At 66.6% G+C, this 57,671-nt stretch carries 50 protein-coding genes, 1 tRNA gene and 1 pseudogene (2 of these 52 cut by a window edge); 16 read left to right on the forward strand and 36 right to left on the reverse strand.

The features are described from left to right. Positions 1-782 carry the 5' portion of an MFS transporter gene (locus QFZ36_RS05860; protein ID WP_306634664.1) on the reverse strand. Its footprint begins 511 nt before the window's first position, so 782 of the gene's 1,293 nt are visible here — the first part of the coding sequence; it begins with the start codon at positions 780-782; its stop codon lies off the left edge, out of view. Between the two features lie 168 nt (positions 783-950). Between QFZ36_RS05860 and QFZ36_RS05865 the strand changes: the two genes are divergently transcribed. Both QFZ36_RS05865 and corA read left to right on the forward strand, forming a co-directional pair. Continuing rightward, the gene (locus QFZ36_RS05865; RefSeq protein ID WP_306634666.1) at positions 951-1,484 is read left to right on the forward strand and encodes an Lrp/AsnC family transcriptional regulator; all 534 of its coding nucleotides are present in this window, start codon (positions 951-953) and stop codon (positions 1,482-1,484) included. 10 nt (positions 1,485-1,494) lie between these two features. Further along, the gene (gene corA / locus QFZ36_RS05870) at positions 1,495-2,490 is read left to right on the forward strand and encodes a magnesium/cobalt transporter CorA (RefSeq protein ID WP_306634668.1); all 996 of its coding nucleotides are present in this window, start codon (positions 1,495-1,497) and stop codon (positions 2,488-2,490) included. Positions 2,491-2,515: 25 nt separating this feature from the next. Here corA and QFZ36_RS05875 read toward each other — a convergent pair. From QFZ36_RS05875 to galU, 4 genes are all read right to left on the reverse strand, one after another. Further along, a tRNA-Ala gene (locus QFZ36_RS05875) sits at positions 2,516-2,588 on the reverse strand. Between the two features lie 120 nt (positions 2,589-2,708). Next, the gene (locus QFZ36_RS05880; protein WP_306634670.1) at positions 2,709-3,626 is read right to left on the reverse strand and encodes a hypothetical protein; all 918 of its coding nucleotides are present in this window, start codon (positions 3,624-3,626) and stop codon (positions 2,709-2,711) included. A gap of 81 nt (positions 3,627-3,707) precedes the next feature. Beyond that, positions 3,708-4,328, reverse strand: coding sequence for a GNAT family N-acetyltransferase (locus QFZ36_RS05885; RefSeq protein WP_306634672.1), 621 nt, complete (start codon positions 4,326-4,328; stop codon positions 3,708-3,710). Between the two features lie 4 nt (positions 4,329-4,332). Then, on the reverse strand, positions 4,333-5,238 hold the full coding sequence (gene galU, locus QFZ36_RS05890; RefSeq protein WP_306634674.1) for a UTP--glucose-1-phosphate uridylyltransferase GalU: 906 nt from the start codon (positions 5,236-5,238) through the stop codon (positions 4,333-4,335). Between the two features lie 104 nt (positions 5,239-5,342). Here galU and QFZ36_RS05895 point away from each other — a divergent pair, with 104 nt between their 5' ends. The 3 genes from QFZ36_RS05895 (at position 5,343) to QFZ36_RS05905 (ending at position 7,186) form a co-directional block, all read left to right on the forward strand. After that, a complete protein-coding gene (locus QFZ36_RS05895; RefSeq protein WP_306634676.1) occupies positions 5,343-5,960 on the forward strand; it encodes a 5-formyltetrahydrofolate cyclo-ligase in 618 nt (205 codons plus the stop codon). Positions 5,961-6,084: 124 nt separating this feature from the next. After that, positions 6,085-6,360 carry an FmdB family zinc ribbon protein gene (locus QFZ36_RS05900; protein WP_306634678.1) on the forward strand — a complete coding sequence of 92 codons (276 nt, stop codon included), beginning with the start codon at positions 6,085-6,087 and terminating at the stop codon, positions 6,358-6,360. Positions 6,361-6,460: 100 nt separating this feature from the next. Next, a complete protein-coding gene (locus QFZ36_RS05905; RefSeq protein WP_306634681.1) occupies positions 6,461-7,186 on the forward strand; it encodes an RcpC/CpaB family pilus assembly protein in 726 nt (241 codons plus the stop codon). A 46-nt stretch (positions 7,187-7,232) separates the two neighbouring features. On the opposite strand, the gene QFZ36_RS05910 is transcribed toward QFZ36_RS05905, so the two are convergent. The 7 genes from QFZ36_RS05910 to QFZ36_RS05940 form a co-directional block, all read right to left on the reverse strand. Continuing rightward, the gene (locus tag QFZ36_RS05910; protein ID WP_306634685.1) at positions 7,233-11,453 is read right to left on the reverse strand and encodes a DUF4011 domain-containing protein; all 4,221 of its coding nucleotides are present in this window, start codon (positions 11,451-11,453) and stop codon (positions 7,233-7,235) included. 129 nt (positions 11,454-11,582) lie between these two features. Further along, positions 11,583-13,172, reverse strand: a complete 1,590-nt coding sequence (gene guaA / locus QFZ36_RS05915; RefSeq protein ID WP_306634691.1) for a glutamine-hydrolyzing GMP synthase — start codon at positions 13,170-13,172, stop codon at positions 11,583-11,585. Positions 13,173-13,296: 124 nt separating this feature from the next. Then, positions 13,297-13,818, reverse strand: coding sequence for a DUF3817 domain-containing protein (locus QFZ36_RS05920; protein ID WP_306634693.1), 522 nt, complete (start codon positions 13,816-13,818; stop codon positions 13,297-13,299). Then, entirely contained in the window at positions 13,815-14,675 is an 861-nt protein-coding gene (locus QFZ36_RS05925; protein ID WP_306634694.1) for an SURF1 family protein, read from the reverse strand. The genes QFZ36_RS05920 and QFZ36_RS05925 overlap by 4 nt, the downstream gene beginning before the upstream one ends. A 61-nt stretch (positions 14,676-14,736) precedes the next feature. After that, complete coding sequence (locus QFZ36_RS05930; protein WP_306634695.1) at positions 14,737-15,225, reverse strand: PTS sugar transporter subunit IIA; 489 nt, start codon at positions 15,223-15,225, stop codon at positions 14,737-14,739. Positions 15,226-15,264: 39 nt separating this feature from the next. Next, positions 15,265-17,004, reverse strand: a complete 1,740-nt coding sequence (locus QFZ36_RS05935; protein ID WP_306634696.1) for a glycerol-3-phosphate dehydrogenase/oxidase — start codon at positions 17,002-17,004, stop codon at positions 15,265-15,267. Positions 17,005-17,104: 100 nt separating this feature from the next. Then, positions 17,105-18,241 carry a GuaB3 family IMP dehydrogenase-related protein gene (locus tag QFZ36_RS05940; protein ID WP_306634697.1) on the reverse strand — a complete coding sequence of 379 codons (1,137 nt, stop codon included), beginning with the start codon at positions 18,239-18,241 and terminating at the stop codon, positions 17,105-17,107. Positions 18,242-18,290: 49 nt separating this feature from the next. Between QFZ36_RS05940 and QFZ36_RS05945 the strand changes: the two genes are divergently transcribed. Both QFZ36_RS05945 and QFZ36_RS05950 read left to right on the forward strand, forming a co-directional pair. Beyond that, on the forward strand, positions 18,291-18,938 hold the full coding sequence (locus QFZ36_RS05945) for a hypothetical protein (protein WP_306634698.1): 648 nt from the start codon (positions 18,291-18,293) through the stop codon (positions 18,936-18,938). Positions 18,939-18,992: 54 nt separating this feature from the next. Continuing rightward, the gene (locus tag QFZ36_RS05950; protein WP_306634700.1) at positions 18,993-19,529 is read left to right on the forward strand and encodes a hypothetical protein; all 537 of its coding nucleotides are present in this window, start codon (positions 18,993-18,995) and stop codon (positions 19,527-19,529) included. A gap of 15 nt (positions 19,530-19,544) precedes the next feature. Here the strand turns inward: QFZ36_RS05950 and QFZ36_RS05955 are convergent, their stop codons facing one another. The 8 genes from QFZ36_RS05955 to QFZ36_RS05990 form a co-directional block, all read right to left on the reverse strand. Next, positions 19,545-21,404, reverse strand: coding sequence for an ABC transporter ATP-binding protein (locus QFZ36_RS05955; RefSeq protein ID WP_306634701.1), 1,860 nt, complete (start codon positions 21,402-21,404; stop codon positions 19,545-19,547). 38 nt (positions 21,405-21,442) lie between these two features. Further along, entirely contained in the window at positions 21,443-21,955 is a 513-nt protein-coding gene (locus QFZ36_RS05960) for a hypothetical protein (protein ID WP_306634702.1), read from the reverse strand. Positions 21,956-22,182: 227 nt separating this feature from the next. Continuing rightward, entirely contained in the window at positions 22,183-23,694 is a 1,512-nt protein-coding gene (guaB, locus tag QFZ36_RS05965; RefSeq protein WP_050054391.1) for an IMP dehydrogenase, read from the reverse strand. Between the two features lie 233 nt (positions 23,695-23,927). Further along, positions 23,928-26,006 carry an acyltransferase family protein gene (locus QFZ36_RS05970; RefSeq protein WP_373427024.1) on the reverse strand — a complete coding sequence of 693 codons (2,079 nt, stop codon included), beginning with the start codon at positions 26,004-26,006 and terminating at the stop codon, positions 23,928-23,930. A 9-nt stretch (positions 26,007-26,015) separates the two neighbouring features. Then, on the reverse strand, positions 26,016-27,125 hold the full coding sequence (locus tag QFZ36_RS05975) for a flavin-containing monooxygenase (RefSeq protein WP_306634703.1): 1,110 nt from the start codon (positions 27,123-27,125) through the stop codon (positions 26,016-26,018). Continuing rightward, positions 27,122-27,469: a hypothetical protein gene (locus tag QFZ36_RS05980; protein WP_306634705.1), complete on the reverse strand. Its 348-nt coding sequence runs from the start codon at positions 27,467-27,469 to the stop codon at positions 27,122-27,124. Before QFZ36_RS05980 ends, QFZ36_RS05975 begins: the two co-directional genes overlap by 4 nt. Before the next feature lie 95 nt (positions 27,470-27,564). Continuing rightward, positions 27,565-29,199, reverse strand: coding sequence for a helix-turn-helix transcriptional regulator (locus QFZ36_RS05985; protein ID WP_306634708.1), 1,635 nt, complete (start codon positions 29,197-29,199; stop codon positions 27,565-27,567). A 112-nt stretch (positions 29,200-29,311) separates the two neighbouring features. Next, entirely contained in the window at positions 29,312-30,835 is a 1,524-nt protein-coding gene (locus QFZ36_RS05990; protein WP_306634709.1) for an ATP-dependent DNA ligase, read from the reverse strand. Positions 30,836-30,894: 59 nt separating this feature from the next. Here QFZ36_RS05990 and QFZ36_RS05995 point away from each other — a divergent pair, with 59 nt between their 5' ends. Next, positions 30,895-31,491 (forward strand): dihydrofolate reductase family protein, encoded by a 597-nt coding sequence (locus QFZ36_RS05995; protein ID WP_306634710.1) that lies wholly within the window; start codon positions 30,895-30,897, stop codon positions 31,489-31,491. 5 nt (positions 31,492-31,496) lie between these two features. Beyond that, entirely contained in the window at positions 31,497-32,096 is a 600-nt protein-coding gene (locus QFZ36_RS06000) for a dihydrofolate reductase family protein (RefSeq protein ID WP_306634711.1), read from the forward strand. A gap of 115 nt (positions 32,097-32,211) precedes the next feature. Here QFZ36_RS06000 and groL read toward each other — a convergent pair whose 3' ends face one another. Continuing rightward, on the reverse strand, positions 32,212-33,822 hold the full coding sequence (groL, locus tag QFZ36_RS06005) for a chaperonin GroEL (protein WP_306634713.1): 1,611 nt from the start codon (positions 33,820-33,822) through the stop codon (positions 32,212-32,214). Positions 33,823-33,899: 77 nt separating this feature from the next. Continuing rightward, complete coding sequence (groES, locus tag QFZ36_RS06010; RefSeq protein WP_050054380.1) at positions 33,900-34,196, reverse strand: co-chaperone GroES; 297 nt, start codon at positions 34,194-34,196, stop codon at positions 33,900-33,902. Positions 34,197-34,420: 224 nt separating this feature from the next. Here groES and QFZ36_RS06015 point away from each other — a divergent pair, with 224 nt between their 5' ends. After that, the gene (locus tag QFZ36_RS06015; RefSeq protein WP_306634714.1) at positions 34,421-35,350 is read left to right on the forward strand and encodes a DMT family transporter; all 930 of its coding nucleotides are present in this window, start codon (positions 34,421-34,423) and stop codon (positions 35,348-35,350) included. On the opposite strand, the gene QFZ36_RS06020 is transcribed toward QFZ36_RS06015, so the two are convergent. Then, positions 35,275-35,652 (reverse strand): hypothetical protein, encoded by a 378-nt coding sequence (locus tag QFZ36_RS06020; RefSeq protein ID WP_306634716.1) that lies wholly within the window; start codon positions 35,650-35,652, stop codon positions 35,275-35,277. The two genes, QFZ36_RS06015 and QFZ36_RS06020, sit on opposite strands and share 76 nt — an antisense overlap. Positions 35,653-35,705: 53 nt before the next feature. On the opposite strand from QFZ36_RS06020, the pseudogene QFZ36_RS06025 reads away from it, so the two are divergent. Further along, positions 35,706-36,936 (forward strand): annotated as a pseudogene (locus tag QFZ36_RS06025) (THUMP-like domain-containing protein). A gap of 24 nt (positions 36,937-36,960) precedes the next feature. Here QFZ36_RS06025 and QFZ36_RS06030 read toward each other — a convergent pair. Then, a complete protein-coding gene (locus QFZ36_RS06030) occupies positions 36,961-37,779 on the reverse strand; it encodes a shikimate 5-dehydrogenase (RefSeq protein ID WP_306634718.1) in 819 nt (272 codons plus the stop codon). A gap of 88 nt (positions 37,780-37,867) precedes the next feature. Continuing rightward, positions 37,868-39,313 (reverse strand): glycoside hydrolase family 3 N-terminal domain-containing protein, encoded by a 1,446-nt coding sequence (locus tag QFZ36_RS06035; RefSeq protein ID WP_306639123.1) that lies wholly within the window; start codon positions 39,311-39,313, stop codon positions 37,868-37,870. Positions 39,314-39,716: 403 nt separating this feature from the next. On the opposite strand from QFZ36_RS06035, the gene QFZ36_RS06040 reads away from it, so the two are divergent. Continuing rightward, complete coding sequence (locus QFZ36_RS06040; RefSeq protein WP_306634720.1) at positions 39,717-40,868, forward strand: glutamate--cysteine ligase; 1,152 nt, start codon at positions 39,717-39,719, stop codon at positions 40,866-40,868. Positions 40,869-40,927: 59 nt separating this feature from the next. Here the strand turns inward: QFZ36_RS06040 and QFZ36_RS06045 are convergent, their stop codons facing one another. The 8 genes from QFZ36_RS06045 to QFZ36_RS06080 all read right to left on the reverse strand — a co-directional run bounded on the left by QFZ36_RS06045 (position 40,928) and on the right by QFZ36_RS06080 (position 48,046). After that, entirely contained in the window at positions 40,928-41,326 is a 399-nt protein-coding gene (locus QFZ36_RS06045; RefSeq protein ID WP_306634722.1) for an antibiotic biosynthesis monooxygenase family protein, read from the reverse strand. Between the two features lie 224 nt (positions 41,327-41,550). Further along, positions 41,551-42,639: a tRNA (adenosine(37)-N6)-threonylcarbamoyltransferase complex transferase subunit TsaD gene (tsaD, locus tag QFZ36_RS06050; RefSeq protein WP_306634724.1), complete on the reverse strand. Its 1,089-nt coding sequence runs from the start codon at positions 42,637-42,639 to the stop codon at positions 41,551-41,553. Beyond that, on the reverse strand, positions 42,636-43,127 hold the full coding sequence (gene rimI / locus QFZ36_RS06055) for a ribosomal protein S18-alanine N-acetyltransferase (RefSeq protein ID WP_306639124.1): 492 nt from the start codon (positions 43,125-43,127) through the stop codon (positions 42,636-42,638). Before rimI ends, tsaD begins: the two co-directional genes overlap by 4 nt. A gap of 44 nt (positions 43,128-43,171) precedes the next feature. Beyond that, positions 43,172-43,843 (reverse strand): tRNA (adenosine(37)-N6)-threonylcarbamoyltransferase complex dimerization subunit type 1 TsaB, encoded by a 672-nt coding sequence (gene tsaB / locus QFZ36_RS06060; RefSeq protein WP_306634725.1) that lies wholly within the window; start codon positions 43,841-43,843, stop codon positions 43,172-43,174. Further along, complete coding sequence (gene tsaE, locus QFZ36_RS06065) at positions 43,843-44,499, reverse strand: tRNA (adenosine(37)-N6)-threonylcarbamoyltransferase complex ATPase subunit type 1 TsaE (RefSeq protein WP_306634727.1); 657 nt, start codon at positions 44,497-44,499, stop codon at positions 43,843-43,845. Before tsaE ends, tsaB begins: the two co-directional genes overlap by 1 nt. Next, positions 44,496-45,713: an alanine racemase gene (gene alr, locus QFZ36_RS06070; RefSeq protein ID WP_306634729.1), complete on the reverse strand. Its 1,218-nt coding sequence runs from the start codon at positions 45,711-45,713 to the stop codon at positions 44,496-44,498. Before alr ends, tsaE begins: the two co-directional genes overlap by 4 nt. An 80-nt stretch (positions 45,714-45,793) precedes the next feature. Further along, on the reverse strand, positions 45,794-46,867 hold the full coding sequence (locus QFZ36_RS06075; RefSeq protein WP_306634731.1) for a hypothetical protein: 1,074 nt from the start codon (positions 46,865-46,867) through the stop codon (positions 45,794-45,796). An 87-nt stretch (positions 46,868-46,954) separates the two neighbouring features. Next, positions 46,955-48,046: a carbohydrate kinase family protein gene (locus QFZ36_RS06080; RefSeq protein ID WP_306634733.1), complete on the reverse strand. Its 1,092-nt coding sequence runs from the start codon at positions 48,044-48,046 to the stop codon at positions 46,955-46,957. 81 nt (positions 48,047-48,127) lie between these two features. Here QFZ36_RS06080 and QFZ36_RS06085 point away from each other — a divergent pair, with 81 nt between their 5' ends. The 4 genes from QFZ36_RS06085 (at position 48,128) to QFZ36_RS06100 (ending at position 53,822) form a co-directional block, all read left to right on the forward strand. Next, positions 48,128-49,567: a family 4 glycosyl hydrolase gene (locus QFZ36_RS06085; protein ID WP_306634735.1), complete on the forward strand. Its 1,440-nt coding sequence runs from the start codon at positions 48,128-48,130 to the stop codon at positions 49,565-49,567. 77 nt (positions 49,568-49,644) lie between these two features. Continuing rightward, the gene (gene mshA, locus QFZ36_RS06090; RefSeq protein WP_306634736.1) at positions 49,645-50,910 is read left to right on the forward strand and encodes a D-inositol-3-phosphate glycosyltransferase; all 1,266 of its coding nucleotides are present in this window, start codon (positions 49,645-49,647) and stop codon (positions 50,908-50,910) included. Positions 50,911-51,006: 96 nt separating this feature from the next. After that, complete coding sequence (locus QFZ36_RS06095) at positions 51,007-52,683, forward strand: formate--tetrahydrofolate ligase (protein ID WP_306634738.1); 1,677 nt, start codon at positions 51,007-51,009, stop codon at positions 52,681-52,683. A 188-nt stretch (positions 52,684-52,871) separates the two neighbouring features. After that, the gene (locus tag QFZ36_RS06100; protein WP_306634739.1) at positions 52,872-53,822 is read left to right on the forward strand and encodes a hypothetical protein; all 951 of its coding nucleotides are present in this window, start codon (positions 52,872-52,874) and stop codon (positions 53,820-53,822) included. Between the two features lie 221 nt (positions 53,823-54,043). Here the strand turns inward: QFZ36_RS06100 and QFZ36_RS06105 are convergent, their stop codons facing one another. The 3 genes from QFZ36_RS06105 to treZ form a co-directional block, all read right to left on the reverse strand. Next, positions 54,044-55,129 carry an inositol-3-phosphate synthase gene (locus tag QFZ36_RS06105; protein WP_306634741.1) on the reverse strand — a complete coding sequence of 362 codons (1,086 nt, stop codon included), beginning with the start codon at positions 55,127-55,129 and terminating at the stop codon, positions 54,044-54,046. Between the two features lie 162 nt (positions 55,130-55,291). Then, positions 55,292-56,332 (reverse strand): L-glyceraldehyde 3-phosphate reductase, encoded by a 1,041-nt coding sequence (mgrA, locus tag QFZ36_RS06110; RefSeq protein ID WP_306634742.1) that lies wholly within the window; start codon positions 56,330-56,332, stop codon positions 55,292-55,294. A gap of 113 nt (positions 56,333-56,445) precedes the next feature. Continuing rightward, a protein-coding gene (gene treZ, locus QFZ36_RS06115) for a malto-oligosyltrehalose trehalohydrolase (RefSeq protein ID WP_306634743.1) crosses the window boundary here: on the reverse strand, positions 56,446-57,671 show its 3' portion. It continues 553 nt past the right edge of the window; 1,226 of the gene's 1,779 nt are visible here — the last part of the coding sequence; the start codon falls outside the window, past its right edge — the gene reads right to left on this strand; the stop codon is at positions 56,446-56,448.

Below are 57,671 nucleotides of genomic sequence, written 5' to 3' on the forward strand. Positions count from 1 at the left end.
AGGATCCGGGCAAAGTAGCCGGGAGCCAGTGAGAGGCAGAAACCGAAGACCGCAAAGCTGAGGAAGCCGACGCCGGACGCGAGCCAGAAGGCGCCCCGCGCCTCCCGCGTGACGGAGGGACGGCGCGGTGCGAGCAGTTGCAGCGGCCTTGGTCCTGCGGGCGGCTGGATGGCGGGGCGGGCCCGCAGCAGGTACAGCGGGACCAGGAGTGCTGCGAGGACTGCCGAATGGACGTTGTAGGGCGCAGAGGTGGCCCCGGGCAGAAGTGACAGCAACCCGCCGACGACGGGGCCCGCGGCCACTCCTCCCGCTGAGGCCAGCAGGGTGAAGCGGGAGGCCCATTCCGGGCGCGCGGGAAGCAACTCGCGCAGGGCCGCGGCGCTGGCGCCGGTGGCGAGGGCAACCGCAGCTCCCTGTAGCGCACGTGCTGCGCACAGCGCGGCCAGCGTGTGTGCTCCGGCGAACAGCCAGCCGCCGGAAAGGCCTGCGACAACAGCCAGGATAAGGGCGGCCCTGCGTCCTATATGGTCCGACCAGTGACCGGCCAGCATCAGCACGGCCACCAGAGCCAGGACGTAGGTGGTGAAGGCGGCCGTCACATCAAGCGGGGACAGCCCCAGCTGCTCCTGCAGCAGGGGATACAGGGGCGTGGCGAGGTTGGCGCCCACCAGGAGCGTGAAAATGACGGCGCCGGCCAACACCAGGCGCGCCGTGGTGGACGCGTCCCACCCTGCGGTGGTGGCTGGCGCCGGACGCATACGGAGCTCGCTGAAGACCGTCATGGTGCCGCCTTTGCTGGTGCCGCGGCAGGTGGTCCTTCTGGGAGCCTGGCGCGGATGGATAGTGGATAGCTCTAGGGTGGAGCAAGATTGCCCTATTGGACGGCGATGGCTGCCAGTATTGAGCAGGATCATCAAAATAGAGCTGCGTGAGTGATGGAGAGTGATCATTTGAACAACCTGGACGCCACGGACCTGAAAATCCTCCTGGAACTGATCCGCGACCCGAGAATCCAGATCGGGGAGCTCAGTGATTCCCTCGGCGTTGCCCGCAACACTGCCCAGTCGCGCGTCCGGCGCCTGCTCCGGACGGGGGTGCTGCGGTCCGGCGGCCGTGAGGTGGACCTGGAGGCTGTGGGATACGACGTGGTGGCCTTTGTGACCATCGAGGTGTCCCACCGTGAGCTGGACGGGGTGGTGGGCGCACTGCGGCTGATTCCGCAGGTCCTGGAAGTGCACGAGATTTCGGGGCGGGGCGATGTCTGGTGCCGGGTGGTGGCAACCGATACCCACAACCTTCAGGCTGCCCTGCGCCAGGTGCTCAGGATTAAAGGCGTCATCAGGACGGAAACCGTCCTGGCGCTGCATACGCATATCCCTTACCGGACAGAGCCGTTGATCAGCGGCCTCACCAAGGCGTCCGCGGCGGGCCAACACGTTCCCGCCAAGTCCTCACGCGCCGGCGGAGAAGGCGCGGACGGCTAGGATTTCGGGAATGACGATCATCGACAACGCCGTTTATGTCAACGGCGTCCGGCATGCCGAGCCTGACAGCCTGGAACAGACCTTCGAGACGCTGGCGCAGCACGGTGGCATGGCATGGATCGGCCTCTACCGGCCCACCGCCGAGGAGATGGCGGCGGTGGCCACGGAGTTCGGGCTGCACTCCCTGGCCGTGGAGGACGCCATCTCGGCGCACCAGCGACCCAAGCTCGAGCGGTACGAGGACGCCCTGTTTACGGTACTTCGGCCCGCGCGGTACCTGGACGCGACGGAGACGGTGGAGTTCGGTGAGCTGCATATTTTCACGGGCAAGAACTTCGTGGTCACTGTCCGGCATGCGGAGACGGCGGGGGTGGCACGGGTACGGCAGCGGCTGGAAAGCAGGCCGGATCTGCTGCGGCACGGACCCGAGGCTGTGTTGTATGCCTTGCTGGACCGCGTGGTGGATGACTACGGGCCTGTGGTGGCGGGGCTTGAGAACGACATCGACGAGATTGAAGACCAGCTGTTCAGCGGAGACAGCGCCGTGTCGCGGCGTATCTACGAACTTGCGCGGGAAGTGATCCAGTTCCAGCGTGCCATCCACCCGCTGCCGGACATGATGCACCAGCTCAAGCGCGGGTTCGAAAAATACGATGTGGAAACCGACCTCCGGCACAGCCTGCGCGATGTGGAGGACCATGTGGAGCGGGTCATCTCCCGGGCCGACTCCTTCCGGGACCTGCTCCAGAACGCCCTCACACTGGACGGCACCCTCACCGCCAACCGGCAGAACGAGGCCAGCGCCAAACAGAACGAACAGGTGAAGAAGATTTCCTCCTGGGCTGCCATCTTCTTCGCGCCATCCTTCGTGGCCGGTGTCTACGGGATGAACTTTGACCACATGCCCGAACTCCACTGGGACCTGGGCTACCCGCTGGCGATCGTTTTGATGGCGGCCACGGCCGCGGCCATGTATGCAGTCTTCAAGAAGAAGGGCTGGCTGTAGAGGCGCTGGCTGGGAAGAAATTTTGTGGAGCTAAGGGGATTCGAACCCCTGACCTCTTCGATGCGAACGAAGCGCTCTACCAACTGAGCTATAACCCCGGAACGAGCCGCCCTGCAGCTGCTGTGCGGCACCGGTGACCCTAGGCTACAAATTTTCCGCGCCCAATGCCAACTGGCATGCAAAAGGCGGCCGGAATACCCGGCCGCCTCAGCAAAGGGTCACGCGCGGCGGCGCTGCAGGACGTCGTCGAGATTGCTGAGCGCGCTCTGCGCCTTGGTGAGCTGCTGGGCTTCGGCGGCCGGTACGGCGGGGACGACGGCGGCGCCCTGCTTCAGGGACGGCTTGCCTGTGGCCTTGGGCGCCTCGGGCAGCTCAAGGGGCTCCGGTGCCGGACGTTCAGCCTTTGCCGCCGCGACGTAAACCGGCTTGGGCACCTCCACGGGCTCCCAGGTGGTGCCCGGCGCGGCCTGGACAGCACTGGTGTCACCGGCTGCCACCGCGACGGCCAGTGCTGCCTCACGGAGTTCCGTTGCCGTCAGCGGCTTGATCTTCGGCCGGTCAGCTTCGGCATCAAAAAGGGGGCTTTCGGCACGCGCAGGCACAGCCTCAGGCTTCGGCGGCACCTGGGCCGTTGCGGGCCTCGCGGCCGGCGCCGCCATCGCGGAACGGAATGCAGCGTTTACCTTGGCCTTGCGGTCACGGATGGCGAGCCTGCGGAGCAGGACCACGGACGCCACGGCCAGGGCGGCGCAGGCCAATGGAAGCACGGGGCTTCCCAGCCCGAAAGCCAGCAGCACGGCAGAGACAAACGCGGTCAGCAGGGAAAGCAGTCCCGCCAGGGCAATCGCCGTGCGGCCGTAGCGGATTTTGAAATGGCCAGCGGTGGCGGTGCTGCCTGTTGCCGTAGCGGATCCGGTGCTCTTCCTGGTGTCCATGGCTTTCTCCTGCTGGGCGGCGAGCTTCAAGACCAGCCCCGCTCGCGGGTCTGGCACATCCTCGGCAGGTGTGTCTGCCAGGAAATCGCCGACGGCCTGGAACTGGTGCCGGCGGTTCCGGAGGACGTAGGGGGCAACCCACACAATCCAGAGCACAACGGCAACCACAAGGATCACGGAGCTGCTAAGGGGGAAGTCCACACTCAAAACCGTATGAGCAACACGACGGCTGCAGCCGCATTCGCCACGGTGTGTCGTGGCGCGGCTGGCAAATGATTGGATTTATGACGCGCGGGTAGCGAGCCACCGGTTCAGCAGCCCCTCCGGAACCTCCTCCGAGGTCAGTGCAAACGAGCGGTGGTCAGCCCACTCGCCGTTAATGTGCAGATAGCGCGGCCGGTATCCCTCATCCCGGAAGCCCAGCTTTTCCACCACCCGCAGGCTGGGCCCGTTTTCGGGCCGGATGTTGATTTCCATCCGGTGCAGTCCTAAGGTGCGGAAACAATGATCGGTCACCAGCGCCACGGCGGTGGGCGCTATCCCCTGCCCGGCCCGGGCCCGGTCAACCCAGTAGCCCAGCGTGGCCATCATGGCCGAGCCCCAGACGATCGACGAAACGGTCAGCTGGCCGACAATCACCGGATTCCGGGCTGCCGGGACACGTTCGGTAATCACAAAGGGAAGCGCGGTGGCCTGGGCGGCCTGGGCGTTGAGGGAACGGACCATTTGGCGGTAGTCGGGCAGCCCACCGGCCGGATCCGGGTTCGAGGCCTCCCACGGCGCCAGCCATTCGCCGTTGCGGGCCCGTACTTCCGTCCATTCTTTTTTGTCCCGGTACCGGATGGGCCTAAGGACCAGGTCGCCGCACTCCAGGGTGACGGGCCAGATAGGGCCGGGGCGCACGGGACTACTTGGACAGGCCGGCGGTGAAGCCCGGCAGCCATTCGCGAAGGCCGGGACCAAGATCGTCGCTGTCAATGGCGAGCTGGACGCAGGCCTTCAGGTAGCTCAGTTTGTCCCCGGTGTCGTAGCGGCGTCCCCGAAAGACCACCCCGTAAACGCCCTGCCCCTCGCCCTCTCCGGACGCGAGTTCCTGCAGGGCATCGGTGAGCTGGATTTCGCCGCCGCGGCCCGGACCAGTACGTTCCAGGACATCGAAAACTGCGGGGTGGAGAACGTACCGGCCAATAATCGCCAGGTTGGACGGAGCTTCCCCGGCGGCCGGCTTTTCGACCAGCCTGTTAATGCGGACGTAGCCCTCGCCGTCGATCTCCTCGATGTCGGCGCAGCCATAGGCGCTGATCTGGGACGGCTCCACCTCAATCAGGGCGACGACGGAGCCGCCCGTTTTGGCGTGCACATCAATCATGGTGCTGAGCAGTTCGTCGCGGGCGTCAATCAGGTCGTCCCCCAAAAGGACCGCGAAGGCTTCGTTGCCGACGTGCTGCCTGGCCCGGAGGACCGCGTGGCCCAGGCCGTTCGGGTCACCCTGGCGGACGTAGTGGATGTCGCCGAGGTTGCTGGCGGCCTGGACGGATGCCAGCTTTTCCGCGTCCCCTTTGCCTTCGAGGGTGGACTCCAGCGACGGAACGCGGTCAAAGTGGTCTTCCAGGGCCCGCTTGTTCCGCCCGGTGATCATCAGGACGTCGTTGAGGCCCACATGCACGGCTTCCTCAACCACGTACTGGATGGCAGGCTTGTCCACGACCGGAAGCATTTCCTTGGGCATGGCCTTGGTGGCAGGCAGGAACCTGGTGCCGAGTCCGGCTGCGGGTATAACTGCTTTGCGAACTCTGGGGTTACTGGTAGTCACCCGACTAATCTAACGTCAGCGTCAAGCAATCAGTAATTATTGAAGGGCTGCCGGACCCCCGGCAGCAGCGAAGCCGCCGCATGGGCGAGTGATGGAGGAAAGACGTGCTGGAGGATGCCAAGGCTGTCAAGAACAGGATCCGCACGGCACACCGCCAACGGCGGGCAACGATGACTCCCCGGCAGCTTGAGGCGGCAGGCGCTGCCCTTGCGCGCCACGGCTCAGCCTGGGCCGGCTCCCTGACCGGCGGAGCACCGGCCACGGTCTGCGTCTATTTCGGCGTAGGAGTGGAACCTCCGACGCTTCCGCTGATCAGCACGCTCCATCACAACGGCCACAGGGTCCTGCTTCCTGTCTGCGAGCCGGGGCGGGAACTGGCCTGGGTCTTCTGGGACCCTGACGCGGGCTTGGAGCAGAGCCGGTTCGCTCCCATCCTCGAGCCCAGGGGTGAGCGGCACGGGCCGGACGTGGCAGCCACGGCTGCCGCCCTGTTTATCCCCGCGACAGCAGTTGACGTGACAGGCAACAGGATCGGGCAAGGCGGGGGTTATTACGACAAGTTCCTGGGCCATCTGGCCACAGCCGGGAAGAATATCCCGCTGGCTGCCGTTATCTACGACGAGGAGTTGCTCCCCGCGGGGCAGATTCCCGAGGAGGAATTCGACCGTCCCGTTCCGGCCATCCTGGCACCGTCAGGATTCCGGTCCTTGGCCGGCGGCTAAGTCCAACTCCACTGGTCCTGCGGGGGATGATAGAATTAGCACTCAGGCCCTGCGACTGCTAACGGACGGACCCTCCGGCCGGGCAGCACGGGACCTCTCGTTTTGCCCAAGAGGAGGAGCACAAGTGCCAACGTATGCGTACGCCTGCAAAGATTGCGGCCATGCCTTCGACATCGTCCAGTCGTTTTCGGACAGCTCTTTGACCTCGTGCCCCGAGTGCCAGGGGACACTGCGCAAGAAATTCAACAGCGTGGGCGTTGTCTTCAAGGGATCCGGCTTCTACCGCACCGATTCCCGGGACGCCAAGGGAAGCACCGTCTCGGCCGCCCCGGCCGCATCCTCAACGCCGGCTCCGGCTGCGGCACCCGCCGCTTCCGCGCCTGCTGCGGCTGCCAGCTAAGGGCCTCCCAGCAGCACCGTACGACGCCGGCCGGCCCGTTTGTCCACATAGGGCGCCTTACGCCTGGTACCGGCATTGCGGCCGGCCTTAGCGTTGGCGCATGCCTGCAAACCTCCCCAGCTCCGGCAGTGGTGCTTCCCGCTACCCGCGCGGCCCCCGCAGTCCCCGCGGCTCCCGCCGCCGGCCCGGAACTGCCCGTGTTGCCAGATGGCTGGGCCGGAACCGCCGGCTGGCCGCGGCCCTGCTGCTGTGCCTGGCGGCCGCGATCAGCGTCCACCAGCTCACCCCTGCACCCGTTGAGACCGTAACCGCAGTTGCTGCCGCCAGGGACCTCCCGGCCGGCGCGGCGCTGGCGCCGTCTGACCTTGCCAGTGTGCAGGTCCCGCCGGGCATGATGGCTGCGGGTTTCCTGGACCAGGCAGCTCACGTGGCCGGCAAGCAGCTGGCGGCTCCGCTGCGCAAGGGCCAGCTTCTCACGGACGCCCAGCTGCTCGGTCCGGGACTGCTGGCAGGCACACCTCCGGGTTCAGCCGCAGTGCCTCTTCGAATGGCGGACCCGTCATCCATCCAGCTAGTCTCGCCCGGGCAGCTTGTCAATGTGGTGCTTACAGACGCCAACGGCTTCGACCAGCAGTCGCCATCAGAAGTCCTGGCAACAGCTGTACCGGTACTTTGGACCTCCGGCAAGGGCGGCTCGAGCGGGCAGTGGCTCGCAACCGCCGAAACGGATGGACTCATCGTGGTAGCGGCAAGCGCCGGGCAGGCGGCACGACTGGCCGGCGCCTCAACTCAGGGGAAGCTCTTCTTTGTCCTGGTCGGACCCTAGGGGGTACGTGCGGCCATTGCGAGCGGACGCCGGGGTGCGCGTGCTCTCAGCCCCAGTGCGGCGGCTTCTGTTCCTTCAACCAGGCATCGTGGTCCTCATCCGTATCGCCCCAGCGCCGAGGGTCATCTTCGGCAGCCTTGGTGGGCAGAATGCCGGCGGCGCCGGTCTGGCCCTGGTCCTTGACCAGGCTCCGTCCCGGGTCATCGCCCTGGTCCTGGCCTTGGTCACCGCCCTGATCCTGGCCTTGGTCCTGGCCCTCCTCCGGTGCAGGCCCGGCCGGGACGGGCGGTTCCTGCCCGGAGTCGTTGTTCTTGTCTTCGGTGGCCACGCGGACCGCCTCCTTGCTGTCCTGATGCTTTACCTGCAGATGGCCCCGGTCCCCGCCGGCCACGTACTGGTCCGGGCTGTTACTGCGCCGGGACCTCTGCTCTCCGGCATCAATGCCGTTGAGCGCCTGGTCAACGTCGTCGTCCAGGAACCCGGCGGACGTGTCCGCCCGGCCCGGAAGAACAACGCGCTCAAGGCCCAGGTATCCGGCAATGCGGTCGGCGCAGGCCGACGGATCAGTGAACACTTCAATGGTCCACAGCGGCATGTACCGCCAGCCCAGCCGCTCCAGCAGCTGCGGGCGAAGCCGGCTCCGTTCACGCACGCTCGTGGTCCGGTACTGTTCGGTGCCGTCGGACTCGATGGCCACCGGCCACGGCAGGTCTGCGTCCTCCTGGCCAATGGTGCCGAGCGGATCGGCAGCGGCCACCACGTCGATGGCACCGTCGTACTGGTGCCATACCCGCGCGCCGCGTGCCCGCAGCCTGTCCCCGAGGTCAGCCACCAAAGGATCGGCGCCCAGGGCCTGCTCGCTGGCGGCAGCGCGTGACGCGGGAGTTCCGAGGTCCGTGTTGCCCGAGATCTCGCGGTCCAGCAGCGAGTACAGGTCCACGGCGCCGTGCGCCAGCCGGGTGTGGTCCAGGTCCTCGGGCCGGAAGCAGGTGAGCACGTGCATGGACCGCCGTGCCCGGGTCATGGCCAGGGCAAACTTCTCCCTGCCCCCTTCTGCGGAGAGCGGACCGAAGTTGTGGAGCGCACGGCCGTGGGGTGTGCGGCCGAAGCCCGGAGAGAAGATGACGTGGTCGCGCACCAGTCCCTGGGCGCGTTCCAGGTCGACCACGCGGAAGGACTCCGGACCGGCGCCGAAGAATCCTGCCAGGCCCGGATGGTTGGGCAGCTGCAGCCGGATGGATTCACCGATCCTTGCGGCATGGCGGAGGCTGGCGGTCACCACGGCCAGGGACGTGCGGGGACGGGTCCGGGCGTGTTCGAAGACCAGTTGCACCACGCGGTTAACCTCGGCCACCACCGACTCCACGCCTTCGTGGTCGGCACTGGGAAGGCCGGTGCCGTCCGGCAGGTACTCCACCAGGAGTGCCCGGTCCAGGCCCGTGGCGGACTGGCCCTCGGGCAGCCGCCGCAGGCCGCCGTCGTAAAAGTTCTTGCTGAGCTGCAGGACCAGGTCCTCGTCCACCGCGCGGTAGACGAAGTTGAGGCGCCACACTGGAAGCACCGCGGACAGCGCCTTGAAAGCACTTTCCACCCGCTGGTGGGCCGTCTCCCCTGCCGCCAGCCGCTCCACGCCCACGGTGAAGGTCCGCGGGCTGGCGATCATGGCGTCACCAAAAGCGATCACCTGACGGGCGCGCGCGATGGACGGAAGCACGGCCTGGAGCGAGGTTGCCTCGGAATCCAGGATCACCACAGCGTCGAAGTGCTGTTCGGCGGGCAGGAGGCCGGTCATCAGGTAGGGGCTGACGGACCAGACGGGCACCAGGGTGCCGATCAGGTCGGGCGCCTGCGCAGTCAGTGCAGGGAGTGACACCCGGCCGTCCTTGAGCAGGCTCCGCAGCAGGTCGGCCTGGCGGGGGTGGGCGGCGATGGCGGCACGCCACCGTTCGGCCAGGTCCCAGCGAAGCCGTGCCGCGCCGCTGGCGATATGGGCGTTGTCCGCCAGCCGGTATTCGGCCTCGAGCTGCCGCAGGGCATCACCGTCGGACATGGCCAGGTAGTCGTCGCCGCTGATCATGGCCTCGAGCGCCGACTGCCACCATGCCAGTTCAAGTTCTGCCGCCACCGAATGCGCCGGCACCTCGCGCTCGGCCAGGTCGGCCAGGAGCTCGCCCAGCCCGTGCTCGCGCATATTCTCGATCAGGAGGGTGCGCTCAGGCAGGGTTTTGAGGGTATCGGTGTCCGCCACGAGCCGCTCGAGCCGCTCCATGAGCTCCTCGTACCGGACACCGGACAGTTCGCCGCCGGCCCCGGTGTGCCGGAGCGCTTCACCGAGCTGGGCCAGCTCACCGTCCAGGGCACGGTACATGGCGCTGATTTCGGCGAGCCCGGACGGAACCGCAGGGTGGCGCTGGGTGGTGGCATAGCCGGCCCACAACGCACGCTGTTCCTGCACCAGGACCAGGGAACTGTGGAGATCGGCAATATGGACGCCCGGCCGGACGTATTCCTTGGCCACCCTGCGCAGCCGCGACCGCTGCATGGCGGTCAATTCGATGCCGCGCTCCCGGCGCCAGGCTGACGGCGCGGTGGCTGAAATGAGGTCGGTGACAGGCCTGTCGAAGATATCCGGGGTGAACTTGTCCAGGCTTCCCCGCACAGCCATCAGGAGCTCAAGCTGTTCGCCCCATTCGGCGAAGGAGGCGCCCAGCCGGATCTCGGCATGCTCCGCCACGGCGTTCATGCGTTCACGCAGGGCCGGCAGGCTCTTTTCGACGGACCGGACCAGGTCCTGGGCCTCCTCTGTTTCCTTGCGGGTGAGGAGCCGTGCACCGTGCCAGGGGCTGGTGGTTGACGCCTTGCTGAAGCTGCCCAGCTCCGCGGCCCGGCGGAGCCGCTCAGCCAGCTCGTCGCGGTCCCGGATGCTGTCCAGGACACTCCGCTTCAGCCGGACAGTGGTGGCGGGCGCCGGATGGATCGACGTGAGCTCAGCCAGTGACTGCATGGCCTGGTAGGGCGAGCAGCCCCAGCGCTGGCGGACGTTGTGCAGCGACGCCACGTGGTCCATCAGGGCGTGCCGGTGCTCCGTCAGCGTGTTGTACAGGTTCCCCAGCTGGGGTTCCAGGGATTTTTCGTTCCGGACAATCGCGCGGACCAGCTGCCCTTTCAACTGTTGGGGAGTAACGTTCCCGGATAACTGGAACAGGATGGACTCAAGGCCCAAAGTTTCCAGCTGGCTGGACACCTCGTTGAGGCTGGCGCGGCGGTCGCCCACCACCAGGACGGTCTTTCCGGCGTCCACCAGGGCGCCGATGGTGTTGAGGGCGGTTTGGGTCTGGCCGGTCCCGGGAGGGCTGCTGACCACCAGGGAATCGCCGGCGCGGGCGGCGTCGATAACGTACTGCTGGTCGACGTCGGCGTCCAGCAGGAGCATCTCGTCGCTGGGGTGCCTGCTGTCCAGCGGGGGGAACCGTGCGGGATCCGGTTCCTCTACGTCCACCACTTCGCCGCCTGCCGCAGTGGCAAGGGCGGACACGATGGGGTTGGAGTCGTTGATCCACGGATCGTCCAGGTTTCCGGAGAGGTCCGCAAACGTGGACACCAGCAGGTTGTGCTGGGCCTCGGCCCCGTGGATGGGCCTGATCAGCGTCGCCAGCCGGTCCAGGACGGGCTGCGGATCAAACCGGGCGGTGCTGTAGGCGAGCCGGGTGACGGCGTTGACATCGAAGACGATGCCGTGAACGTTCTTCAGGTGCCGTACCAGCGCGGGGTTGATATGGGCCTGTTCGGTCAGCTGCAGTTCGTAGTCGTCCTCGCCGGGACGGACGGTGAGGGAAATCGCCGTGAGCATCACCGGCGCGGAGATGCGCTGGGGCTTGCCGCCGACGGCGGACGTCCATACCACCGTGCCTGCCGAAAGGTATCCGGCGTCGATGCCGCGATCGTTGGCAAGCTCGAAGATCTTGGACCGGATGTTCCGGGAGGCGCGGGCCGCCACCACGTACTGCTGGCGGTCCCGGATGAGCGTGGAGAGCCTGGTACGGCGCCCCGCCATCAGCTGGGCCAGGCCGGACGGGTGGGCGTGGGTCAGGTCAATGGAGCCTTCGGGCGTCTTGGTGAAGCGCAGCATTGTGTCCGCCCCGGTGACGGGTTTGAGCCCGGACAGCCATTTACGGAGCTCCTCCGAGCCTTCCGGGTGGCCTTGACCAACTGACACTACTGCCTTCTTTTCTGCGCTTGCGCGTGACGCCCTGGACCATACCGGCATAGATTCGAGAGTAGCCGCTTCGGCGCCGGACTGAGAGACCGCAACACTGGGGCGAGCTAAATTGCCGAGGATTTCGGGGAAGAAACAGCGATGGCCGGCCTCTTGAACTGAGGCCGGCCACTCATGCTGCTATTCCCATTCGATGGTTCCCGGCGGCTTGCTGGTGACATCGAGCACCACGCGGTTGACGCCTTCCACCTCGTTGGTGATGCGGTTGGAGATCCTGGCAAGGAGTTCGTACGGCAGCCGTGACCAGTCCGCCGTCATGGCGTCCTCGGAGGAGACCGGACGGAGCACGATGGGGTGGCCGTAGGTGCGGCCGTCCCCCATGACACCGACGCTGCGGACATCGGCCAGGAGGACCACCGGCATCTGCCATACGTCGTTGTCCAGTCCGGCTGCGGTGAGCTCGGCACGGGCAATCGCGTCGGCCTTGCGCAGCAGGTCCAGCCGCTCCTTGGTGACTTCACCGACGATGCGGATACCAAGTCCGGGACCCGGGAAGGGCTGGCGGCCAACGATCTCCTGCGGCAGGCCCAGCTGGGCGCCGACGGCACGGACCTCATCTTTGAAGAGGGCGCGCAGCGGCTCCACGAGCTCGAACTGCAGGTCCTCCGGGAGCCCGCCCACGTTGTGATGGCTCTTGATGTTCGCGGCACCTTCGCCGCCGCCGGATTCGACGACGTCCGGGTACAGCGTGCCCTGGACCAGGAACTTGATCTTTTCGCCGTGCGCAGCCGCCTCGGCAATGATGGCCAGTTCAGCTTCTTCAAACGCACGGATGAACTCGCGGCCGATGATCTTGCGCTTCGTTTCCGGATCGCTGACGCCGGCCAGGGCAGCCTGGAACCGCTCCTGCTCATTGGCGACGTAGAGCTTGACGCCGGTGGCGGCGACGAAGTCGCGTTCCACCTGCTCGGCTTCGCCTTCGCGCAGCAGGCCGTGGTCCACGAACACACAGGTCAGCTGGTCGCCGACGGCGCGCTGGACGAGGGCTGCGGCAACTGCGGAGTCCACGCCGCCGGAAAGGCCACAGATGACCCGGGCATCGCCGATCTGCTTGCGGATGCGCTCCACCTGCTCCTCGAGGATGTTGCCGGTGGTCCAGTTGGGTTCCAGCCGGGCGCCCTTGAAGAGGAAGTTTTCCAGGACCTGCTGGCCGTAGGCGGAGTGCTTGACCTCGGGGTGCCACTGCACGCCGAAGAGGCCCTTCTCCTCGTTGGCGAAAGCAGCAACTTCAGCACCCGCCGTCGTCGCCAGCACTTCAAAGCCGTCCGGTGCCTCATGGACGGAATCGCCGTGGCTCATCCAGGTCTTCTGGTGCTGCGGCATGCCCTCCAGGACAGAGCGGCCCTCGCCGAGGATGGTGGTTTCGGTGGAGCCGTACTCCCGCAGCCCGGTCTTGTCCACCTTGCCGCCCAGGGCGTTGGCCATGGCCTGGAAGCCGTAGCAGATCCCAAAGACGGGAACACCGGCTTCGAACAGGTCGGCCCCGACGCTGGGGGCGCCGTCAGCGTAGACGCTGGAGGGGCCGCCGGAAAGGATGATGGCGGCGGGGTTCTTGGCCAGGAGCTGCTCGGTTGTGTAGGTATGCGGAACCACTTCCGAATACACATTTGCTTCCCGGACGCGGCGGGCAATCAGCTGCGCGTACTGGGCACCGTAGTCAACAACCAGCACCGGCTTCTGGGAAGTCTGGGATGCAGTGGGAGTAGTCACCGTACTAGCCTACTTGGCGCCGTTGGACCGGCGCACCTTGAGAAGCCGCGCTGTGACGCAGCACTCCCCGCAAGGCAACAGCGCGCCAGGCAACAGCGCGGGCAGGCAGCGCCGCAGTGGCCAATCAGTACCGCTGGGGTGCCTGGGGGTTGGCCGCGAGTTCGGCCTCCACCTCGGCATGGACCTTCTTCTCCACGATGAAGGACAGGAACGGAATAACGCCGCCCAGTGCCAGCAGGACCAACTTCAGGAACGGCCACCGCATCAGCGACCACAGCCGGAAGTTGGAGACCAGGTACACCACGTACATCCAGCCATGGACAATGAGGATGGCCACGGACAGGTTGACGCCGCCCAGCACGCCCTGGGGTTCCGCGTCAGCGAAGCCGAAGCCGAACAGCTGGCCCGTGACGGCGCTGGTGCCGCCGGCGAAGAGGTACTGTCCGAACCCGTACCTGGCGATCAGCTCGGCACAGAGCAGCAGCAGCATGGTGCCCGTGAGATAGGCCAGCACCTTGTAGAACTTCAGGGCGGACCGGATCTGCGCCTCGGTGCCGCCGAAACGGCGCTTCCTGCCGGACGCCTTGCCGCTGGCGTTGCCGGCAGTGTTACTGCCTGCGGGGCTGGCCGGTTTGGGATCAATCATGGTTCTACCTTTTGCTGGTTCGGTTCAGGGTGCTGGTGCTGGCTTGGCTTCGAAGGTGGATGGCTGTCCCCGGCCTCGTCGAGGGCTTCTTCGAGGTCCCGGTGGTAGTCGTCCTTAACCAGCCGCCACCAGATGAAGAGCGCGAAGCCGGCGAAGACAACCCATTCAAGTGAGTAGAAGAGGTTGAGCCAGTTGATTTTCTGGGCGGGCGGCTGCGGACCGATCCCGAGCGGAAGGATGTCTCCCCGCACCGCGGCGGCACTGACGTCCACGCCGCCGGCCACCTCCGCGGTGGCAGCCACGAAGCCGGGATAGCTGCTGACGTCCCAGTAGTTGATGAGTTCCGCCACCGACACCGCTGTGGCCTGCCCGGACGCGGCTGCCGTGCCGGCCACCGGTGCCTCGGACGGCAGGAGCCGCCCTGTGAGTTCAACATTGCCCGACGGCGGGGTGCCGGCATCGGCGGGATCGGCCACCCATCCGCGGGCCACCGGAATCCACGTTTGCGGAGAGGCGGCAACGCCGCTGAGGGCGGGGGCGCCGGAAACGGCGAAGGCGGAAACCACCCAGTAGCCTGTCTTGCCGTCGTGCAGCCTGCCCGGGACCAGGACCTGCTTGGCGGGGTCGTAGGTGCCCTGCGCACTGACCATCTGGTCGGCGTCGGTCCCGTGGAAAAAGTCCCCGGGCTCAAGCGTTTCGGTGAGGGGTTGTACCTGCTCGGTGGCCGGGTTCACCGGGGCTTCCGGCTGGGTGGAGCGGCCGAACTGCCATTGGCTGAGCAGCACGAAGACCCCGGATAGTACGATCGCAAAAACAAAGCCTGCGATCCATCGGGGCTTGAGGGCAGTTTTCCACACGTCTTAACCGTACTTCGTCCCGCTGTAGAACAACTAAACGCCAGATGGCCGGGCCAGGGCGTCAGTGGTCGAAAAACACCAGGCTGGAATTGATGAGCTCGGAGATAACTTCGGCGTCGTAGGCACGCCGGAGCGATTCGCGGAAGGACTCCTTGGACAGCGAACGGGCCAGGGTGGCCAGGACTTCGAGGTGGTCCGAGAACGAGCTGGCCGGGGTGGCGATCAGCAGGATCACCGTGGCCGGGCCGTCGGCGGCACCGAAGTCCAGCGCGTGCCCGTACTTGGTGATGCCCACAGCAATCGAGGTGCGGGACACGTATTCGCTGCGGGCGTGGGGCAGGCCGATGCCGCCCGGAAGCCCGGTGGCCAGCTGGTGCTCCCGTGCGTTGACGTGCTGCAGGAACCCGGGCAGGTCCGATACCCGGCCGGCGGCGAAGAGCCTTTCCGCAAGCTGGGTGGCGGCGTCTGCCTTGTCCGTTGCCTCCAGCTCCAGGATCACCATGTCGGGAGTGGTGAGGTCGGCATCGTACCGGTCAAGTGGTTCCGCCAAGGCGTATCCCTTCAGTGAGGAGCTGGTGCCGCGGGCCCCTCAGCGCAAGGGCACGATATCTTCCACGCCCAGTCGGGCGGCGTCTGCGGATTCGTCGTCCGGCTGTTGCTGGCTCAGGCGTTCCGCCTCCACGCGTGCGATGTAGTGCCTGATCTCGTTTTCGCGTTGGGCCTCGCTCCAGCCAAGGACGTCACCCATCAGTTTAGCGACTACCGGAACGGCTGACACACCGCGGTCCCACGCCTCGATGGAAATTCGGGTCCGCCGCGTGAGGACGTCGTTGACGTGGCGCGCGCCCTCGTGGGTGGCGGCATAGACGGCTTCAGCCTGCAGGTAGTCATCGGCTCCGGGAATCGGTTCAGCGAGGTCCGGGTTTTCCTTGATGATGGCCAGGACTTCGGGGGTCAGCGAACCGTACCGGTTGAGCAGATGTTCGATCCGGGCCACGTGCACGCCGGATTCCTCAGCGGTGCGGTTCCGCCGGTTCCAGGCCGCCTTGAAGCCGCTCGCGCCCAGCAGCGGGATGGTTTCCGTGCAGCTGGGCGGGACACGTTCGTCCATGGTCCGGGTGGCCTCGTCCACGGCGTCCTTGGCCATCACGCGGTAGGTGGTCCATTTTCCTCCCGCCACTACCACCAGGCCGGGAACCGGGTGCGCCACCACATGCTCGCGTGACAGCTTGGCGGTGGAGTCGTTTTCCCCTGCAAGCAGCGGGCGCAGGCCGGCGTAGACACCTTCCACGTCTTCGCGGGTCAGTGGCCGCTTGAGGACCTTGTTGACGTGCTCCAGGATGTAGTCGATGTCCTTGCTGGACGCCGCCGGATGGGCTTTGTCCAGGTGCCAGTCCGTGTCCGTGGTGCCGATGATCCAGTGCCGGCCCCAGGGAATGACAAAGAGCACGGACTTCTCGGTCCGGAGGATCAGGCCCACTGTGGACTGGAAACGGTCGCGCGGGACCACCAGGTGGATTCCCTTGGATGCCCGGACTTTCAGCTGGCCGCGCTCGGTGACCATGGCCTGGGTTTCGTCGGTCCAGACGCCGGTGGCGTTGATGACCTGCTTGGCCCGGATCTTGAACTGTGTCCCGTCCTCATGGTTGACCACTTTGGCGCCCACCACCCGTTCGCCTTCGCGCAGGAAGTCCACCACGGCCATCTGGTTGACCGCGTGGGCACCGTAGTAAGCGGCTGTCCGGATGAGGTTGGCGCAGTATTTCGCATCATCCACCTGGCCGTCGTAGTAACGGATAGACCCCACAAAGGCGTCGTCCTTCAGGCTTGGCGCCGCTCGCAGCGTTCCCCGTTTGCTGAGGTGCTTGTGGAATGGCACTCCTCTGCTGTGGCCGCTGGAAACGGACATCGCGTCGTATAACGCAATTCCTGCGCCAACGTAGGGCCGTTCGAAGAAGGGTTTCGTCAGCGGATACAGGAAGGGCACGGGCCGGGCCAGGTGGGGCGCGAGTTCGGAGAGCAGCAGCCCGCGCTCCTGCAGCGCCTCTTTGACGAGCGCGAAGTCGAGCATTTCCAGGTAGCGCAGGCCGCCGTGGATGAGCTTGGAGGATCGCGAGGAGGTTCCGGCCGCCCAGTCACTGGCCTCAACGATGCCCACGTCCAATCCCCGGGTGACGGCATCCAGGGCAGTTCCGGTGCCCACGATGCCGCCGCCAACAATGAGGATGTCCAGCTCCCGGCCGGGCTCCGCCGTCGCCCTCAGCCGCTCAATGGCAGCCTCCCTGGCTGCAGGTCCCAAGGCTCCGCCGTGATCAGGAAAACTCTTCATTGAACGCCTCCACTGCCGCTAGTCCCGGTCGTGGAACCACACTACTTCGTCGCGGGGCGCTTGGGCAGGGCAGGCAGGGAACGGGCTGCTGCCCCGTGCGTCAGTTTCCTGAGTAGGGGGAAACCACGACGTCGACGCGCTGGAATTCCTTCAGGTCCGAATAGCCGGTGGTAGCCATGGAGCGGCGGAGCGCGCCGATAAGGTTGGACGTTCCGTTGGTGTGGTGGCCGGGGCCGAACAGGACCTCTTCCAAGGGTCCCACCGTGCCGACGTTGACGCGGTCGCCGCGGGGCAATTCGAGGTGGTGTGCTTCCTGGCCCCAGTGCCAGCCCTTGCCTGGCGCCTCTTCGGCGCGCGCCAGCGCATGGCCGAGCATGACGGCGTCGGCGCCCATGGCGATGGCCTTGACGATATCGCCCGAGCTGCCCATGCCGCCGTCGGCAATAACGTGGACGTAACGCCCGCCTGACTCATCCATGTAGTCGCGGCGGGCCGCAGCGACGTCGGAGATGGCCGATGCCATGGGCGAGTGGATGCCCAGGGCACGACGGGTAGTGGTGGTGGCGCCGCCGCCGAAGCCCACCAGGACGCCGGCCGCGCCGGTGCGCATGAGGTGCAGTGCGGGGGTGTAGCCGGCTGCCCCGCCCACGATGACAGGGACGTCCAGCTCGTAGATGAACTGCTTGAGGTTCAGCGGCTCGTGGTCCTTGGACACGTGCTCGGCGGACACGGTGGTCCCGCGGATAACAAAGATGTCGACGCCGGCAGCCAGGACAGTCTTGTAGTGCTCCTGGGTGCGCTGCGGGGTGAGGGAACCGGCCACCGTGACGCCGGCGGCGCGCATCTCGGCCAGGCGGGAGGTGATCAGTTCGGGCTGGATGGGCGCCTTATACAGCTCCTGCATCCGGCCCGTCACGGCGGGGCTGTTGACCTCGTCCTCAAGCGCGCCGATCTCGTCGAGGACGGGCTGCGGGTCTTCGTACCGAGTCCAGAGCCCTTCGAGGTCCAGCACACCCAGGCCGCCAAGCTTGCCCAGGGCGATGGCTGTTGCCGGGGACATCGCCGAGTCCATCGGGGCTGCGATCACCGGCATGCCGAACTGGTAGGCGTCGATCTGCCACGAGACGGAGACGTCCTTGGGGTCGCGGGTACGACGGTTGGGGATAATTGCAATGTCATCCAGGGAGTAGGCACGACGCCCACGCTTGCCACGGCCGATCTCGATCTCGTAAGTCACTGCTCTAGGTTATCCCAGCCGCACTGTTGTCTTTGGCTACAGTGGCTGGATGGGTTCGCGCTGGATCTTCGACGGCCACATTGCCGGCATTGGCACCGGATCGGGCCTGCGGGCAGTGGTGGGAATCTGGAACTCCTCCCCGTTTGGTCCCTTCTCCGACGTTATGGTGCAGGAGCCTTCCGGGCACCGGCTGTTGCTCGCGCCCAGCGAGGAGGTGGCGGACTTCATCTCCGACACCTACGCCTTCGACGAGGTCCGGATTCTGGACGTAAACACCACTTTGGCCCGGGATCTGCTGACGGTCGACGCCGGCGCCCTGGCCGTCCGCTCCCGGCTCGGCGGGAGGACCCTCCTGGGATGCGCGCTGCGGGCCGTGCCACGGCCCCTCGCCGTCCACCCCCGCTGGGTGCGGGCGATCAGCCCGGTTGCCGCCGTCCTCAGCAGCGGGTCCCGTACCTCGGGAACCGCGGGGAGCGGACGGCACGAGTATTACGGCGTGAGTGACCTCCGCAGTATCAGCTCCGCCGTCGTCAGCTGGGACGGCGCCGATGCCGGGGCGTTATCGCCCATCGTGCCGGCAGTGGACTTCGGCTTCAGTAGTGTCCCACCGCGGCCCAGCCTCGCCAGGGTCCGCACCACAGTGGTGGACGCCGGTACAGCCGGGGAGACGTCCCCATCCTGGCGACCTGCGGAATAACGTAGTTTGGGCAGCAGAACCGCTTGGACTGTTGAACAATATTGGGGGAACGCCATGGCGCCAAGAATTTACGGGGCTGACATCAACGGGACTGCAACCAGCACCGCGGGGTTTCCGCAGCTTGCCCTGGGCTACGCCCACCGCCGGGCCCGCGTCTTCTGGTTTTGGTGGATGGGAATGGTCTTCGCCCTCCCTGGTGCGGCGCAGGCCGCCGTGCTGTGGGCAACGGATCAAAACCCGGAGAACGGCCTGGTGCTGGCCGGCCTGGGATTGGGAATTTCAGGCGTGGGCTGGGTATCGGCCATCGGCCCGCGCTTCACGCGGACGGCTCCGCGCCCGGCTGATGACGTGAACCGTGCTGAGCAGTACATCAGGATTGTCCCGGGAACGGCGATCGGCATGGTGGCTGCCATGCTGGTGATCGTGGTGGCTCTGATGGTCGCAACACCGAGGGGAACCTCGCCTGACGTCCTGCCCATTCTGGCGTTCCTGGCTGCCTTTCCAGTGCCCATAGCCGCCGGCATGCTCTACTCCCGGCAGCTCCACCGCGAGCGGGAGCGGCTTTACAGAAGCTGGCTGGAACGCGGCTAAAACAAAATTCCGGACTCAGGCGCCTTCGGATTCCTCCACGGTCAGCTGCGACTCGAACATCCTGAAGTAACGGCCCCGCAGCGCCACGAGTTCGTTGTGCGTGCCCTGTTCCACGATCCGGCCGTCCTCCAGCATGTAGACGATGTCTGCCTTTTCGATGGTCGCCAGGCGATGGCTGATCGCGATGATGGTGCTGTTCCGGTCCGCGAAGAGGCGGGTGAAGATCCGGTGTTCGGCAAGGGCATCGATGGCCGACGTGGGCTCGTCCATCACCATAAAGGAGGCGTCCCGGTAGAAGTTCCGGGCCATCGCCAGCCGCTGCCACTGGCCGCCCGAAAGTCCACTGCCCTTGCGGCCGCGGGGGTCCTCCATCCAGTTGCTGACGTGGTTGTCCAGCCCGTTGGGCAGCCTGGTGATGAAATCCAGCGCCTCGGCATCGCTGGCGGCCCTGCTGATGCGGTCGTCGTCCCGGGGCGACTCGACGTCGCCGAAGTAGATGTTCTCCGCAGCCGTGGCGAACTCGTACTTGAGGAACTCCTGGCTCAGCACTGCGAGGTGGCGGTGCCAGGAGGTGACGTCGACGGCGGCCAGATCCACGCCGTCGAGCATTACCTGCCCGGAGTCCGGGCGGTAAAGGCCTGCCAGGATGCGGATTAGCGTGGACTTCCCGGCGCCGTTCTCCCCCACAATGGCGATGTGCTGGCCTTCGCGGATGGTCATGCTGATGCCGCGGATCACCTCGATGTCGCTGCCCGTGTAGGTGAAGCGGATGTCCTTCAGCTCAACCGTTTCCGGGGATTCCAGCAGCGGTGGGGCGTGCTCCGAGTGCACGGGCAACGCCATAAACAGCTCGTAGTCCTTGAGGTTGGCCAGGTCCTCGTCAATAGAGCTGAGGGAGGAGACCAGGTTGTTGGCCGTGGACAGCGCCCGGCTGACAATCTGCTGGACGTAGAGGAACTGGCCCACAGGTTGCGCCCGGGCGATGATCTGCCCCACCACCCAGATCAGCGAGACAACCTCCGCGCCGTACTGGAGGGCGTCCGCGGCGAGCTGCTTCGGGATGTACCGGCGCTGGAAATCGAGGCGGCGGCGCTCGTCAGCGTCGCGCAGGCGGGACCGGAGGTCCATGAGGAAGCCGACGATTCCGTAGAGACGCATCTCGGCAATGTGCTGCGGCCTGAGCAGGTTCTGCTCGATCATCCGGCGCTGCCGGCGTGAGTCCACCTGCGTGTTCCAGTGCGCGATCTGCTCCCTGGACAGCTTGAACTGCAGGTACACGCTGGGCACGATGGCCACCAGGACAATCACGGCGATCCACCAGCTGACCAGCAGCAGTGCCCCGATAGCAAGGATGACCGAGACGAGCTGGGTGAAGATGGCAGCGATCCGATCCAGTACCCGGGCGTAGGAGTCGGAGAACCTCTTGGCCCGGTCGTACAGGTCAACGGTTTCTTTGTCGTCGTAGCGCCAGAACTCGAGGGCGAGGAACCGCTCGTACATCTGGTCGCCCACGATGGCGCCCACTTTGAAGCTCATCAGCTGCTGGATGTAGCGGTCCACGCTGTTGAACGCACCCCAGAAAAGCCCCAGGGCCGCGGTGATGATGACATAGACAACCGCCAACTGCCCGGCTCCGGCATCGCCCGAATAAGCCGCGGCCAGAGCAGTTGTGGTGAGCGCTGCGAAGTAGGTGGTGATTAGCGGGAGCACCGCCGAGATCAGCGAGCCGAGCACCTTCATGACCACAGCGCCCGGGGAGGCACGGAAACTGACCCTCAGGACCTGGGCAACGGCGCGGGCGTACGGGCGAAGGGCCAGCCGTCGCGAGGGTTCCCGCTTCGGGGCCAGTTCCGCCGGGTGGCGTGATGGGGGCATGGAATCAGCCTAGTGCCGTGCCCCGGGTAAGGCGGGTGTCAGTACTCCTCGCCGTACTCGTAGTCCGGGAAGTCGAAGCAGGCACTGTAGCCCTCGACCCGCAGCGATTCAGGGCCGCCCACGAAGAACACGAACAGGTGAGTGCCGTCGCTGTGCAGAAGGTCGATGCGCCGGGCTCCGCCGGGGGTTTTGCCGTCATCCACCGTCCAGCCGTCCTTGGCCTCCATCAGCTCGACCACCTCATCGAGGATGGCTTCGCGGTCCACACCGGCCCCGACTTCAGCAACAGCGTCCCCGGTCCACTTGCGCCGGTCTCCACCAGTGCAGGGCATGAGTCCGGACGTATCGTGGGCGAACGTGGACAAAACCGCATCGCCGGGCAGCAGCCCCAGGATTTCCTGTTCCGAGGACATGACTTTGGTCTTGGCTGATTCGAGGCTGATGTCCGGGTTCTTTCCATTTCCAGGCTGGCCGCAGGAGGCCACCATTGCTAGGAGTGCTGCCGCTCCGGCCAGGCGCCATGCCGGCGCGGACCTGGGCCTACCGCTCACGGATTTCCGCCAGGATGTCTGCAAGGGCTTCCTCATTCTCGGGATCTGTGGCGGCAATTAGCGGGTGGCTGCTGTTCATCGGCCTGCCGCATCAGGTCCTCAGCGGCCCGCTGCAGGAGCGTGACCGCTGCCCAAACCGTCCCCCAATTGCCGCATGTATATCCATCGAATGTACTTTATCGCTCAAAAAGAAGGGATGGGCAGTAATGCCCATCCCTTCTAAATGATCAGCGGGAGCCGTAGTTCGGCGCCTCGACGGTCATCTGGATGTCGTGCGGGTGCGACTCCTTCAGGCCTGCCGGGGTGATCCGGACAAACTTGCCGCGCGCCTTCAGCTCGGGGACGGTAGGCGCACCGGTGTAGAACATGGTCTGGCGCAGGCCGCCCACCAGTTGGTACGCCACGGAAGCCAGTGGACCGCGGTACGCCACGCGGCCTTCGATGCCTTCGGGAATGAGTTTGTCATCGCCGGAAACGTCGGCCTGGAAGTAGCGGTCCTTGGAGTAGGACGTGTTCTTGCCCCGGGACTGCATGGCGCCCAGGGAGCCCATGCCGCGGTAGGACTTGAACTGCTTGCCGTTGACGAAGATCAGCTCGCCCGGGGACTCATCGCAGCCGGCCAGGAGGGAGCCGAGCATCACGGTGTCGGCGCCGGCAACGAGGGCCTTGCCGATGTCGCCGGAGTACTGGAGGCCGCCGTCGGCGATCAGCGGAACACCGGCCGGGATGGCAGCCTTGGCGGATTCGTAGATGGCGGTGATCTGCGGGACGCCCACACCGGCTACCACGCGGGTGGTGCAGATGGAGCCCGGCCCCACGCCCACCTTGATGCCGTCGGCGCCGGCGTCGATCAGGGCCTGGGCGCCTTCGCGGGTGGCAGCCTGGCCGCCGATGACGTCCACATGCGCTGCAACAGGATCGGACTTGAGGCGGCGGATCATGTCCAGCACGCCCTGCGAGTGGCCGTTGGCGGTGTCCACGAACAGGGCGTCGACGCCGGCATCCACCAGTGCCATGGCGCGCTCCCAGCCGTCCCCGAAGAAGCCGATGGCTGCACCCACGCGGAGGCGGCCTTCGTCATCCTTGGTGGCCAGCGGGTACTGCTCTGCCTTCGTGAAGTCCTTGGTGGTGATCAGGCCCTTCAACCGGCCCTGCTCATCCACCAGCGGCAGTTTTTCGATCTTGTTGGTGGCCAGCTTGTGCGAGGCTTCTTCGCGGCTGATGCCCACGTGCCCGGTGACCAGCGGCATCTTGGTCATCACGTCGCTGACAAGCCGCAGCGGGAAGTCGGACTCCGGCACAAAGCGGGTGTCGCGGTTGGTGACGATGCCCAGCAGGCGGTTGTCCTCGTCCACGACCGGCAGGCCGGACACGCGGTACTGGGCGCACAGGTCATCCAGTTCGCGGAGTGTGGCCTCGGGGCGGATGGTCAGCGGGTTGGTGATCATGCCCGATTCGCTGCGCTTGACGCGGTCCACCTGGTCCGCTTGGTCGGCGATGGACAGGTTGCGGTGCACCACGCCCAGGCCGCCCTGGCGGGCCATGGCGATGGCCATCCTGGACTCCGTCACGGTGTCCATGGCGGCGGAGAGCAGAGGTGTCTGCACGGTGATCCGCTTGGAGATCCGGGAGGAGGTGTCCGCCTCAGAGGGGATGACCTCGGTGTGGCCGGGAAGGAGCAGGACGTCGTCGTAGGTCAGGCCGATGAAGCCAAAGGGGTTGTGTTCGGGCTCGGTCATGAGTGCGCCTCTTACCTTGGTTGCGTGCGGGTAGGGGTTGCAGCCGATGACCAGCCCGTCATTACGGGACTGGCCTGTGCAGAAGATCGTGCAGACCACTACGTGATGCGGCGGTCCGGAGGTCAGAAAGTGTTGAGTAAATATTAGAACCTCGGCGCCGATCCCCCTATTCCATCCGCCCGATGTGAGCAACCGCACGGCCCCAGCACACGGCAGGGCATCACGGGAAAGAATCAGTTCCAGCCTGTCGCGGTGAGGAGGCGCTGCTCAAACATGGGGATCATGGTTTCCACGTAAGTCCGGGTGAGGTGGTTGTCGTCCTTATAGACGTATACATTTCCCACCACCCCGGGGCAGATCCCGCGCGCGCAGATGAAGTCGCTCAGGTCCATCAGGTGCAGGCCGTTGACCTTGCCCCGGTAGCCCTCCAGTGGTGAAGGGTCCGCCAGGGACTCCTCCACGGGAACGCTGCACTCGTGGGCCTCCGCACCGTTGCGCTGGACGCACTCGGGCATGTTGAAGGTGAACCGCGGGTTGTCCCGGATCCCGACAATCTCGATGCCCGCGTCGGCGAACGGGCGGACGCCGTCCAGGTATCCCGGCACCTCTGTCTCGAACGGTGCTTCCTCGTGCGTCAGCGATGCCACGGTGAACACCGCATCCGGCCGGTGTTCCAGGACATAGGCGGCACTGGCATGGTTGTAGGCGTTGCACTCGGCGTTCCGGGTTTCCGATTCGGCCCCGAAGCGGCAGGCAGGCATCAGCAGCGTCACCAGTTCCCAGCCCCGCGCGGCCGCGATGGGGGCGAGGGCACCCAGGTACTGCTGGGAGTGCGAATCCCCCAGGACCACTATGCGCTTGGTCACTTCCCCTTCGGGGACTGCCTGCCGGCAGCCCTCCAAAATGGGGTTGCTGGTGGCATTGGCATCGACGCACGGAGCCTGGATGCCTGCCCAGTCGTTGTCCAGTGCGGCGGGGCCCGGGATGATCCTGGCACCGGCAGCGGGTACCGCGGCGTTCTCCGGGCTGAGCGCGGCCGCCCCCGGCGTGAGCTCCCTCGGCTGGGCCGCCGTCGCGCTTTCCTCTGCGGTGAGCGTGGTCTGCCAGATGGCCACGGGACCTGCCAGCAGGGCGCCGCAGGCGACAATCACGACGGCGGTGCGCCGGGCCCGCAGCTTGGGCCAGTGCCAGTCCCGCAACGGCTTTTCCACGAAGCGCGTGGTGAGGACGGCCAGGACCACGGAGGCGCCGACTATTGCCAGGCCCTGGACCAGGTTGGGTGCCTCCACCCCGGTAGCGGCCAGCGCCAGGACAAGGACCGGCCAGTGCCACAGGTACAAAGCGTAGGAGTTGTCACCGAGTGCCACCAGCGGCTTGCTGCTGAGAATCCTGTCCACGCCGCAGCGGCTGCCGGTCTGCCCGGCGATGATGATCGCGGCCCCCGCCAATTCGGGCCACAGCGCGACGTACCCGGGGAAGGAACGGTCCACGGTCAGCAGCAGGCCGCACGAAACCATGGCGGCCAGCCCGGCCCAGCCCAGCACTACCCGCAGCGCCCGTGCGGGTTTGAGGTACGGCAGCGCGAGGGCCAGCAGGGACCCCAGGGCGAACTCCCAGAGGCGGGCCCGGGTGTCGAAGTAGGCATACGCCTGGTTGGTGGCGGTCTGCTCCACCGAGTACGCGAGCGAAAAGGCAAAGACGGCGCCGAAGACCACCGCCAGCAGGCCGCGGTAGGTCAGGCCGGCACAGGCCGGCACCCGGCGCAGGAGCGCCAGCAGCCCCGCGGCGCCGGCGAAGATCAGCGGCCAGAGGATGAACACCTGGCCCTGGATGGAGAGGGACCAGAAGTGCTGGAGGGGGCTGGCACCGGCATGGTCCTGGGCATAGTAGTCAACTGCAGTATCGGCGAGCAGCCAGTTCTGCCTGTACAGCAGCGATGCCCAGGCCTGGTCCAGTACCTGCGGCCAGCGGCTCTGCGGCAGGATCAGCCAGGTTCCGGCGAGAACGCCCAGGATCACCACGACGGCGGCCGGCAACAGCCGCTTGAACAGGTGCAGCCAGTGCGCCAGGAGTCCGAACGGGCGCCCCGCTTCGGTCTTCCGGACGAAGGACAGCGTAAGCAGGAAGGCGGAGATCAGCAGGAAGATATCCACACCGCCGGACACCCGGCCCAGCCACACATGGTAGGCAACCACCATCAGCACGGCGAGCGCCCGGAGCCCCTGCACCTCGGGCCGGAAAGTTGGTTTCCGGCCCCTGGTACTGCCTCCGGGCAGCGGCTTGGCTGCAGCCCCTGTTCTCGCTACCGACACAAATAGACCTCACTGGTGCATAGGCAAAACATCGATTCTACCCAGTTGGGGAATTTTCCCTGCCAGGTACCGCGCGTCGCGGCTTCCTCCCGGAAGCGTTGCGGATGCTGCCGCGTACAAAAATTCCTGCCCCAGGAAGAACAATCCCGGCGTATCAAGCGCCACGCCGCGGTGCTGCCGCGGCAGCGCACCGTCCTCGAGCAGGTCCGGATCGACCCAGCTGAAGTCGTCCCGGAAACCGGTGCACCAGATGACGTTGGCGGCGTCCAGCCGGGTGCCGTCCGCCAGGACGGGCTTGCCGTCTTCCACGCCGGTGACCCGTGGCACCAGCCGGACGCCGGCGGCGGCCAGGTCCTTGGTCTTGGTCCTGATCAGGGGCGCAGCGTGTGCCTTGAACGCCGGTGCTGCCTTGCGTCCCACCGGCGTGTCGAGGTTGAGGACGTGCAGGCCGAGGAAGCGCACCACCGGCAGTACGAAGCGGGCGGCTGCCCGGCCGTGCTTCACCGGCAGTTCGCCCCCAGGCTTTCCCGCAATCGTGGTGGGGTGCGTCCTGCAAACTTCGAGGGCGATCTCCGCTCCTGAATTTCCCACCCCCACCACCAGGACCGGGCCGTCCTGCAGTTGGCCGGGATTCCGGTAGTCACTGGAGTGGAACTGGACGGTGGAAGGTGCCAACCCGGCACCGAAGGCGGGAACCTTGGGAGCCTGGCTGACCCCGGTGGCAACGACGGCATTGCGCGCCTCCCAGCGGCGGCCGTCGCCGGACGCTGCGAGGAAGTGGCCATCCTCCCGCCACAGGCGCTCCACCCGGGTGCCGTGAAGCACGGGCAGGGCGTTCCGTTCCGCGTAGCCCTCCAGGTATCCGGCCAGTTCATCCTTGGTGGGGAAGGACAGCGGGTCTGCCGGGAACGGCTCGCCGGGCAGCCCGTCATACTTTGCGGGGGTGAATACCCGGAGCGAATCCCAGCGCTGGCGCCAGGCGTCGCCGGTGCGGCGGTTCGCGTCGAGGATGAGGAAGTTCCGTTGCTGCTTCTTCAGGTGGTGGCCCAGGGCGAGGCCGGCCTGGCCGCCGCCGATAATGATCGTGTCCAGCATGCCGGTCACGTTGCTGTTGTTCATGGCTTTACTCCTATTTCACTGGCGGGGATGCCTGCGGCTGAATCTTCCTGTTGTCCCGCCGGCCCGGTTGCTCCGCGCCGGCTGCCCGGTTCCCTGTAGCGCAGCCACCAGGCAAGCATCAGGGCGGAGGCCAGGACGTAGGCGAAGTGGAGGACCCAGATTGGTCCGGCCGGGAGGTGGAACACGTAAACCGAGTGCACAACGTTCGCCACATTGCTCAGGACCAGGTTCCCCAGGCTGTAGGAGGCGAGGTCACGCGTGCGGGCGGCTTTGGCCAGCATCGGCAGCATTCCTGCGGCAAACAGCACCGTGGAAAGCGTGCCGGCAAGGACTGGAAGGTTCATGCTTTGAGGCTATGACTGGGGCCTGCTGCTCCGCGTCGCCCAAATCATGCAGATTGCGCGCCGGGCCTATGGGTATTTTTATGCAGTCCCTGGCATTATCCCGCGAGTCCGTGCTCAAAGGCATACCTGGTGGCAGCGGCCCGGGAGGACAGGCCCAGCTTCAGGAAGATGTTGCTGATGTGCCGGGCTACGGTCTTCTCGCTGAGATAGAGTTCCGCGGCGATGGCCCGGTTCCCCTTGCCGGTGGCAACGAGCCGAAGCACTTCGGTTTCCCTCGGGGACAACGGTCCCTTGGCGCCGTCTGCGCCTTCCCGCATGAGCGACGCCGCCCAGGCGGCCCCCGGAGCTGCGCCCAGTTCCAGGAACTCCGCTTCTGCGGCCTCGAAGTCCATCAGCGCCGACGCCTCGTCGCCAAGGGCCCGGCAAGCACACCCGATCAGGACGCGGCAGCGCGCGGCTTCGTACGGCACACCGAGTTGCCGCCACAGCTTCCAGGCCTGCCGGACGGCTGGTGCGGCACCCGCCGGATCACCTTCGGCGAGCCGGACCCCGCCCTCGGCCTGGCCGGCAACCGCGCGGACCATGGGCATGGGGCATTCCCGGGCAAAGGCTGCCAGCTCGTCCGCGCCGCGGCGCGCCGCCTCAATATCGGCGGCGGCGAGCTCGATCTCCACCAGGGCTGGCAGTAAATGGCGCCGGGTGGCGGTGTCCGCAACGCCGGCAGCCCTTTGGATCATGGACTGCGCCTGCTTCGCGTCCCCGCGCGCCAGGGAGAGGAGCGCAAGGCCAGGCTGTGGCTCATAGCCGCTTCGGGCCGCTTCCCGGTATGAAGCTGCGGCTGCGTCCAGATCGCCGCTGAGCCGCTGCACTTCCCCCTGCTGGTAGTAGCCCCCGTACAGTGCCTGGGGATCACCCTGGGTGGAACGGCCTTGGGCTATGGCCGCCGCCGCCAGCGCCTCGGCCCAGGCCCCATGCAGCCGGAAGAGCTCTGCCCGGTGTGACTGGCACTGGCCACTGAACGTGACCATGTCGGGGCGGTTACGGCACCAGCGGTCAAGTGCCGCCGTCCATTCCAGTGCCCGTTCCAGGTCGAAGGCCAGGTGGCAGTTGCCGATGACTGCACAGTAGACAATCCCGGCCGGGATTGCGGACAGTTCTCCGGCCGTCACGGCCACCATAACCTCGTCGAACATTCGAAGGCCCTCGTCGTTGTGCCCGAGCATGAGGTTCGCCTGGCCCAAACCGATGAGGGCCAGCGCCGACAGGTCTTTGTCCTGGAACCTTTGGCCAATGTCCGCAACCTGGGCGAAAGCCTCCAAGGCGCCGGCAGGGTCACCGCCGTAGAGCTTGCCCAGGCCTACCGGCACAAGCAGGAACCCCTGGACGGCGTGTGGCCCGTCCAGCTCATCCGAGAGCCGTTGCCCCCGGGCGAACCATCCGCCGGCCCGGGACATTTCGCCAAGATGCATCAGCTGCATCCCCATCCAGCCGGCGCACCGGACGGCTCCAACGATGTCGCCGACAACCAGGTACTCTTCGTGGGCGCGGGTGAGGGTGTCCAGTCCTGTGGCCGTGTTGCCGGTCAGAATCTCGGCGGTGGCGAGCCGTTCCAGGTCAGGTGCCGGCAGGCCGCCCCGTTGGTCGGCGTCGCGGAAGTTTTCAAAGGCCTCGGTCCAGCGGTTTTCGCGGAACGCTGACCTGCCCTGGTCGATGCCCGTCTCAGCTGACACCAGGCCTCCTTTCGGATACCACCCGCCCGGCCGGACGCCGTCGTCGCGCTTTGCACGCAACGGCACTTAAGCGCCACGGTACGCCCGCGGCAAAGGTAGAACAAGCGTCTGGTCAGGAACGGAGCAGCCCACGCAGGGTCTGGATGGTGTCCGCCTCGGCAACCGTTTTGTCGTCGCGGTAGCGCTTGACGCGTGCGAACCGGAGGGCGATTCCGCCCGGATAGCGCGACGACTGCTGCACGCCGTCGATGGCGATTTCCACAACGGTGACGGGTTCCACCCACACGGTGCCCGCAGTGCGGCGCACCTCGAGCTCCTGGAACCGCTCCGTCTGCCACTGCAGCAAAGCGTCGGTGAGTCCTTTAAAGGTCTTTCCCACCATCACGTAACCGCCGGGTTCGCCGAACGCGCCTGCGGGGTCCAGGGCGCCGAGGTGCAGATTGGAGAGCAACCCGGTGCGCCGTCCCGATCCCCACTCGCAGGCAAGCACCACCAGGTCGTAGGTGAGCACCGGCTTCACCTTGACCCAGTTGGAACCGCGTCGGCCGGCCGCGTAGGCCGATCCCACTGCCTTCACCATCACACCCTCGTGGCCGGCGGCGAGCGCATCCCGGGAGACCTGTCCGGCAACCGCGGCATCGGCGGTGACAGTCCCCGGGATCCGGTGCCCGGGGGCGATGCGTTCGAGCACGCCGATGCGCGTGGACAGCGGCTCGTCCAGCAGGTCCCGCCCGTCAATATGCAGCACGTCGAAGAACCACGGGTGCAGCAGGGTGGTGCGCGCCGCATCGGCCCCGAACCGGGACATGGTCTCCTGGAACGGCCGGGGCCCGCCGTCCTCATCCAGGGCAAGGGTCTCGCCGTCGAGGATCACGTCGCGCACCGGCAGTCCGCGCACTACGTCCACCACTTCGGGCAGCCGGTGGGTTACCTCGGCCAGGGTGCGGGTGTAGATACGGACATCGTCCCCAACGCGGTGCACCTGGATGCGCGCGCCGTCGAGCTTGTATTCCACCGACGCTTCCCCGGTGACCTCCAGCGCCGCATCCACGCTGGCCGCGGTCGCTGCGAGCATGGGCTGGACGGGACGGCCGACGACGAGGCCGACGTCGTCCAGCTCGGTTTCCGTACCGGTGAGCGCCAGCAGGGCGGTCCCGCCCAGATCGCCGGAGAGCATGGCCGCGCGGCGTACGGCGTTGACGGGACGGCCGGCGGCGCGGGCCACGGCGTCCGTCAGGACGCCCTCCAGCGCACCGGTCCGCAGTTCTCCCAGCAGTACCCCGGCGATGAATGCCTGCTCGCGTTCGGTGGCTGCCGCGGTGAGCGTCCGCAGGGTCGCGGCCCGCTCCGCGGCGGATCCGGCACCGGCAGCGGCCAGCAGCCGGTCCAGCGCAGCGTCGAGGTCTGCCACGGTAAGGCCGGGCTCAGCAGCCGGCTCCCCCATCGCCGCTGACATCCCACGCCAGCCGATCCCCACCCGGCCCTGGCGCGGCCTGGCACTCAGCAGGCCCACCGCCGTCGGAATCTCCGCGGGGTCCAGCCGGCGCAGCAGGTCCGCCAACGCCTCCACCTTCGCGAGCCGGGAGCGGGTGGACGCGACGGCGTCCGCGGTCTTCACAAGCTCGTCGAGCAGCATGGGATCAGTCTGCCACGCGGGCTCTGGACAGCACCCGGCGGCTGCCCCACACTGGACGCGTGGGAATCATCGTCGCGAACCTGTTCCTTACCCTTGACGGCGTGTACCAGGCGCCAGGCGGCCGAGAAGAGGACACTGAGGGCAACTTCGCCTTCGGCGGCTGGCAGGCGCCGGTGTCCGATGATGAGGCCGGCGCGGCCATCGGCCAGGAGATCGCCAAGATTGACGCGCTGCTGCTCGGCCGGAAAACCTATGACATCTTCGCCGCCTACTGGCCCCACCAGTCCGACGAAATCGGGGGGACGCTCAACCGGGTGCCCAAGTTCGTCGTGTCCAAGAGCCTGACCGCGCCTGGCTGGGAGGGCACTACGGTACTGCCGGATGCCACGGCGGCAGGCAGGCTGCGCGAGGAGTACGGCGAGGTGCACATGTTCGGCAGCGGCGTCCTCATCCGTTCACTGCTCGCAGCCGATGTGCTGGATCGGCTCCACGTCTGGCTCTACCCAGTCACGTTGGGGCAGGGCAAGCGCCTCTTCGACGCCGGGACCATCCCCGCCTCATTCCGCCTCGCGGAACCTGCGCGCAGCTTCCCGAAGGGGGCTGTGTCACTGGTGTATGAGCGCGCGGGCGACGTTGAGACGCAGGAGATGGGCTAGCCGCGTTGGGCAAGGTCATCGCAGCCATCACCACATCCGTTGACGGCTTCATCACCGGCCCCGACGACGGACCCGGACTCGGCCTGGGCAAGGGCGGCGAACGGCTGCACTACTGGGTGATGGGCGGCCCATGGACCTACGAGGGCGGACATGACTTCGCGATGCACGGCCCGGACAAAGATTTCTACGACGAACTTGTTGCGGGTTTGGGTGCCGGCATTGTGGGCCGCGGCATGTATGACGCTGCAGGAGCATGGGGAGGGACCAACCCGTTCCCCGGCCCGCTGATGGTGCTCACCCACCGTGTGGAGGACCAGCCCGCGGCTGCGTCGGGGTTCACGTTCGTGTCCGGGTTTGAGGAGGCCCTGGCGCAGGCTGCTGCAGCGGCCGGCGGCAAGGACGTGTCCATCGGCGGCGGCGCAGACGTGATCCGGCAGGCGCTGGCCGCCGGGCGGGTTGACGAACTGGTGCTCTCGACGGCACCGGTGGTCCTGGGCGCAGGGAAGCGCCTGTTCGACGGCTTCCATCATGACATCGACCTCGAAATCGTCAGGACTGTCAGCTCCACATTTGCCACCCACGTGCGTTATGCCGTGAAAAAGTAGGGAGCACAAAAAACCGGCCCAGCAGACGCTGGACCGGTTTTTTCGTGCATGGCTATGGGCCCACGCCGTCCGGGTTCCCTGACCGAGCGAAGCGAGGTGAGGGAGACGGTGGGGACTAGTGCCTGTGGCCTGCGTGCTCGTCTTCCTCGGCAGGCTTCTCTGCTACAAGGGTCTCGGTGGTGAGAACCAGGGCAGCGATGGACGCTGCGTTGCGGAGGGCTGCGCGGGTGACCTTGACGGGGTCGATCACGCCGGCGGCGATCAGGTCCTCGTACTCGCCCGACTTGGCGTTGAAGCCGTTGTTGGTTTCGAGCTCGGCAACCTTGGAGGTGATGACGTAGCCGTCGAAGCCGGCGTTCTGGGCGATCCAGCGCAGCGGCTGGACCAGTGCGCGGCGAACGATCCCGACTGCGGCAGCAGCGTCACCCTCAAGGGCCTTGACTGCAGGGTCCTCATCCAGTGCCTTGAGGGCGTGGATCAGGGCAGAGCCGCCACCGGCCACGATGCCTTCTTCGAGGGCAGCGCGGGTGGAGGACACAGCGTCTTCGATGCGGTGCTTCTTTTCCTTCAGCTCAACCTCGGTGGCTGCGCCGACCTTGATGACGCCGATGCCGCCGGCCAGCTTGGCCAGGCGTTCCTGGAGCTTTTCGCGGTCCCAGTCGGAGTCGGTGCGGGTCAGCTCGGCGCGCAGCTGTGCCACGCGGGCTGCCACGTCCTCAGATGAACCGGCGCCGTCAACGATGGTGGTGTTGTCCTTGGTGACCGTGATGCGGCGGGCAGTACCCAGCACCTCGAGGCCAACGGTGTCCAGGCTCAGGCCCAGCTCCGGCGAAACAACCTGTGCACCGGTGAGGGTGGCGATGTCCTGGAGCATGGCCTTGCGGCGGTCGCCGAAGCCCGGAGCCTTGACGGCAACGACGTTCAGGGTACCGCGGATGCGGTTGACGATCAGCGTGGACAGGGCCTCGCCGTCAATGTCTTCAGCAATGATGAACAGCGGCTTGCCGGCCTGGAGGGCCTTCTCCAGCAGCGGCAGGAATTCCTGCAGCGAGGAGATCTTGCCCTGGTTGATCAGGATGAGGGCGTCTTCGAGGATGGCTTCCTGGCGGTCCGCATCCGTGATGAAGTACGGGGACAGGTAGCCCTTGTCGAACTGCATGCCCTCGGTGAGGACCAGTTCGGTCTGGGTGGTGGAGGATTCCTCGATGGTGATCACACCATCTTTGCCGACCTTGCCGAAGGCTTCAGCCAGGAGCTCGCCAATCTCGTCGCTCTGGGCGGAGATGGCTGCAACGCTGGCCACCTGGGTGCCTTCGACGGGACGGGCGTTCTCCAGCAGACGGGCGGCGACGGCTTCCACGGAAACCTCGATGCCGCGCTTGATCTGGCCGGGAGCGGCGCCTGCCGCTACGTTGCGCAGGCCTTCCTTGACCAGGGCCTGTGCCAGGACCGTTGCGGTGGTGGTGCCGTCGCCGGCAACATCGTTGGTCTTGGTGGCAACTTCCTTGGCCAGCTGAGCGCCAAGGTTCTCGTAGGGGTCGTCCAGTTCCACTTCGCGGGCAATGGTGACGCCGTCGTTCGTGATGGTGGGCGCGCCCCACTTCTTGTCCAGGACGACGTTGCGGCCGCGCGGGCCCAGCGTCACCTTGACGGTGTTGGCGAGCTTATCGATGCCGGCTTCAAGAGACCGGCGGGCAGCGTCGTTAAACGCAAGCTGCTTTGCCATGGTTCAGTCCTTTCAAGACAGAACCCCGCGCAGCTGACCAGCAGAAGGCATGACCAGCGGCACGGGGATCCGAAGAGTTACTTTACGACGATCGCCAGGACGTCGCGGGCGGACAGCACGAGGTATTCGGTGCCGCTGTGCTTGACTTCGGTTCCGCCGTACTTGGAGTAGATAACAACGTCGCCTTCAGCAACGTCGAGCGGGACGCGGTTGCCGTTGTCGTCAAAGCGGCCGGGGCCTACTGCAACAACTTCGCCTTCCTGGGGCTTCTCCTGCGCGGAGTCCGGGATGACCAGGCCGGAAGCCGTGGTCTGCTCGGCTTCGAGCGGGCGGACAACAATACGATCCTCAAGAGGCTTAATAGAGACCGACACTCGGACCTCTCCTTTTCGTCAGCAAATTCGTGGACTGGAAAGCTTCCCGCCGTGGCTGGCAAACCGTCGTCGCGGTGCCGGCAGCAGCCTGGCTGGCAGCTCTTCATGTATTAGCACCCTCCTAGGGAGAGTGCTAATGAAGACTCTATGTAAGGGTTAGCACTCGGTCAAGGCGAGTGCCAGCGTTTCGTCATCTGCGAACCCTCCATGTGTACATTTGACCGGTGCGAGCCGCTGCCTATCTGATCCTTGCCACCCTCTTCTGGGCCGGAAACTTCGTCGTCGGCCATGCCGCCATGGAAACCATGCAGCCGCTGCAGCTGACCTACTGGCGGTGGACCCTGGCAGCGGTGCCGCTGCTGGTACTCGCCCACACGGTGGAGCGGCCGGACTGGCGGAGCGTGCTGCGCCGCTGGCCGGTCCTGCTGCTCCTGAGTTCCCTGGGCATGAGTGCCTACACGCTGCTGCTGTACAGCGCCCTGGGCCACACCTCAGCCCTGAACGCCTCGCTGGTGACGGCTGCCAACCCTGCGCTGATTGTGGTGCTGGCCGTGGTCCTGCTGCGCGACAGGCCGCGCCCGCTGGGGTGGGCGGGGATCGGGCTGGGCCTGGCCGGCGTCCTGCTGGTGCTCACCGGCGGCGACATCCACCGGCTGCTGACCTTCTCCATCAACAGGGGCGAACTGCTGATCCTCGCGGCCATCACCGTGTGGGGCCTGTACACCATCCTCGGGCGCAGGGTTGATGTACCCCCGATCACGTCCACTGCAGTACAGGTGGCGCTGGCCGCCGTCGTCCTCAGCCCGCTGGCCCTCATCACCGGCGCCGGCCTGCCCCGGACAGCACCGGAGGGCTGGTCCCTTGCCTACATCGCCCTGTTTCCGTCGCTGGGTTCCTACCTGCTCTGGAACCTTGCCCTGAAACGCACCACGGCGGCCAATGCGGGCAACTACCTGAACCTCATTGCCGTGTTCACTGCGATTATCACTGTTGCCCTGGGGCAGCCCATCACCCTTCCGCAGGTTCTGGGCGGCGTCCTGGTGATTTCGGGAGTCCTGCTGACGAGCGCCGGCGGCCCTCAGCGTCCGAGGTCTTCGAAGTCGACGTCCTCGCCGCCGTCGCCCTCGTCCGGCGCGGAATTCCGCCCGCGGTAAAGGACCGCGCCTGCCGCTGCAGTGGCCAGCAGGGCGGCCACCAGCACGGCAATGCTTCCGGCGCGGGCGCCGTCGTAAAGTCCGCGGATGTCCTGCGCTTCCTGCGTGTCCCCCGAAATGTCGTTGCCGCCTACGGAGTAGACGGTGGCGTTGAAGGTATCCAGGAAGAAGATCACCACCAGGAGCGCGATGCACACCACCGCCACCAGGGCGCCGGCAATCAATGCCGTCCGGGCGAATCCGGCGGGGCCCCTGTCCTTGGCTGGTTCTTCGGACTGCCGGGGGCCTGCGCTCTCTTCCATGGTTTCAACACTATCCGCATCCCGCCGGGACCTCCTCCACTAGGCTGGAACGCATGCCTCACGCTTCCCAGGACCAGATCGCGCCGCTGCTCACCTCCCGAAGGCTGGGATCTGCTGGCGTCCCTGGGCCCGTATCGGGAGGACACATCCTTCGAGCTCAACTCGGCGCTGCGCAAGGCCGGCCACTCCCCCGAACTGGTCTCCGCCGTCCTGACCCAGTCCAGGCTCCGCACCAAGGCCGAAGCTAAGTTCGGCGAGTTCGCCCGCAGCATGCTGTTTACCCAGGCGGGACTGGAACAGGCAACCCGGTTCACCGTTGCCGCGCGCCACGCGCAGCGGTTCGCCGAAGCAGGAATCCGCCACGTGGCGGACCTGGGGTGCGGCCTCGCGGCCGACTCGCTGGCGCTGGCGTCGCTGGACATCAACGTCACCGCTGTGGAGATGGATGAGACGACGGCGGCCTGCGCCACGGTAAACCTGATTCCGTTCTCCAATGCCACGGTGGTCCACGCGGACGCCACTTCCGTTTCACTGGACGGGATCGACGGCGTCTGGCTGGATCCTGCCCGCCGGGTCACCTCCACGTCCGGCACCAAGCGCATCTGGGATCCCGAGGCCTTTTCGCCGCCGCTGTCCTTTGTTGAGTCCCTCGCGGCGTCCGGCAGGGCCGTCGGGGTCAAGATGGGGCCGGGCATGCCGCATGATTCCGTACCGGCCGGCTGCGAAGCCCAATGGGTTTCCGTGGCCGGGGACGTGACCGAGGTAGCACTGTGGTTTAACGCCGTGCGCAGGCCCGGCATCCGCCGGGCCGCCCTGGTCCTGGGTGCCGGCGGTGCGGCCGAACTGACCAGCCTTGAGGACTTCGGCGCCGGCCCTGCCGCCCCGCTGGGCCCGGTGGAGGGCTACCTCTACGAGCCTGACGGCGCGGTGATCCGCGCAGGGCTGGTGGCCGACGTCGCGCTTCAACTGGGCGGGCACCTGGTGGACGAACACATCGCCTACATCTGTGCCCCGCAGCTCGTGGACACGCCCTTCGCCCGGGCCTACAAGATCCTGGAAGTGATGCCCTACAACGTCAAGGCGCTCAAGGCATGGGTGAAGGCCGAGGGCATCGGTGTGCTGGACATCAAGAAGCGCGGCACTGCCATCACGCCCGAGGAACTGCGCAAGCAGCTGCTTCCTGCGGGGAAGGCAGCCGCGAAAAAGGCCGGCAACAAAACGGCCACCCTGGTCCTGACCCGGATCGGGGAGGACCGGGTGGTCATGGTGGTGGAGCCGGTCTAGGGCGCTGCTGTCCCGCGCCTGCCGCTACTGGGCGCGCATGAACTCCTCGGCCGCGCGGACCTGTTCAGGGGTGGGCCGTACGCCGGTGTAGAGCACAAACTGCTCCAGCGCCTGGATGGTGGCCACTTCCGCTCCGGTGATTACCGGCTTTCCGGCGGCACGTGCTGCCTTGACCAGCGGGGTTTCGGCGGGCAGTGCCACCACGTCGAAGACCACCTGGGCGGCGTCGATGGTTTCCTGCGGGAAGGCCAGGCTGTCCACCTCGCGTCCCCCTGCCATACCGATAGGAGTGACGTTGATGATGAGGTCCGCTGTTCCGCCGTCAAGCTCCGGACGCCACTGGAAACCGTACTGTGCGGCGAGTGCGCGGCCGGTGGTTTCGTTGCGCGCGAGGACTGTGACGTCGCTGAACCCGGCGTCCCGAAGCGCGGCCACCGTCGCTTTGGCCATGCCGCCGGCGCCCTGGACCAGCACTGAGTAGTTGGTGGGCACGGAGTTGGACGCGAGGAGCTGTTCGATCGCGGTGTAGTCCGTGTTGTAGGCCTTGAGATGCCCGTCCGTGTTCACGATGGTGTTGACGGAGTCGATGGCCTTGGCCGAGCGGTCCATCTCGTCCACGAGGGCGATCACGTCCTCCTTGTACGGCATGGAGACGGCGCAGCCGCGGATGCCCAGCCCGCGGACCCCCGCGATGGCCTGCTCAAGGTTGGTGGGGGCGAACGCCTTGTAGATCCAGTTCAGGTCCAGCTGCTCGTAGAGGTGGTTGTGGAACCTGGTCCCGTTGTTGCTGGGCCGGGCCGAGAGCGAGATGCAGAGGGTCATGTCTTTATTCAGAATGGGCACCTGACCATTTAACCCGTTCCGCCCAACTAAGTAGCGCTAACTGTCGTTTTGACGGTCCAAAACGACACTTAGCGCTACTCAGTTGGGGTCAGGGGCAGCCGGTGCCGGCCGGGAAGTTTCCGACGGCGGCAGGCAGCTTTCCGGGGGCGGTCGCCTTCCCGGCGAGGACGGCAGCGAGGGCGTCGAAAGCGGCCTGGCTGCGGCCGTACAGGGCTACTTTGACGGGCGCGCTGGCATCCTGCAGCGTCCACGGCGCGTCGAGGGCGACGGCGATCTCCCCTCCGGCGGCGCGGCCACCGTACCCAACGAGGCTGACCACGGGTCCGGAACCGACGGCGAGTCCGGCACGGGCGGCCGCAGCCGAGAAACGTTCCCTGTCCGCCGGGCTGCCCCCTGTCACCTGTACCCCGCCGGGCGTAAGGGGTCCGCTGCAGGGGCCGGAAAGAACCGTCACCGCGGCGGCCGAAACCTTGGCGGAGAGCGCAGCCCCGCTTCCGGCCGGGGCGCCTGTGGGCGTCCCCGCTCTGGCTGCTGTCCGGGCACGCCAGGTCATCATGGTTGCCACGCGCAGGGCGGCTTCGTCGAGCCGGGCGGCAGGGAGGGCGCCGGAGGTTACGGCATCAACGATCGCAGCGTGGGCCTGCTGGACATCAGCAGGCATGAGCAGAAGGTCGGCGCCCGCGGCCAGGGCCTTCACGGCGGCCGACCCTGCCGGATACTGCTTGCTCACCGCTCCCATATTCAGGGCGTCAGTCACGGCGACCCCCTTGAAACCGAGTCCCCGCAGTGCGGCATAAGTGGGGGCAGAAAGCGACGCCGGCACCCCCGGTTCCAGCGCAGCCACGGCGATGTGGCCGGTCATCACCATGGGCGCGCCAGCCGCGACGGCCGCCTCGAAGGGCTTCCAGTCCCGCGCCTGGAGTTCCGCCACGCTGGCCGGCTGCGAGGGAAGGCTCAGGTGCGAATCAGCGGTCACGGACCCATGCCCTGGGAAATGCTTGACGACGGGCAGGACCCCCGCGCCCAGCATGCCCTGGGCGAACGCCACACTGAGACCGGCGGCAGCGCCCGGGTCACCGGACATGGAGCGGGCGCCGATGGTGGGGTCCTTTGGGCCGACGGTCACGTCGGCGTCCGGCGCGAAATCCATATTGAAGCCCAGCGGCACCAGCTCACCGGCCAGCCCCTGCCCGGCCTCACGCGCCAGGGGGCCGCTACCGGCAGCACCGTAACTCATAGGCGCCGGCCATTCCGTCAGCGGCGCCCCCAGGCGGGCCACCATCCCGCCTTCCTGGTCCACTCCGACGATCCCGGGCCACGGCCTGCCGTCCGCCCTCGTAGCCTGGGCGAGCCGCTGGTTGACCGCGGTCATGGCGGTAAGGTCCACCTTTCCCTGCGGATCCAGCGGGATGTTGTCGCCCATGATGATGGAACCAGCCAGGTGGAGGCGTTCGACGACGGCGGCATGGGCGGCGGGGTTTGTGCCGGTGAAGAAGGGAAGCAGGACCTGTCCCGCCTTTTGTTCAGGCGACATCGCAGCAACCACCGTGGCAGCGGCGTCCTGGTCCCGCTGCTGCGGGCCCCACCCCAGCTCACGAGCGCCAGGGTCCGGCGTGGCAGAAGGTGACGGGGAAGGAGTGCCAGGTGCCGGCGTCGTCCGCGGTGAAGCGGAAGGTGGGGCGGGCGTGGCCGGTGCCTGCGCGGGGACAGGTGCCGGGGCGGGGACAGGTGCCGGGGCGGTGCTGCAGGATGCGAGTGCCACTGCAGCGGTGGCTGCAGCCAGGACGGGGAAGGATTTGTGAAAACTGTCACGCAGGCGTTGGAACGGGACCATCAATACGATGCTACCCCTGCACTAGACTTGATCCATCCGTGCGCCTGCCAGCAGCAGCATGCCAGCGGCGTGCTCAGCGGCAAACCGGACAGTGAGGATACGCGTGAAGATTGACTTCGCTTCATCGAGGCAATCGACCCTCGGTGTGGAATGGGAGCTCGCGCTGGTGGACGGGCAAACCGGTGAACTCGCCTCCGTTGCCAACCAGGTGCTGCGCGGGGTTGCCTCCCGGCACCCGGAGCTGAACGAGGATGACGAGCACCCGCACATCAAGCAGGAACTGCTGCTGAACACCGTTGAGCTGGTCACCGGCATCTGCGAAACCGCCGGCGAAGCCAAGGAGGACCTCAGCCGGTCCCTCGCGGCGGTCCGTGAAATCACCGACCCCATGGGCGTGGAACTCTTTTGCGCCGGCAGCCATCCGTTCAGCCCGCCCCAGCTGCAGCCGGTCACGGACAAGGCCCGGTACGCCAAACTCATTGACCGCACCCAGTGGTGGGGCCGCCAGATGGTCATCTACGGCGTGCACGTGCACGTGGGGCTGGACCGGCGCGAGAAGGCACTTCCCGTGCTGGACGGGCTGGTCAACTACTTCCCGCACTTCCAGGCGCTCTCGGCGTCCAGCCCGTTCTGGGGCGGCGAGGACACCGGCTACGCATCCCACCGGGCCCTGATGTTCCAGCAGCTGCCCACCGCCGGCCTGCCTTTCCAGTTCGGCTCCTGGGAAGAATACGAATCCTATGTGCAAGACATGTTCACCACCGGAGTGATTGATACCCTCTCGGAAATCCGCTGGGACATCCGGCCCGTACCGAATTTGGGCACCATAGAGATGCGCATCTGCGACGGCCTGGCCACCCTCGAGGAAGTAGGCGCCATCGCGGCCCTGACCCAGTGCCTGGTGGATGAGTTCTCCACCACCCTCGACAACGGCGGGACCATCCCCACCATGCCGCCCTGGCACATACAGGAGAACAAGTGGCGGGCCGCGCGCTACGGCATGGACGCCATCATCATCCTGGACGCGGCCGGCAAGGAGCAGCTGGTCACGGACCACCTGCTCGAAACCCTGAACCGCCTTGAGCCGGTGGCCGCGAAGCTGGGCTGCCCGGATGAGCTGGCCGACGTCGAAAAGATCATCCGCCGCGGTGCGGGGTACCAGCGCCAGCGCCGGGTGGCCGAGGAGCACGGCGGGGACCTCCAGGCCGTGGTGCTGGACCTGGTCAAGCAGATGCGGAACGGCCCCACCGCCTGATTTTGCGGCCGCACTAGGGCCGGAGTTCAGCAAGAAAAGGGCAAAACCTGCCGTAGTTGCTAGGAATCCAGCCCCATGTCCGTCAGCTCCTCACCCAGAACCAGTTCCAGTGTAGAAATTTGCATGTCATCCAGATGTTCTTGCATCCGCGCGATCATTGCCGGGAAATCCGGCCGGGACCTGAACTCATCGATAGCTTCCCGGCTCTCCCAGACGGCGTAGCTGAGATAGCTCCCTGGCTGCTTGAGATCGCGAAGTAACCGTGGACGTTGAAGAAGGCCACGAATTGGAGGATCCACATCCTTTACGCCCGATTCCGCGAACGCCGTTGCGAACGCCTCCTCGTGACCCGGTTTCACTGACCAGCGGCCGGAGGTATAGAACCTTCCTACGACAACACCGCGGCCGAGAGCTGGCACATCGGACTGCAGAGGCAGGTCATCGCTCGTCGCAGTCATCAACTGCTCCTTCTACTTTGTCAAAGGGATACCGGCAGCGAGCCACCCGGGAACTCACTGGGTTCGTCTCATCAGGATCCTCTGCCATGGACGGAATATACGCCCCCAGAGGCACTGGAACCAGAGGATTTCTGAGTTCCCCAGCCCATCCGTGATGCCCGTGACGCAATGCCTCCTTGACGAAAAACAAGGGAGGTCCCGCTGCCCCTCCTCCCCGGGCAGGGTCAGGCGGGGAGGGACACCGCTGTGACCGGCATGGATGAGTCCGGGGCGAAGCCGATTCCGCTCGGTGCCACTCCTGCCATCACCAGCTGCGCACCCAGTGCCGCCACCATCGCCCCGTTGTCCGTGCAAAGGTCCAGCGGCGGCACGTGCAGCCTGATTCCGGCCGAAGCACAGCGCTGTCCGGTCAGCTCACGGAGCCTCGAGTTTGCCGCCACGCCGCCACCCAGCAGCACATTCGTGATCCCATGCTCGCGGCACGCCAGCACGGTCTTGGCGGAGATGACGTCCACCACGGCTTCCTGGAAAGCGGCTGCGATGTCGGCGACCGGAACCTCCTGGCCGCGCGCCTCGAACTGCTCCACGCACCTCGCCACCGCCGTCTTGAGTCCGCTGAAGGACCAGTCGTAGCGGTGCGGGCCGCGTTCCTCGGCGGTGCCCATGTACTTGGGCTGGCTGAGGCCGCGGGGGAAGCGGATGGCCTTGGGGTTGCCGGTCCGGGCCATCTTGTCGATGGCGGGCCCGCCCGGGTAGCCGAGGCCGAGGATACGGGCCACCTTGTCGTAGGCTTCGCCGGCGGCGTCGTCGATGGTGGAGCCGAGGAGGACCACGTCGTCGGTGATGCTGTTGATTTTCAGGATTTCGGTGTGCCCGCCGGAGACCAGCAGGGCTCCGAGGTTTTCGGGCAGCTCAGGCGCCTGCCCTTCCTTGCCGTCGAGCAGGCCCACCCCCACGTGCGCGACGAGATGGTTGATGGCATAGAGCGGCTTTCCGGTGGCCACGGCGAGCGCCTTGGCGGCGCAGACGCCAACCATGAGGGCCCCGGCAAGGCCGGGGCCGGACGTGACGGCGATGGCGTCCACCTCGTCGAGGGTTACGCCGGCATCGGCGAGCGCCTGCTCAAGGGTGGGCACGAACGCATCCAGGTGCGCCCGGGACGCGATCTCGGGGATGACTCCGCCGAACCGGACATGCTCGTCCATGGAAGAGGACACCGTGTTGGTCAGGAGGGTGGTCCCCCGGACAATGCCCACGCCGGTTTCGTCGCAGGACGATTCGATGCCGAGCACCAATGGCTGCACGCGGTTCATGGCTGGCCTGCTTCCGGTGATGTGTGGTTTCCCGTTTCCTGTCCGGCTTCCGGGCCGGCGGGGCCGGTCAGCGGGAGCCGCATGATGAGGGCGTCAACGCCATCGCGGTAGTAGCGGGGGCGGACGTGGATCTGTTCGAAGCCGAAGCGCAGGTACAGCTGCTGGGCCCGCGGGTTGTCAGCGCGGACCTCCAGCAGAAGATCGGCGGCGTACCTGCGGCGCGCCTCCTCGATAAGCCGGGTCAGCAGCGTGGTGCCGATCCCCCGCCCCTCATATTCAGGCACGACGGCGATGGTCTGCACGTCCGCGATGGGCTCAATGCACATCAGCCCGGCGTAGCCCACGATGCCGCCACTGCCCTCAGCCACGAGGTACCAGCGGGTTTCCGGCTGGGCCAGCTCGTCATAGAACATGTGCAGGGGCCAGGCATCCACGGGGAAAAGCCGCTGCTCCAGGACGCTGACGGCGATGACGTCGTCGGGAGTCATCTCCCGCACTAAAACGCCGTGGTTACTGATGTCCGGGGCGGTGCTCACAGTGCCCTCTTCCTGGGTCCCGGGACCTGGGCGTCGGATTCGCGCAGGTACAGGGGCGTGGAGTCCAGCAGTTCACCGCCTGCATCGAGCCGGGCCAGCGCGAACTGGCCCAGGTACAGGGCGTCCGGCTGTTCACGGGCGAATTCCGGGTCCGCCTTCAGGGTGTCTGCGTAGAGCCCGGCGCCGGCACCGTAGGCTGGAAGGTCCGGCAGGTCCGCGGCGAAGCTGACGTGCGGGCCGTCCTCCAATACTGGAAGCTGTCCTTCCGGCAGGCTGTAGCGGGCCCAGTAGACCTCTTTGCGCCGCGCGTCCGTGACCACCAGGAATTCCGGGGCGGCGGCGGTGGATTCCGCCACTTCCAGGGCCACGGCGTCCAGGCTCATCAGCCCGTACAGGGGCTTGCCCCAGACGAAGGAGAGAGTGCGCGCGGTGGCGATTCCGGACCGGAGTCCGGTGAACGGGCCCGGGCCGACGCCGACCACCAGGGCATCGATGTCAGCTCCGCCCACGCCGGCCTCAAGGAGCAGTTGTTCAATGCCGGGAGCAAGGACCTCCGCGTGGCTGCGGGTGTCCTCGGTGGAGAAGCTGGCCACCACGCCTTCCAGTGCGTCATTCGAGACCAGTGCCGCGCTGGCCACGGCGGAGGTGTCGATGGCGAGGATGAGCATCAGGATTTCCCTTCAAAGGTGGCCACCGGTTCCGGGACGCCGGGCCAGCGGGGCCCGTAGCCGCGCAGCACGATGGTCCGGGGCTCGTCGGTGTCCTCATTTTCGAAATCGAGCGTTCCGGTTGTTTCTCCGCTGCCCGCGCTCCCGCCCGGGCCGTAGCCACTCAGTCCGTTGGTCTGAAGTCCAGTTGCCTGAAGCCCAATAGTCCTTTGCAGATCGATTTCCAGCCGGCTCTCGCTGAGGTGCTCCACCCGGTCGTGGCCCCATTCGACCACCGTTACGGATGAATCAAGGGTGTTCTCAAGGTCGATATCGTCGATTTCGGCTGCCGAGCCCAGGCGGTACGCGTCCACATGCACCAGGTCCGGTCCGCCGGGACGGGGCCCGTCCGGAAGGTTGGGGTGGATGCGGACCAGGACGAACGTGGGGGAAATGACGCCGGAACGGACACCCAGCCCCTCCCCCAGGCCCTGGGTGAAGGTCGTTTTCCCGGCACCCAACTCGCCGGAAAGCACCAGCAGGTCCCCGGCTTCCAGGACTCCTGCGAGCCGCACGCCGAGGTTATGTGTCTGTTCCGCCGTCGTCGCCGTTAACGTCTTTTCCCAGTTGGGCCGAACCTCGGCACTGTCCCCTGCCGGCTGGTTGGACGCGCTCATGCGGCCCCCTCCCTGCCATGGACGGCGGCGGATTCTTCGTTGATGAAGCGGCGCGGGACCCGGGGGCTGATCCGGGTCACGATCTCGTAGTTGATGGTCCCGGCGGCGCGCGCCCAGTCATCAGCCGTGGGACCGCCGTCGGCTCCGTCGCCGAACAGCTGCGCTTCCGCGCCCAGCAGGCCTGCACTCCCGGGTCCCACGTCGCCGAGGTCGATGACCATCTGGTCCATGGCGATGCGCCCCACCACGGGGTAGGTCCTGCCGGCCACCCGGACCGGGCCGCTGGTGGCAACGCGCGGAATCCCGTCGGCGTAGCCCACCGGAATCAGGCCCAGGGTGCTGGGGCCGGCGGTGTGGTACCGGAGGCCATAGGACACGCCTTGCCCGTCCGGCACCTCCTTGCATTGGGAGATGACAGTCCGCAGTGTCATGGCCGGCCGCAGTCCCAGCTCGGCCGAGGTCTGGCCGGCGAAGGGCGACAACCCGTAAATGCCCAGGCCCACCCGGACCAGGTCAAAGTGGGTGTCGGGACGGGACAGCGTGGCCGGGGTGTTGGCCAGGTGCCGGACTTCGGGGTCCACCCCGGCGTCCTCGGCAACCGCCAGGACTTCCCGGAAGACGGCGAGCTGGTCATCAGTTTCAGGCCGCTCCGGCTCATCGGCGACTGCGAGATGCGAGAAGATTCCCACCACGCGCAGCAAGCCCTGGTCCTGGTATTCCATCGCTTCGCCCACCAGGTGGTCCCAGGTATCAAGCGTTGCGCCGTTGCGTCCCAGGCCGGTGTCAACCTTCAGGTGGATCCGCGCCGGACGCTCCTGTTCCCGGGCCGCCGCGACAATGCGGTCGAGCTCCCAGCCGGAGCATCCAATGTCGACGCCGGCCGCCACCGCGGCGCCGAAGTTGCTCTCCGTGGTGTGCAGCCAGGCGAGCAGCGGCGCGTCGATTCCGGCGGCCCGCAGGGCGAGTGCCTCGGAGATGTGCGCGACGCCCAGCCATGAAGCGCCAGCTTCAAGGGCCGCCCGGGCCACCGGGACGGCGCCGTGTCCGTAAGCATCAGCCTTGACCACGGCCATCACCTTCGCCGGGGACGCTGCCGCGGCCAGCCTTCGGACGTTGTGCCGGATGGCATCAAGGTCGATGACGGCGGACCTTTCGTCGCGGGGGTCCTGCGCGGGCGCAGCGTTGAAATCACCGGTTGTAGCGGGGTAAGTCACCTTAGTGATTCTAGTGCTGGCGCTTCGGGCCGAATAATCACGGCGGGCCGGGGCTCCGGAACGAGCACCCACAAAGCGGCCTATCGCAAGGCGGCTCCGATCTGCGGGACAGCTCCGGAACGTGCCGGACCCCAGGTGCTGAGGAGGGCAAGGCCTGCTGCTGCCGCCGCACTGAGCACCACCGCCCCCAGCCAGAGCGAGACGGGCCAGCGGATCCCGTCCACCAGCCCGAAGGCCACCAGCTGGCCTGTCCACACCAACGCCGCGAGTCCCGCTGCGACTGCCGGCAACCACCCGCTTAGCCAGGCTTTCGGCAACAAGGCCAGCAGGACATCGGCCAGCACCGCCGCCACCGTGGCGCCGGCGGCTCCTGCGATCGTGATGGGCCGGAAACCAATCATCCCCGCAGGAAGCCAGGCGACGGTTGCCACCAGCATCGTGACGATCCCGCGGACGGGGCGGCCGGCCGCCGAGAGCGTAAAGAGAAAGGGAGCCACAATCAGCGCGGTGGTCAGCAGGTAACTCGCCAGGGTGACGATCACCGGCATCTCGGCCTGTATGCGGCCAGGGCTGCCGATCGGGATCGGGGTGAAGGAGGCCGTGGGCCCGGACCGGACGAAGGCCGAGCCGTAAATGAGGAAGAACGCACCCAGCCCGGTCATCAGGACCACGGCCAGAAGCTCCGCCGTCGTCCATTCAAAGCTGCCGGCCCGGCTGGCCGAGCGTGCGCTCCGGACGGCAGTGCCCAGGATGAGGAAGAGGCTGAACCCCAGCAACAGGTGCGTCGGACTGACCAGGGCATCGAGGGAAATTTCGATCCCGAACGTTTCGTGCCATACCAGGTCCAAGCCGCCGGCAACGGCAAAAAGAACGACACCAACCACGGTCCCCCGGTAACCGGCCGGAATGGCCTGCGGGAGCGGCTGCCCGGGTGCCCGGTTCCGCCAGATCACCCAAGCGATCCACAGCGCCGTAACGGCCATGCCGGAATAGAGTGCGGCGTGCCAGGGCGTGAAGAACGTCTCCAACCCGGGAAGGTTCAAGTGCGCCCAGCCGTCCAGGAAAACGGCCAGCAGCAGCCACAGACCCAGCAACTGCGTCACCAGGTCGCGGAACCCGTCCGTCTTGAGGCCGCTGCGTGCTATGTCAATCATCGTCATCACCCCCGGACTGTTGCTGCCGCTCATCTACAGCTTGGCCCTCAATTCGTCCGGCCGCCAGAGTCCTCCGGGACGCCGGTGTCACGCGTCCGAGAGGTGCGCGATGGTGGCGGCCGCGCGGCGCTGGGCGGCAAGCGGGACGTCCTGGATGATGTCGGCCAGGAAGCCGAAGCGCCGCAGCCATTGGCTGGTCTGCCGTTCCGGCCGGGCGTTCGCTCGTTTCCACCAGTCGGCGATGTCGCCCCAGCCGGGTGCGGCCAGAGAGCCACCCACTTCCTGCACTGCCAGCGAGGCACAAAGGTTCGCGAAACGCAGCCTGTTTCCCAGCGGCCAGCCGGCCAGGCTCCCGACGATGAAGGCGGCGTCGAAGCAGTCACCGGCTCCGGTGGGGTCAAACGCCTTGACGGGCAGGGAGGGCACCCACTCCTCCTCCCCCGTTTCCGAATCCACCGCCATGGCGCCCTGCGGCCCCAGCGTCACCACGGCCACCGGAACACGGTCCGCCAGCGCATACAGGGCAGTCCAGGGATCATCCTTGCCCGTGAACGCCATGGCCTCGCGCTGGTTGGGCAGGAACGCGTGGAAGTACTGCAGGTTCTCCAGCCTGACCGGCGCCCACACCCCGCTGGGGTCCCAGCCGACGTCCCCGAACAGCTTCACCCCCGACTCATAAGCCGCCTTGGCCCACGGCTCCACTTCCAGCCCCACTTCCGCAATGCCTGCGAGCGCGGGCGGGGGGTCACCGATGAGCTCCGAGGACGTCACGGGTGCGGCATGGCCGTGGGTCACCAGGGACCGGTCCTTGTCCACGCACAGCGAGACGGTGACCGGTGAGTGCCAGCCCGGGACCTTCCGGGACAGGCTCAGGTCAACGTGCTCCTGGCCGGCCAGGATTTTCCAGTTGAAGTCCCCGTAGCCGTCATCACCGAACGCCGCCGCCAGGCCTGTGCGCAAGCCCAGCCGGGATGCTGCAATGGCCTGATTGGCCACGCCGCCAGGGCAGCTGCCCATGCCGTCGCTCCAGATTTCCGTGCCCGGTTCCGGCCCGTGGGGAAGGCCCGTGAAGATGATGTCCTGGAACACGGTCCCGGCGAGCAGCACGTCGAAGCCGGCGTCCGAGGGCGACCGTACTGCGGCCAGGGGATCGAACGGGCGTGCTGGGATCGCGTCCATGTCCGCACACTACGCCCTGCGGTGTGCAGGCGGTAGGGGCGGCCATAGGTGCTGTGGACAGCCACGCCTAGACTGCTGGTTATGCGGCTTCTGATCGTGGGCGGCGGGGGTTCCCGGGTTCCGTTGATCTACCGGGCGCTGGTGTCCGGCCCCTTCTCCGGCGTGGTGACGGAACTGGTGCTGCACGACGTGGACCCCTCCCGCCTGGACGCGGTGACGGCGGTCCTGCGCAGCATGCCTGCCCCGGACATGCCGGGCAGGGGCGCCCGCGTGCCTGTCCTTCCCACCACCGACCTGCCCCAGGCATTGAAAGATACGCAGATGGTGTTTGCCGCCATCCGCCCCGGCGGCACCGCGGGCCGGGTGGCGGACGAGCGGGTGGCCCGGGACCTGGGCGTGCTGGGCCAGGAAACCACCGGGGCCGGCGGCATCTCCTACGCCCTCCGCACCATCCCGCACATGATGGACCTCGCGCGCCTGATGCAGGAACTCTGCCCGGAGGCCTGGCTGATCAACTTCACCAACCCCGCCGGCATGGTCACCGAGGCGCTGCTGCCGGTGCTCGGCCGCCGCGTCGTCGGGATCTGCGACTCCGCGGGCGGCCTGGTGAGCCGTGCAGCAAGGGCGGCAGGGGTGCCTCTTCCGGCGGGAAGCCTCGACGGCGTGGGCTACTACGGGCTGAACCACCTGGGCTGGCTGTGCCGTCTGGAGTCCGAGGGGCGTGACAGGCTGCCTGCGTTGCTGTCAGACCCGCGTGCCCTGCAGTCCTTTGAAGAGGGCAGGCTGTTCCCGCAGCCATTCCTGGCAAGTCTGGGCGCCCTGCCCAATGAGTACCTTTATTACTACTACGAGCAGGACAAAGCCCGGGAAGCGATGCACGCCATGGCGCAGACCCGCGGCGAGAGCATCCACAGCCAGCAGCAGGAGCTCTACCCGCGGCTGGCGGCTGCGGGCGCGGAGGCGTTCGGGTTGTGGGAGGAAGCCCGCCGCTCCCGCGAGGAGGGCTACCTGGCCGAAGCCCGCGGGAAGGACGAACGCCGCGACGAGGACGACCTCGCCGGTGGCGGATATGAGCGGGTGGCGCTGGCAGCCATGCGGGCCCTGGCTGGAAACGGGGAAACGCAACTGATCCTGAATACGGGCAACACCGTGCCTCCACGAAGCGCCGAGGTGCCGCTGGCTTCCCAGCCCGCCACTGCTGCGCCGGCCACCGCCGAAGCGGCCATTCCGGGGCTGCCGCCGGACGCCGTCGTCGAACTTCCCTGCGCAGTGACGGCCGACGGCGCGCTGCCGCTGCCCCAGCAGGCTCCCCCGGCGGAGCAGCTTCACCTGCTGCAGCAGGTCAAGGAGGTGGAACGGCTGACGGTGCGGGCAGTGACGGACGGTGACCGGGATGCCGCGCTGCAGGCCTTCGCCCGGCACCCGCTCGTGGCGTCCGAAGCACTCGGTGCGGCACTGTTGGCAGGTTACGAGCAGGCGTTTCCTGCCCTGGGGAAGATGTGGCGGGGCGTTTGGCGTTGACACAGGAGTAGTGTTTTATCGAATGCCCAGCACTGATCCGGCGCGCTAATCCGCGCCGGCGGCCGGAAGGAGGTCCCGTGGCGCCTGTCCGCAGGGTGGCGTTACTGTCCCTCCACACCTCCCCCATGGAGCAGCCCGGTTCCGGCGACGCCGGCGGGATGAACGTCTACATCCGTGAACTGGCCTCCGCGCTGGCCGAGGCAGGCGTGGAAGTGGAGATCTTCACCCGTGCCACCTCCTCCCACCAGCCCGCCGTCGAGCATCCGGACCCCGGCGTGTGCGTCCACAACGTCCTGGCCGGGCCGCCGAAGAAGGTTCCCAAGGAAGAACTTCCCGGCCTCCTGCACCACATGGTGCAGGAGATCGACCGGATCCGGGGCCGGCAGCCGCACGGGCATTACGACGTCATTCACTCGCACTATTGGGTGTCCGGGATCGCTGGCCTGGAGCTGTCCGAACTGTGGGGCGTGCCGCTGGTCCACACCATGCACACCATGGCCAAGGTCAAGAACCTCCTGCTCGAGTCCGGGGAGCAGCCTGAGCCGCGGCGCCGCGAACTGGGTGAGCACCGGATCGTGGACGGGGCCGCGCGGCTGATCGCCAACACCAGTTCTGAAGCCGCAGAGCTAGTGTCCCATTACGGGGCCTCGTACGAGCGGATCGATATTGCGCCTCCCGGCGTGGACCTGAGTACCTTTACTCCTGCCTTCCGGGCCCGGTCCAGGACGGACCGGGGTATCAGCCCGGATACGTTCCATCTGGTCTTCGCGGGCCGGATCCAGCGGTTGAAGGGGCCGCAGGTCCTGGTGAAGGCGGCGGCCCTGCTGCGAAGCCGGCGCCCGGACATCGATCTCCGGCTCACCATCCTGGGCTCATTGAGCGGGAACAGGGAATTCAACCTGCGGCGCCTGATCGCGGAGGCGGACATGGACGACGTCGTCACGCAGCTTCCGCCGGTGAAGGCGCCTGAGCTTGCGGGCTGGTTCCGTTCGGCGGACGTGGTGGTGATGCCCTCCTACAGCGAATCCTTCGGGCTGGTGGCGCTGGAGGCCCAGGCCTGCGGGACGCCCGTGGTGGCCACCCGGGTGGGCGGGCTGTCCCGCGCCATTTTCCATGGCAGGACGGGGCTGCTGGTGGACGGCCATCACGCCGCCGACTGGGCGGACGCGCTGGAGGCTTTGTACGACGATCCCGTGACCCGCGAGGACATGGGCCGGGCAGCGGCAATCCGGGCCCAGAACTCAGGGTGGCAGCGCACCGCCGCGATCACGCTGGAAAGCTACCATGCCGCCGTCGACAATTCTGTGCGGCCCCACCTGATCACTGCCCTGCCAGCGGTCTGAATCTGCCGCCGTCTGAGTCCGCAGCTGTTAGCTTAGGGGCAGGTGTCCCGGCTTGGGGCAGGTGTCCGGCTCCGGCCGGTGCAGGAAAGGACAAAGATGTCTGGTCTTCCGACTGATCTTGAGATAGCCAGGGCTGCCCGGATCCGGCCCATCGACGAGATTGCCGCTGCCGCCGGAATCAACCCGGAAGCCCTGGAGCGGTACGGGCGGTACAAGGCGAAGATTGACCCGGCCAGGCTGGCTGCGCCCGCTCCGCACGGCAAGGTAGTGCTGGTCTCGGCCATGTCCCCCACGCCCGCAGGTGAAGGAAAGTCCACCACCACGGTAGGGCTCGGCGATTCCTTGGCGCGCGCCGGGCACCGGGTGATGATCGCCCTGCGGGAGCCGTCGCTGGGCCCTGTCCTGGGGATGAAGGGTGGAGCTACGGGCGGCGGTTACTCGCAGGTGCTGCCCATGGATGAAATCAACCTGCACTTCACCGGCGACTTCCATGCCGTGACGTCAGCCAACAATGCGCTCATGGCCCTGGTGGACAACCACATCTACCAGGGCAACGAGCTGAACATCGATCCCCGCCGGATGACCTTCAAACGGGTCCTGGACATGAACGACCGGGCCTTGCGTGAGGTGGTGATCGGCTTGGGCGGCCCGACGCAGGGCGTCCCCCGCGAGGACGGGTTCGACATCACGGTGGCATCCGAGATCATGGCCGTCTTCTGCCTCGCGACGGACCTGGCCGACCTCCGCGGGCGACTGGGACGGATCACCTTCGGCTACACGTTTGACCGAGCGCCTGTCACGGTGGCTGACCTCGGAGTGCAGGGGGCGCTGACCCTGCTCCTGAAGGAGGCCATCAAGCCCAACCTGGTGCAGACCATCGCCGGGACACCGGCGTTGGTCCATGGTGGTCCTTTCGCAAATATCGCCCACGGCTGCAACTCGCTGATTGCCACGCAGACGGCCAGGCGGTTGGCGGACATCGTTGTGACGGAAGCCGGTTTCGGTGCTGACCTGGGCGCTGAGAAGTTTATGGACATCAAGGCGCGGTTTGGCGGGCTGGCCCCTTCCGCGGTGGTGGTGGTGGCGACGGTGCGGGCCCTGAAAATGCAAGGTGGAGTGGCGAAGGACCAGCTCACCGCGCCCGACCTGGTGGCCCTTGAGGCCGGGGTGGCAAACCTCCGCCGGCACGTGCGGAACGTGGAGAAGTTCGGCGTGACACCGGTGGTGGCCATCAACAGGTTCTCCTCCGACTTGCAGGAGGAACTGGACTGGCTGCTGGCGTGGTGTGCGGGCGAGGGCGTCCACGCCGCCGTCGCCGATGTGTGGGGTCGCGGCGGCGGGGGCGACGGCGGCGACGAACTCGCGGCCCTCGTGGCCCGGGTCGTGGCGGGCCCGAACAGCTTCCGGCACCTGTACCCGCTGGAGTTGCCGGTGGAGGAGAAGATCCGGACCATCGCGCAGGAAATCTACGGCGCCGACGGGGTTGAGTTTTCCGTGCCGGCCCTGAAGCGGCTCGCCGATATCGAGCGGAACGGCTGGTCCCACCTGCCGATCTGCATGGCCAAGACCCAGTACTCATTCACGGACGATGCCTCACGCCTCGGCGCGCCCAAAGGCTTCACCATCCATGTGCGGGACCTCCTGCCCAAGACCGGCGCCGGATTCATCGTGGCGCTGACCGGGGCGGTCATGACCATGCCCGGCCTGCCCGCCGCTCCCGCGGCTATGCGCATGGACGTGGACGACGCCGGCAACCCCGTCGGCCTCACCTAACCCAACGCCCCATCACCTCCCGCACCCTTCCCACCAACCCCCCACCACCTCCCGCACCCTTCCCACCACCAAACGCCCCATCTCCTCCCGCACCCTTCCCACCAACGCCCCACCACCTCCCGCAGCCGCTTCGCCCTGCCTGTGGATAACTTCTGCAGCCGAAGCGCTTTTTGAGCCAAAATGCCAACATGCCCAATCCCAGTGACTTGCCCCAGCCCTTGGCCAATGCCCCATTCACTTTCACCTCGGCGCTGGCTTTGGGCGTACCGGCCAGCAGACTTCGCGGAAATGACGTAATCCATGTCAGCAGGGAGGTGTACCGTCCGGCGGACTGGAGCTTTGAACTGGAAACCGCGGCACGGGCGCTATCCGAAGTATCACCGGGAGCGTGGATTTCACACGTCACCGCAGCGCGTCTGCATTGTCAAATGCTGCCGGCCTGGCTGTCGGAGTCGACCGAACTGCACCTGAGCAAGCCCAAGCAGTTGCCCCAAGTGCGCAGGAAGGGCGTGACCGCACATAACGTCATCGCCAGGGAGGGCGAGATTGAATCCGTTGACGGTATCCGGATTAGTACGCGCTCGCGAACTTGGCTCGACTTGGCCCGCCGGCTGTCACTGAGTGACTTGGTCTGCTTGGGAGATCAGATCATCCGCATCCCTCGAGCGCAGTTTGAAGGCAGATCTGAGCCCTTCGACACCTTGGACGGGCTCCGCGCCCTAGTTGGGCGACACCCCAACCTTCAAGGCGTCGTTCGCGCCCGGGAGGCACTCGAACTAATGAGGGTTGGGTCCGATTCGGCACCTGAATCCATGCTTCGGCTAGCCATGGCCGATGGGAACTTACCGGAGCCGGACCTACAAATCGCGCTTCGGCCGGATGACGGCGCGTCCCCAACTGCCGACCTTGGCTACCGTCACCGGCGTCTGGCAATCCAGTACGACGGCGGGCATCACCTTCTTGATGCACAGCAGTTTAGCGACCGACGGCGGGACAAGGCCTTCGAATCAGCTGGCTGGACCGTTCTGATAGTCACCAAAGACGACGCCACTGAGGGCTTCGAAGGGGCTATCAAATTTATAAAGCGGTACCTCCGCACAGCATGGATTGATCATCCGCACGCAGCAGGTTTTGCTTGACGGCGGCATCCCCCATTCTGTGATGACGCGTCCTTGGAAAGGATGCAGGAGGTGATGGCGCGTCCTTTGAAAGGATGCAGGAGGTGATGGCGCGTCCCGGAAAACGACGCAGAAGGTGATGGCGCGTCCCGGAAAACGACGCAGGAGGTGATGGGGCGTGTTAAGCCGCGATGCTCCCCCACCCGAAGGTGAGGGAGCATACGCAACAAGGGGGACCGGGGTTAGCGCTCGAGGTCGCCGCGGATGAAGGCTTCCACCTTTTCGCGGGCGAGGTCGTCGTTGAACTGCTCCGGCGGGGACTTCATGAAGTAGCTCGATGCGGAGAGCAGCGGGCCGCCGATGCCGCGGTCCAGGCCGATCTTCGCGGCGCGGATGGCGTCGATGATCACGCCGGCGGAGTTGGGTGAGTCCCAGACTTCCAGCTTGTACTCGAGCGAGACAGGGGCGTCACCGAAGTTGCGGCCCTCGAGGCGGACGAAGGCCCACTTGCGGTCATCCAGCCACTGGACGTAGTCGGACGGGCCGATGTGCACGTCTTTGGCAGCCAGTTCGGCTTCGACGTTGGACGTCACGGCCTGGGTCTTGGAGATCTTCTTGGACTCCAGCCGGTCACGCTCGAGCATGTTCTTGAAGTCCATGTTGCCGCCGACGTTCAGCTGGTACGTGCGGTCCAGGGTCACGCCGCGGTCTTCGAACAGCTTGGCCATAACGCGGTGCGTGATGGTGGCACCGATCTGGCTCTTGATGTCGTCGCCCACGATCGGCAGGCCTGCGGCGGTGAACTTGTCCGCCCATGCCTTGGTGCCGGCGATGAATACGGGCAGGGCGTTAACGAAGGCCACGCCGGCGTCGATGGCGCACTGGGCGTAGAACTCGGCAGCTTCCTGGGAGCCAACGGGCAGGTAGCAGACCATGACATCAACGGCAGCGTCCCTGAGCGCCTGCACCACATCAACGGGCTCTTCGGTGGACTGCTCGATGGTCTCGAGGTAGTACTTGCCCAGGCCGTCGAGGGTGTGGCCTCGCTGGACGGTGACGCCGGTGGGCGGCACGTCAGCGATCTTGATGGTGTTGTTTTCGCTCGCCAGGATGGCGTCGGCAAGATCAACGCCCACCTTCTTGCCGTCCACATCAAACGCGGCGACGAATTCAACGTCACCCACGTGATACTGGCCGAACTCAACGTGCATCAGGCCCGGAATCGTGGCCTTGGGGTCTGCGTCCTTGTAGTAGTGGACGCCCTGGACCAGCGAAGCGGCGCAGTTTCCTACGCCGACGATTGCAACACGAATCGGATGTGAAGACACGGAACTCCTTTAGGACAAACGTCAGCCGGCCGGTTTCGGCTTCGAGCGAAGTACGACGTCGGCCGGCAGGCCCGGCGCCGCGCGGCGCCTTTTCATAGTACCCAACAGAGCGGGGCGGGGTCTTGTTCCCCCGTCCCGCCTTTTGGAATGGGACGGTGGATATCAGACCGGCTGTTTCCAGAGGTTGATGTCCGATTCGACGGCAAACTCGTCGATGGCAGTCAACTCGTCGGCAGTGAATTCGAGGTTGTTGATGGCGGACAGGGTGTCCTCCAACTGGGCAACGCTGGACGCACCAACCAGCGCCGAGGTCACCGGCGAGCCCTTTGGCTGGTTCCGCAGGATCCAGGCGACGGCCATCTGCGCCAGCGTCTGGCCGCGCCCCTTGGCGATGTCGTGCAGGCCGCGGATCCGCTCCAGCTTCTCGTCCGTGATGGCGTCCCCGGACAGGAACCGGGCCTTGGCGGCGCGCGAGTCAGCAGGAATCCCGTCCAGGTACCGGTTGGTGAGCATCCCCTGGGCCAGTGGCGAGAAGGCGATGCACCCGGCCCCCACCTGGTCCAGTGCCTCGTACAGGTTGGGGCTGCCGTCCTCGGTCCACCGGTTGAGCATGGAGTAGCTGGGCTGGTGGATCAGCAGTGGGGTGCCCAGTTCCTTCAGTATCCGGGCCGCCTCCAGGGTCTGCTCCGGGGTGTAGGAGGAGATGCCCGCGTAGAGCGCCTTGCCTGACCGCACTGCGTAGTCGAGGGCACCCATGGTCTCTTCCAGCGGGGTTTCGGGGTCAGGCCTGTGGCTGTAGAAGATGTCCACGTAGTCCAGGCCCATCCGCTGCAGCGACTGGTCCAGGCTGGAGATCAGGTACTTGCGGGAGCCCCATTCACCGTAGGGGCCCGGCCACATGTAGTAGCCGGCCTTGGTGGAGATGACCAGCTCATCGCGGTACGGCTTGAAGTCGTCCTTCAAGTGCCGGCCGAAGTTGGTCTCGGCGGAACCGTCCGGCGGGCCGTAGTTGTTGGCGAGGTCGAAGTGGTTGACGCCCAGGTCGCAGGCGCGCCGCAGGATGGCCCGCTGTTCGTCGAAGCGCTTGTCGTCGCCGAAGTTGTGCCAGAGCCCTAGCGAGATGGCCGGAAGCTTCAAGCCGCTGCGTCCGACGCGGCGGTAGGGCATGGAGTCGTAGCGGTTTTCCGCCGGGGAATAAGTCATACGTTCCATCCTGCCAGTTGTGACCGGGGCTACAGTTGATGGCCGGAAAAGTTACGCCGCGGGCTGACACACGGGCCAGGGCACCCCGCGGCGTAACCTTTGCAGCCAGGAATTCAGGGCTTCAGTGACTTCAGGATCGCCGCACTCCCCGGCGCCAAGGCGAGGGCATCGCCATCAAGACTGGTTGCCTCATCGGTCGCCAGCAGGACCGCCCCGGAAACTTCGTCCAGCCGCAGCTTGGCGTCGGAGAAGTTCAACAGCACCTCGACGCTCCCCCGGCGGAACCGCAGCCAGCCCGCGTCGTCGTCGAACGCCACATCCGTCTCGCCGAAGCCCAGCCCGGCGAGCTCGGAATGCTCCCGGCGCAGTGCCGTGAGGGAGCGGTAGAGCTCCAGGAGCCGGGCGTGGTCGCCGCCCGCGGCTTCGTTCCAGTCCAGCTTGGACCGGCGGAACGTCTCGGGGTCCTGCGGATCGGGCACGACGGCGGGATCCCACCCCATGCGCTCGAATTCCTTGATGCGGCCTTCCGCGGTGGCCTTGCCCAGCTCCGGTTCAGGATGCGAGGTGAAGAACTGCCAGGGCGTGCTTGCGGCAAACTCCTCGCCCATAAACAGCATCGGCGTGAAGGGTGACGTCAGAGTGAGCACGGCAGCAACCGCCAACTGCCCGTAGGACAGCGACTGCGAGAGCCGGTCGCCGGTAGCCCTGTTGCCGATCTGGTCGTGGTTCTGGTTGCACACCACCAGCGCTGCAGGGTGAACCAGGGCGGGATTGATGGGCCGGCCGTGGTGCCGCCCGCGGAAGCTGGAGTAGCTGCCATCGTGCAGGAAGCCGTCTTTGAGGACCTTTGCCAGGACCGCGAGGGATTGGAAGTCCCCGTAGTACCCGGTGGTCTCACCGCTGACGTTCACATGCACCGCATGATGGAAGTCGTCACTCCACTGGCCGGACAGCCCGTAGCCGTTGGCGTCGCGCGGGTAGATCAGGCGCGGGTTGTTCAGGTCCGACTCCGCGATCAGGGTTTTAGGCAGCCCGGTTTCCGCCGAAATGGCCTCACCCAGGGCACCGAAGTCCTCCAGGATATGCACGGCACGCTCGTCGCGCAGGGCGTGCACGGCATCGAGCCGGAGCCCGTCCACGTGGTAGTCCCGGAGCCACAGCGCGAGGTTGTCCAGGATGTACTCGCGCACCACATCCGAGCCGGGGCCGTCCAGGTTCACGGAGTCGCCCCACGTGTTCGCGTCCCCCTGCTTCAAGTACGGGCCGAACCTGGGCAGGTAGTTGCCGCTGGGGCCGAGGTGGTTGTACACCACGTCCTGGATGACGCCGAGCCCGGCGG

It is taken from the genome of Pseudarthrobacter siccitolerans, from assembly GCF_030823375.1.
In the GTDB taxonomy this organism is placed as follows: domain Bacteria; phylum Actinomycetota; class Actinomycetes; order Actinomycetales; family Micrococcaceae; genus Arthrobacter; species Arthrobacter siccitolerans_A.

Excerpts from the sequence above, each read along its gene's own strand:
- corA (WP_306634668.1), top strand. The coding sequence starts at position 1,495 with ATGACGATCATCGACAACGCCGTTTATGTCAACGGCGTCCGGCATGCC.
- QFZ36_RS05905 (WP_306634681.1), top strand. The coding sequence starts at position 6,461 with ATGCCTGCAAACCTCCCCAGCTCCGGCAGTGGTGCTTCCCGCTACCCG.
- QFZ36_RS05910 (WP_306634685.1), bottom strand. The coding sequence starts at position 11,453 with ATGCCGGTATGGTCCAGGGCGTCACGCGCAAGCGCAGAAAAGAAGGCA.
- QFZ36_RS05920 (WP_306634693.1), bottom strand. The coding sequence starts at position 13,818 with ATGATTGATCCCAAACCGGCCAGCCCCGCAGGCAGTAACACTGCCGGC.
- QFZ36_RS05935 (WP_306634696.1), bottom strand. The coding sequence starts at position 17,004 with ATGAAGAGTTTTCCTGATCACGGCGGAGCCTTGGGACCTGCAGCCAGG.
- QFZ36_RS05945 (WP_306634698.1), top strand. The coding sequence starts at position 18,291 with ATGGGTTCGCGCTGGATCTTCGACGGCCACATTGCCGGCATTGGCACC.
- QFZ36_RS05950 (WP_306634700.1), top strand. The coding sequence starts at position 18,993 with ATGGCGCCAAGAATTTACGGGGCTGACATCAACGGGACTGCAACCAGC.
- QFZ36_RS05955 (WP_306634701.1), bottom strand. The coding sequence starts at position 21,404 with ATGCCCCCATCACGCCACCCGGCGGAACTGGCCCCGAAGCGGGAACCC.
- guaB (WP_050054391.1), bottom strand. The coding sequence starts at position 23,694 with ATGACCGAGCCCGAACACAACCCCTTTGGCTTCATCGGCCTGACCTAC.
- QFZ36_RS05975 (WP_306634703.1), bottom strand. The coding sequence starts at position 27,125 with ATGAACAACAGCAACGTGACCGGCATGCTGGACACGATCATTATCGGC.
- QFZ36_RS05980 (WP_306634705.1), bottom strand. The coding sequence starts at position 27,469 with ATGAACCTTCCAGTCCTTGCCGGCACGCTTTCCACGGTGCTGTTTGCC.
- QFZ36_RS05990 (WP_306634709.1), bottom strand. The coding sequence starts at position 30,835 with ATGCTGCTCGACGAGCTTGTGAAGACCGCGGACGCCGTCGCGTCCACC.
- groL (WP_306634713.1), bottom strand. The coding sequence starts at position 33,822 with ATGGCAAAGCAGCTTGCGTTTAACGACGCTGCCCGCCGGTCTCTTGAA.
- QFZ36_RS06020 (WP_306634716.1), bottom strand. The coding sequence starts at position 35,652 with ATGGAAGAGAGCGCAGGCCCCCGGCAGTCCGAAGAACCAGCCAAGGAC.
- QFZ36_RS06035 (WP_306639123.1), bottom strand. The coding sequence starts at position 39,313 with ATGTCGCCTGAACAAAAGGCGGGACAGGTCCTGCTTCCCTTCTTCACC.
- QFZ36_RS06045 (WP_306634722.1), bottom strand. The coding sequence starts at position 41,326 with ATGACTGCGACGAGCGATGACCTGCCTCTGCAGTCCGATGTGCCAGCT.
- tsaD (WP_306634724.1), bottom strand. The coding sequence starts at position 42,639 with ATGAACCGCGTGCAGCCATTGGTGCTCGGCATCGAATCGTCCTGCGAC.
- rimI (WP_306639124.1), bottom strand. The coding sequence starts at position 43,127 with ATGACTCCCGACGACGTCATCGCCGTCAGCGTCCTGGAGCAGCGGCTT.
- tsaB (WP_306634725.1), bottom strand. The coding sequence starts at position 43,843 with ATGCTCATCCTCGCCATCGACACCTCCGCCGTGGCCAGCGCGGCACTG.
- tsaE (WP_306634727.1), bottom strand. The coding sequence starts at position 44,499 with ATGAGCGCGTCCAACCAGCCGGCAGGGGACAGTGCCGAGGTTCGGCCC.
- QFZ36_RS06075 (WP_306634731.1), bottom strand. The coding sequence starts at position 46,867 with ATGATTGACATAGCACGCAGCGGCCTCAAGACGGACGGGTTCCGCGAC.
- QFZ36_RS06080 (WP_306634733.1), bottom strand. The coding sequence starts at position 48,046 with ATGGACGCGATCCCAGCACGCCCGTTCGATCCCCTGGCCGCAGTACGG.
- QFZ36_RS06085 (WP_306634735.1), top strand. The coding sequence starts at position 48,128 with ATGCGGCTTCTGATCGTGGGCGGCGGGGGTTCCCGGGTTCCGTTGATC.
- QFZ36_RS06095 (WP_306634738.1), top strand. The coding sequence starts at position 51,007 with ATGTCTGGTCTTCCGACTGATCTTGAGATAGCCAGGGCTGCCCGGATC.
- QFZ36_RS06100 (WP_306634739.1), top strand. The coding sequence starts at position 52,872 with ATGCCCAATCCCAGTGACTTGCCCCAGCCCTTGGCCAATGCCCCATTC.
- mgrA (WP_306634742.1), bottom strand. The coding sequence starts at position 56,332 with ATGACTTATTCCCCGGCGGAAAACCGCTACGACTCCATGCCCTACCGC.